Source organism: Geovibrio sp. ADMFC3, assembly GCF_054687035.1.
On sequence record NZ_BAAFZG010000002.1, the window covers coordinates 2,183,998 to 2,241,668 of the forward strand.

The 57,671-nt window shown below is 41.6% G+C and carries 53 protein-coding genes and 2 tRNA genes (2 of these 55 only partly in view); 48 read left to right on the top strand and 7 right to left on the bottom strand.

Features of this window, described 5'->3' with window-relative positions:
- The 30 genes from ACYRYY_RS10755 to ACYRYY_RS10900 all read left to right on the top strand — a co-directional run.
- On the top strand, positions 1-1,426 hold the 3' portion of the coding sequence (locus ACYRYY_RS10755; RefSeq protein WP_460215603.1) for a hypothetical protein. The gene continues 179 nt to the left of window position 1, outside the view; only the last 1,426 of its 1,605 coding nucleotides appear in the window; the start codon falls outside the window, past its left edge; its stop codon occupies positions 1,424-1,426.
- 335 nt (positions 1,427-1,761) lie between these two features.
- A complete protein-coding gene (locus tag ACYRYY_RS10760; RefSeq protein ID WP_460215604.1) occupies positions 1,762-3,009 on the top strand; it encodes a hypothetical protein in 1,248 nt (415 codons plus the stop codon).
- A 236-nt stretch (positions 3,010-3,245) separates the two neighbouring features.
- Complete coding sequence (locus ACYRYY_RS10765; RefSeq protein WP_460215605.1) at positions 3,246-6,614, top strand: SLBB domain-containing protein; 3,369 nt, start codon at positions 3,246-3,248, stop codon at positions 6,612-6,614.
- A gap of 9 nt (positions 6,615-6,623) precedes the next feature.
- A complete protein-coding gene (locus tag ACYRYY_RS10770) occupies positions 6,624-8,150 on the top strand; it encodes a capsule assembly Wzi family protein (protein WP_460215606.1) in 1,527 nt (508 codons plus the stop codon).
- An 82-nt stretch (positions 8,151-8,232) separates the two neighbouring features.
- Positions 8,233-9,531: a nucleotide sugar dehydrogenase gene (locus ACYRYY_RS10775; protein ID WP_460215607.1), complete on the top strand. Its 1,299-nt coding sequence runs from the start codon at positions 8,233-8,235 to the stop codon at positions 9,529-9,531.
- Positions 9,532-9,543: 12 nt separating this feature from the next.
- Positions 9,544-10,545, top strand: coding sequence for a glycosyltransferase family 4 protein (locus ACYRYY_RS10780; protein ID WP_460215608.1), 1,002 nt, complete (start codon positions 9,544-9,546; stop codon positions 10,543-10,545).
- A gap of 21 nt (positions 10,546-10,566) precedes the next feature.
- Positions 10,567-11,634, top strand: coding sequence for an NAD-dependent epimerase (locus ACYRYY_RS10785; protein WP_460215610.1), 1,068 nt, complete (start codon positions 10,567-10,569; stop codon positions 11,632-11,634).
- Entirely contained in the window at positions 11,631-12,524 is an 894-nt protein-coding gene (locus ACYRYY_RS10790) for a Wzz/FepE/Etk N-terminal domain-containing protein (RefSeq protein WP_460215611.1), read from the top strand. Before ACYRYY_RS10785 ends, ACYRYY_RS10790 begins: the two co-directional genes overlap by 4 nt.
- The gene (gene gmd / locus ACYRYY_RS10795) at positions 12,521-13,633 is read left to right on the top strand and encodes a GDP-mannose 4,6-dehydratase (RefSeq protein WP_460215612.1); all 1,113 of its coding nucleotides are present in this window, start codon (positions 12,521-12,523) and stop codon (positions 13,631-13,633) included. The genes ACYRYY_RS10790 and gmd overlap by 4 nt, the downstream gene beginning before the upstream one ends.
- A complete protein-coding gene (locus tag ACYRYY_RS10800; protein ID WP_460215613.1) occupies positions 13,626-14,588 on the top strand; it encodes a GDP-L-fucose synthase family protein in 963 nt (320 codons plus the stop codon). Before gmd ends, ACYRYY_RS10800 begins: the two co-directional genes overlap by 8 nt.
- A gap of 8 nt (positions 14,589-14,596) precedes the next feature.
- Positions 14,597-15,643 (top strand): N-acetylneuraminate synthase, encoded by a 1,047-nt coding sequence (gene neuB / locus ACYRYY_RS10805; RefSeq protein ID WP_460215614.1) that lies wholly within the window; start codon positions 14,597-14,599, stop codon positions 15,641-15,643.
- The gene (locus tag ACYRYY_RS10810) at positions 15,640-16,254 is read left to right on the top strand and encodes a NeuD/PglB/VioB family sugar acetyltransferase (RefSeq protein ID WP_460215615.1); all 615 of its coding nucleotides are present in this window, start codon (positions 15,640-15,642) and stop codon (positions 16,252-16,254) included. Before neuB ends, ACYRYY_RS10810 begins: the two co-directional genes overlap by 4 nt.
- Positions 16,251-17,102 (top strand): sugar phosphate isomerase/epimerase family protein, encoded by an 852-nt coding sequence (locus ACYRYY_RS10815; protein ID WP_460215616.1) that lies wholly within the window; start codon positions 16,251-16,253, stop codon positions 17,100-17,102. Before ACYRYY_RS10810 ends, ACYRYY_RS10815 begins: the two co-directional genes overlap by 4 nt.
- The gene (locus ACYRYY_RS10820; protein WP_460215617.1) at positions 17,099-18,508 is read left to right on the top strand and encodes an aminotransferase class I/II-fold pyridoxal phosphate-dependent enzyme; all 1,410 of its coding nucleotides are present in this window, start codon (positions 17,099-17,101) and stop codon (positions 18,506-18,508) included. Before ACYRYY_RS10815 ends, ACYRYY_RS10820 begins: the two co-directional genes overlap by 4 nt.
- Positions 18,509-18,529: 21 nt before the next feature.
- Positions 18,530-19,234, top strand: coding sequence for an acylneuraminate cytidylyltransferase family protein (locus ACYRYY_RS10825; protein ID WP_460215618.1), 705 nt, complete (start codon positions 18,530-18,532; stop codon positions 19,232-19,234).
- On the top strand, positions 19,231-20,637 hold the full coding sequence (locus ACYRYY_RS10830; protein ID WP_460215620.1) for a hypothetical protein: 1,407 nt from the start codon (positions 19,231-19,233) through the stop codon (positions 20,635-20,637). Before ACYRYY_RS10825 ends, ACYRYY_RS10830 begins: the two co-directional genes overlap by 4 nt.
- The gene (locus tag ACYRYY_RS10835) at positions 20,634-22,082 is read left to right on the top strand and encodes an oligosaccharide flippase family protein (RefSeq protein WP_460215622.1); all 1,449 of its coding nucleotides are present in this window, start codon (positions 20,634-20,636) and stop codon (positions 22,080-22,082) included. Before ACYRYY_RS10830 ends, ACYRYY_RS10835 begins: the two co-directional genes overlap by 4 nt.
- Complete coding sequence (locus ACYRYY_RS10840; RefSeq protein ID WP_460215623.1) at positions 22,079-23,089, top strand: N-acetylneuraminate synthase family protein; 1,011 nt, start codon at positions 22,079-22,081, stop codon at positions 23,087-23,089. The genes ACYRYY_RS10835 and ACYRYY_RS10840 overlap by 4 nt, the downstream gene beginning before the upstream one ends.
- On the top strand, positions 23,086-24,243 hold the full coding sequence (neuC, locus tag ACYRYY_RS10845) for a UDP-N-acetylglucosamine 2-epimerase (RefSeq protein ID WP_460215624.1): 1,158 nt from the start codon (positions 23,086-23,088) through the stop codon (positions 24,241-24,243). Before ACYRYY_RS10840 ends, neuC begins: the two co-directional genes overlap by 4 nt.
- Positions 24,243-24,914 carry an acylneuraminate cytidylyltransferase family protein gene (locus ACYRYY_RS10850; RefSeq protein ID WP_460215625.1) on the top strand — a complete coding sequence of 224 codons (672 nt, stop codon included), beginning with the start codon at positions 24,243-24,245 and terminating at the stop codon, positions 24,912-24,914. Before neuC ends, ACYRYY_RS10850 begins: the two co-directional genes overlap by 1 nt.
- Before the next feature lie 20 nt (positions 24,915-24,934).
- Entirely contained in the window at positions 24,935-26,221 is a 1,287-nt protein-coding gene (locus ACYRYY_RS10855) for a hypothetical protein (RefSeq protein ID WP_460215626.1), read from the top strand.
- Positions 26,222-26,247: 26 nt separating this feature from the next.
- A complete protein-coding gene (locus ACYRYY_RS10860) occupies positions 26,248-27,342 on the top strand; it encodes a polysaccharide pyruvyl transferase family protein (RefSeq protein ID WP_460215628.1) in 1,095 nt (364 codons plus the stop codon).
- Positions 27,343-27,739: 397 nt separating this feature from the next.
- Positions 27,740-28,570, top strand: a complete 831-nt coding sequence (locus ACYRYY_RS10865) for a hypothetical protein (protein ID WP_460215629.1) — start codon at positions 27,740-27,742, stop codon at positions 28,568-28,570.
- Positions 28,567-29,439: a hypothetical protein gene (locus tag ACYRYY_RS10870; RefSeq protein ID WP_460215631.1), complete on the top strand. Its 873-nt coding sequence runs from the start codon at positions 28,567-28,569 to the stop codon at positions 29,437-29,439. The genes ACYRYY_RS10865 and ACYRYY_RS10870 overlap by 4 nt, the downstream gene beginning before the upstream one ends.
- Complete coding sequence (locus ACYRYY_RS10875) at positions 29,436-30,182, top strand: glycosyltransferase family 2 protein (RefSeq protein ID WP_460215632.1); 747 nt, start codon at positions 29,436-29,438, stop codon at positions 30,180-30,182. The genes ACYRYY_RS10870 and ACYRYY_RS10875 overlap by 4 nt, the downstream gene beginning before the upstream one ends.
- 9 nt (positions 30,183-30,191) lie before the next feature.
- Positions 30,192-31,607 carry a mannose-1-phosphate guanylyltransferase/mannose-6-phosphate isomerase gene (locus ACYRYY_RS10880; RefSeq protein WP_460215633.1) on the top strand — a complete coding sequence of 472 codons (1,416 nt, stop codon included), beginning with the start codon at positions 30,192-30,194 and terminating at the stop codon, positions 31,605-31,607.
- Complete coding sequence (locus ACYRYY_RS10885) at positions 31,597-32,958, top strand: phosphohexomutase domain-containing protein (RefSeq protein ID WP_460215634.1); 1,362 nt, start codon at positions 31,597-31,599, stop codon at positions 32,956-32,958. Before ACYRYY_RS10880 ends, ACYRYY_RS10885 begins: the two co-directional genes overlap by 11 nt.
- Positions 32,959-32,978: 20 nt before the next feature.
- A complete protein-coding gene (locus ACYRYY_RS10890) occupies positions 32,979-33,716 on the top strand; it encodes a nitrilase-related carbon-nitrogen hydrolase (protein ID WP_460215636.1) in 738 nt (245 codons plus the stop codon).
- Positions 33,717-33,720: 4 nt separating this feature from the next.
- On the top strand, positions 33,721-34,683 hold the full coding sequence (galE, locus tag ACYRYY_RS10895) for a UDP-glucose 4-epimerase GalE (RefSeq protein ID WP_460215638.1): 963 nt from the start codon (positions 33,721-33,723) through the stop codon (positions 34,681-34,683).
- A 10-nt stretch (positions 34,684-34,693) separates the two neighbouring features.
- Positions 34,694-35,104, top strand: a complete 411-nt coding sequence (locus ACYRYY_RS10900; protein WP_460215639.1) for a hypothetical protein — start codon at positions 34,694-34,696, stop codon at positions 35,102-35,104.
- 33 nt (positions 35,105-35,137) lie between these two features.
- Here ACYRYY_RS10900 and ACYRYY_RS10905 read toward each other — a convergent pair whose 3' ends face one another.
- Positions 35,138-35,968, bottom strand: a complete 831-nt coding sequence (locus ACYRYY_RS10905) for a DUF4405 domain-containing protein (RefSeq protein ID WP_460215640.1) — start codon at positions 35,966-35,968, stop codon at positions 35,138-35,140.
- A gap of 217 nt (positions 35,969-36,185) precedes the next feature.
- Here ACYRYY_RS10905 and ACYRYY_RS10910 point away from each other — a divergent pair, with 217 nt between their 5' ends.
- The 9 genes from ACYRYY_RS10910 to ACYRYY_RS10950 all read left to right on the top strand — a co-directional run bounded on the left by ACYRYY_RS10910 (position 36,186) and on the right by ACYRYY_RS10950 (position 40,372).
- On the top strand, positions 36,186-36,749 hold the full coding sequence (locus ACYRYY_RS10910; protein ID WP_460215641.1) for a response regulator: 564 nt from the start codon (positions 36,186-36,188) through the stop codon (positions 36,747-36,749).
- Positions 36,750-37,436 carry an RluA family pseudouridine synthase gene (locus ACYRYY_RS10915; protein ID WP_460215642.1) on the top strand — a complete coding sequence of 229 codons (687 nt, stop codon included), beginning with the start codon at positions 36,750-36,752 and terminating at the stop codon, positions 37,434-37,436.
- Between the two features lie 12 nt (positions 37,437-37,448).
- Positions 37,449-37,537 (top strand) — tRNA-Ser (locus tag ACYRYY_RS10920).
- A 19-nt stretch (positions 37,538-37,556) separates the two neighbouring features.
- A tRNA-Ser gene (locus ACYRYY_RS10925) sits at positions 37,557-37,649 on the top strand.
- 27 nt (positions 37,650-37,676) lie between these two features.
- Positions 37,677-37,925, top strand: coding sequence for a hypothetical protein (locus ACYRYY_RS10930; RefSeq protein ID WP_460215643.1), 249 nt, complete (start codon positions 37,677-37,679; stop codon positions 37,923-37,925).
- 29 nt (positions 37,926-37,954) lie between these two features.
- Complete coding sequence (locus tag ACYRYY_RS10935; protein WP_460215644.1) at positions 37,955-38,476, top strand: hypothetical protein; 522 nt, start codon at positions 37,955-37,957, stop codon at positions 38,474-38,476.
- Between the two features lie 222 nt (positions 38,477-38,698).
- The gene (gene tnpA, locus ACYRYY_RS10940; protein WP_460213496.1) at positions 38,699-39,127 is read left to right on the top strand and encodes an IS200/IS605 family transposase; all 429 of its coding nucleotides are present in this window, start codon (positions 38,699-38,701) and stop codon (positions 39,125-39,127) included.
- A gap of 125 nt (positions 39,128-39,252) precedes the next feature.
- Positions 39,253-39,681 carry an IS200/IS605 family transposase gene (gene tnpA, locus ACYRYY_RS10945; protein ID WP_460215563.1) on the top strand — a complete coding sequence of 143 codons (429 nt, stop codon included), beginning with the start codon at positions 39,253-39,255 and terminating at the stop codon, positions 39,679-39,681.
- 277 nt (positions 39,682-39,958) lie between these two features.
- Positions 39,959-40,372: a hypothetical protein gene (locus ACYRYY_RS10950; protein WP_460215646.1), complete on the top strand. Its 414-nt coding sequence runs from the start codon at positions 39,959-39,961 to the stop codon at positions 40,370-40,372.
- Positions 40,373-40,514: 142 nt separating this feature from the next.
- Here ACYRYY_RS10950 and ACYRYY_RS10955 read toward each other — a convergent pair whose 3' ends face one another.
- On the bottom strand, positions 40,515-41,096 hold the full coding sequence (locus ACYRYY_RS10955) for a FumA C-terminus/TtdB family hydratase beta subunit (RefSeq protein WP_460215647.1): 582 nt from the start codon (positions 41,094-41,096) through the stop codon (positions 40,515-40,517).
- A complete protein-coding gene (locus ACYRYY_RS10960; protein ID WP_460215648.1) occupies positions 41,089-41,955 on the bottom strand; it encodes a fumarate hydratase in 867 nt (288 codons plus the stop codon). The genes ACYRYY_RS10955 and ACYRYY_RS10960 overlap by 8 nt, the downstream gene beginning before the upstream one ends.
- Before the next feature lie 277 nt (positions 41,956-42,232).
- On the opposite strand from ACYRYY_RS10960, the gene fumC reads away from it, so the two are divergent.
- Entirely contained in the window at positions 42,233-43,624 is a 1,392-nt protein-coding gene (gene fumC / locus ACYRYY_RS10965) for a class II fumarate hydratase (protein ID WP_460215649.1), read from the top strand.
- Positions 43,625-43,657: 33 nt separating this feature from the next.
- On the opposite strand, the gene ACYRYY_RS10970 is transcribed toward fumC, so the two are convergent.
- From ACYRYY_RS10970 to ACYRYY_RS10980, 3 genes are all read right to left on the bottom strand, one after another.
- Entirely contained in the window at positions 43,658-44,017 is a 360-nt protein-coding gene (locus ACYRYY_RS10970; RefSeq protein ID WP_460215651.1) for a response regulator transcription factor, read from the bottom strand.
- A gap of 90 nt (positions 44,018-44,107) precedes the next feature.
- On the bottom strand, positions 44,108-46,264 hold the full coding sequence (locus ACYRYY_RS10975; protein WP_460215652.1) for a S8 family peptidase: 2,157 nt from the start codon (positions 46,262-46,264) through the stop codon (positions 44,108-44,110).
- Between the two features lie 43 nt (positions 46,265-46,307).
- Positions 46,308-46,688 (bottom strand): helix-turn-helix domain-containing protein, encoded by a 381-nt coding sequence (locus tag ACYRYY_RS10980; RefSeq protein WP_460215653.1) that lies wholly within the window; start codon positions 46,686-46,688, stop codon positions 46,308-46,310.
- Between the two features lie 107 nt (positions 46,689-46,795).
- On the opposite strand from ACYRYY_RS10980, the gene ACYRYY_RS10985 reads away from it, so the two are divergent.
- Both ACYRYY_RS10985 and ACYRYY_RS10990 read left to right on the top strand, forming a co-directional pair.
- Entirely contained in the window at positions 46,796-47,056 is a 261-nt protein-coding gene (locus ACYRYY_RS10985) for a helix-turn-helix domain-containing protein (protein WP_460215654.1), read from the top strand.
- Positions 47,057-47,272: 216 nt separating this feature from the next.
- Positions 47,273-48,274: a hypothetical protein gene (locus tag ACYRYY_RS10990; RefSeq protein WP_460215655.1), complete on the top strand. Its 1,002-nt coding sequence runs from the start codon at positions 47,273-47,275 to the stop codon at positions 48,272-48,274.
- On the opposite strand, the gene ACYRYY_RS10995 is transcribed toward ACYRYY_RS10990, so the two are convergent.
- A complete protein-coding gene (locus tag ACYRYY_RS10995; RefSeq protein WP_460215656.1) occupies positions 48,271-49,455 on the bottom strand; it encodes a DNA cytosine methyltransferase in 1,185 nt (394 codons plus the stop codon). The two genes, ACYRYY_RS10990 and ACYRYY_RS10995, sit on opposite strands and share 4 nt — an antisense overlap.
- A gap of 588 nt (positions 49,456-50,043) precedes the next feature.
- Here ACYRYY_RS10995 and acnB point away from each other — a divergent pair.
- The 6 genes from acnB to ACYRYY_RS11025 all read left to right on the top strand — a co-directional run.
- On the top strand, positions 50,044-52,599 hold the full coding sequence (gene acnB / locus ACYRYY_RS11000) for a bifunctional aconitate hydratase 2/2-methylisocitrate dehydratase (protein ID WP_460215657.1): 2,556 nt from the start codon (positions 50,044-50,046) through the stop codon (positions 52,597-52,599).
- Positions 52,600-53,225: 626 nt separating this feature from the next.
- Entirely contained in the window at positions 53,226-54,200 is a 975-nt protein-coding gene (gene mdh / locus ACYRYY_RS11005) for a malate dehydrogenase (RefSeq protein ID WP_460215658.1), read from the top strand.
- A 127-nt stretch (positions 54,201-54,327) separates the two neighbouring features.
- Positions 54,328-55,548: an ADP-forming succinate--CoA ligase subunit beta gene (gene sucC / locus ACYRYY_RS11010; RefSeq protein WP_460215659.1), complete on the top strand. Its 1,221-nt coding sequence runs from the start codon at positions 54,328-54,330 to the stop codon at positions 55,546-55,548.
- Positions 55,545-56,426 (top strand): succinate--CoA ligase subunit alpha, encoded by an 882-nt coding sequence (gene sucD / locus ACYRYY_RS11015; protein WP_460215660.1) that lies wholly within the window; start codon positions 55,545-55,547, stop codon positions 56,424-56,426. The genes sucC and sucD overlap by 4 nt, the downstream gene beginning before the upstream one ends.
- 148 nt (positions 56,427-56,574) lie before the next feature.
- The gene (locus ACYRYY_RS11020; RefSeq protein WP_128467465.1) at positions 56,575-56,772 is read left to right on the top strand and encodes a 4Fe-4S binding protein; all 198 of its coding nucleotides are present in this window, start codon (positions 56,575-56,577) and stop codon (positions 56,770-56,772) included.
- Positions 56,773-56,784: 12 nt separating this feature from the next.
- On the top strand, positions 56,785-57,671 hold the 5' portion of the coding sequence (locus ACYRYY_RS11025) for a 2-oxoacid:acceptor oxidoreductase subunit alpha (RefSeq protein ID WP_460215661.1). It continues 247 nt past the right edge of the window; only the first 887 of its 1,134 coding nucleotides appear in the window; the start codon lies at positions 56,785-56,787; the stop codon falls past the right edge of the window.

The window sequence follows — 57,671 nt, forward strand, 5'->3', positions numbered from 1 at the left end:
TGTGCTTAAAATATACAGAGAAAGCGAAGAGATAATCCACCCGATCACCAAACAGGTGCTTGGCAGGAAAAAAGTTCTCATAAGCGATGCTGTTGTGAAAAGCGTATTTGAAGGCTATTCGGTTATGGAACTTTCTGACAAAAAATCTGAGCCCAAAGTCGGGGACGCTGTTATTCTGAACCCGCCTGTGGAAGTTGAAGTGAAAACAGTCAATGTGCCGACACGCCTTGAACTTCTTATAAAAGAAGACGTGGCAAGGGTTTCCAATGTAATTCTGAAAGACGGAGCGCAGATTGCTCTTGTTTTCACACAGGATGACAAAGGCGGAATATCTATGGAGGCAAAGGACACCAAGAGCGGAACGCTTATCGCCAGCGCATACTACGCTGATGTTGAAGCAGGTGATTCCACTAAGCTCACCAGAGACTCGCTGCAGAGTGACATTATCGAAACTGAATACACATCTCTTTCTGTCGGACATATGATAGATAAAGAAGAAATTTACGCTGCTGCATCAACAAAAAACCAGATAGATTTCTATAAATTTACCGGTAAAGCATTTGAAAAAACAGCGGAACTTAAACCTGAGGGGATCAACTTCATAGTCACTGTAGACAGCGCCGATCTCAATGGAAACGGTGTTGAGGAAGTAATTGTTTCATGGCTTGAGTATGATAAATTTGCCAAAACAAACATATATGAATACACCGACGGCAGGTTTGTTCTGAAAGCCGAAAAACTCCCCTATTTTTCAAGGGTAGCCTATGACAGAGGCAATAAGGTTGTCCTCACACAGAGGCTGGCAACAGACGGAACTTTTGTGGGGCAGATTCAGAAACTTGTTTATAAAGGAGATTATGTCAGAGGCGAAGGAATCTTAGGCTCTGAAAACAAAAAATTGTTCGGCTTCGGCTACGCTGATCTCAACAGGGACGGCACTGTAAACCCCGTGTATATCAATGATGATAACAAGCTCGTGGTTGAAAACAAAGGAAAGGAGATTTACGAAAGTATTGACCGTTTCAGCCAGACTCCGAATTTTATAAATCTCCAGAAAGAACAGGAAAACAGAAGAATCAATAAAAAAATTGAAGATATAGACGCCTTCGAGATCATCGAACAGAGGCAGTACATTAAAGGGCGTATCTTTGTTAACACCGACGGACGGATATATCTCATTAAAAATGAGTCCATGTCCTCTATGCTGCCGAATACATTCGCTTACAAGGGCTCCGCTTTTGCCGTTTACGGCTGGGAAGGAAAGAACATGGCGAGGATCTGGGAATCAGACATGAAAGAGCCTGTAATAGTGGATTACTACATGTATGAAGAGTACGGGCGCACATATCTTTTCATGCTCAGAAGCATAGCAGGCGGGCTTTTCCGTAAACCTACCAGTCAGATAGAGTACATTGAAACTAAATAAGCTGAAAATCCCCCTGCAAAGGGGGTTTTTTTGTGTTAAAGTTATCAAGACGCCTTCCGAACTGTATTAAAGCGTCTTTAATATTATGTTTTCTGATATATGCTGCGGTTTTACATTAATTTGAATTGCAGGGTATTTGAGTTTGGGGTAAACTCCTGCCTGAACACATGCCTCGGAAAAAAAAGTTGACTTACAAACGGCGTATGTGGTAGTTCTTGTTAGTGTTGACATTACTCAAATGCTGTGCTAATTTTTAACAGTATTTGAGTTAGTTAATGGTGTGGAAGTAAAAAGGGTAACCTTTTAAACAGTAAAAACCTACAGGAGGAAAAAGGATGAGAAAACTTTTAGTAGTTCTCATGGTTGTAGCTTTCGCTGCAACAGCATTCGCTGCTGATGTTAAACTCAGCGGTTACATGGAAGTAAAGGGTATCTACGTTGAAAACGGTGCCGCTCTTGAAGATTCCGATGGTGAAGATTCATGGTGGGAGCAGGATGGTAACGTTCAGGCTAAGTTCATCGTTGACAAAGGAACAGCCTTCACAGTAAGAGGCGATTTCCGCGATGGCACTTGGGGCACTCAGGACATGAAAGCTAAAACTAACGGCTACGGTGAAGAAGCTTTCACTATCCAGAGAGCTTTCCTTGAGCACGACTTCGGTAAAGCAGCTATCCATGCTGGTCTTATGGCTACTGGCGGCTGGGGTACAGCTTTCGGTAACAACGTTGAAGGCAACTACAGAGTTAAACTTATAGTTCCTGTTGCAACTGGTAAACTTACTTTCCAGACAACTAAAAACTATGAAGCGTCAGACTACAGCACTAAAGATTCTGAAAAAGATGACAACGATGGCTACGGTGTAGACTATGTTGGTAAAACTGGTGCTTTCACTTACGGTTTCAACCTTACTTATGCTGACAACTCTTATGTAGCTGACAGCTCTGGCACTCAGTATCCTAGCACTGTTAACAACAGCGACGGTACTCAGCAGGTTAAACTTGAAGTTATGCTTAAGGGCGACCTTGGCATGTTCGGCTTCGAGTCTGAATTTGCTTATGCTGATGTAACAAGCGACATCCTCGCTTCTGAATCAGCTACTGCTAGCGAAGACTACAACCTTTTCGGCGCTTACATCAACGGTTTCGCTAAACTCGGCAAAACTACTGCTGGTCTTGCTTTCGTTTATGGTTCAGTTGATAAAGACACTGGCAATGCTTTCCAGTATGCTGATGACTTCGACACAACTTTCATAGTTGACGAACTTGGCGGCGTAACCGGTGGTGATGACCTTCAGGGCTTTACTACTTTCAAACTGTATGCTGACTATGCTCACACAGATGCTCTTACTCTTGGTGCAGCGTTCGCTTATGCATTCTCTAACTATGATGATGACAAACAGCCTGGATTTGCTGACATTAACCTCTATGAACTTGATGCGTACGTTTCATACCAGATCAACAAAGCTCTTAACTACACAGTTAAAGCAGCTTACCTTCAGGTTAACGACATCGATGCTGGCGCTGCTCAGTATGACGCAGACCCCATCTACTATGCTTCTCACACACTTAGCGTAGGTTTCTAATCTAACTAAGTTTAAGAGAAACTTTTAAAGAATCCGAAGCCCGCTGTTTTTGCAGCGGGCTTTTTTTTACATTAAGCAGCTTTATTGTCATAGTTAACAGTATATTTTCTTGTTTAGTATCATTTAAGTCTTAAAAATGTTAATCTGCATTTCTTTATAATTATTTATCGCCATTTTCAGTTGTGTTAAGGTTCTTTATGGGCTAAATATTAGTTATTGCTCATTTCGGAGGAAACATGTTCGGCAGACTTTTTAAATCTATAATAGTCATATCATTAGTTTTTATTTGCTTTCTCAGAGTGTACGCCCTTGATTTGGCAGATGTCAGCCCTGAAACTCTCGAAATTATGCGTAACAACCCCAGCCTGATGGAGAAGTATCAGGAGCAGTTTAACTCAGCCCGAAACCAGAGTGATAACAAAACGGGTAAAAACAACATATCTGACAGAAATAATCTTATTAGAAATAATCAGATAAATAATTATGACAACCTTACAGAAGAGGACTACAGGCGGTATCCGCATTTAAGAAACCTTCAGCGTTTCGACAACGGAACGCAGTTCCCTGCACTCGATAATGAAACCACGATATTTCCTCCTAAACCTCCTGTATCAGATCCATTTGTAAAAAAGCAGCTTAGATATATGAGTGATAACGAAACCAAGATGATTGGCGTATTTGGTTTTGTTAAATATCCGAATAGGTACAAAGTAGATCAGAACTTTAATATTCTGGACTCTATAGCCGAAGCCGGCGGTCCCCTTGAACTGGAAAAATTACAGAAAATATCTGTGTACAGACGAGGAGCAGAGGTAGCTGATTTTACATATACACCTAAAAACACGTACCGTATGTCTCAGTATCCGCTTCAGGATAATGATACAATTATTCTTGAAGGCAGATATGAAGAACTGGAAGATAATAAAACAGAGGAAACAGAACCTCTTGAAATATTCGGACATAATATATTTAGAAGCACAGAAAACTTCATACCTGATCAGAATGCAATAAACTTTTCTGAATACGTCCTCGGTCCCGGTGACAGGCTTCAGGTGTACATGTGGGGACGTATATCTAAAACGCTCAGTCTGCCTGTTAACGCAGACGGCTCTGTAATATCCGCAGAAACAGGCAGGATTCAGGTGTCCGGCAAACGTTTTGAAGAGATAGCCACCACTATTAAGGGCATTCTTGAAAGTATGGAGGGTGTTTACTCTGAGGTTCTCGTAGAAAATGTTCGGAGCATCAGGGTTCTTGTGCTTGGTGAAGTGAGCCGCCCGGGGTATTACACTGTAAGCAGCTTTAATAATATCTCAAGCGCAATTGTTATCGCCGGCGGACTCACTGAAAGAGCTAACATCCGAAACGTTCAGGTTAAAAACAGCGGTAATACTGTCGGCACAATAGATTTTTATAACCTTATAATAAACGGTGACAGCTCTGCGGATTTCCTGCTGCGTCCCGGTGACACGGTTTTCGTACCCCGCACCACCATGCGTGTTACCCTTGAAGGCAAGGTGCGGACTCCTGCGATATATGATCTTAAAAACGGTGAAACACTTTCAGACTTGTTTCGCTTTGCCGGAGGGATAGAAGCAAGCGGATACAAAAAGAATATTTTTCTCAGAAGCATAAACGATGAAGGAAAGGTTGTTACCAAGTCTTATATTTATGGTACAAATCTGAAAAACGCTAAACTTCGTGACGGTGATAAAGTTTTTGTAATGGAATCTGACATTCCAGACTCCAATTCTGTTGAGCTGAAAGGTAATGTATATTTCACAGGGATGTATTCTATCTCTGAAGGTGCAAGGCTTTCAGATATTCTAAGCAGTAAGGATATGTTCAAGCGAAATACAGCTCTTGAGTATGGATATATTGAACGATACACAGGTGAAGGGAAAACCAAGCAGATAATCGGGTTTGATCTGGGTGAAGTGCTTAAGAATCCTCAGAATCATGGAAACAACATAGAAGTTCAGGCTATGGACGTGATAAATATCCTTACTGCTGAACAGGTTAAGGCACAGCATTTTGTAAATGTCAGCGGAGAGGTTAACGCAGCAGGGAAATACAAGATGCCTGAAATAGCAAATGTTATGGATGCTATTATGAAGGCCGGCGGATTTGCCGTGGATGCCTCTATGGAAAGTATAGAAGTCGTCCGTAAAATAGGTGGAAAATTTTATACAAGGTTTGTTGATGCGGAGACTGCCAGAAAACTTGAGCTTAATGCAGACGACAGCATTGTTGTGCATTCAAAATATGCCGATTCACCCAAGGGCTACGTTGAAGTGGACGGAGAGGTCAATAACTCGGGTTCTTATCTTCTCAGCGTTAATCTTTCCGTCAGTGACCTGATAAAGAAGGCAGGCGGACTTAAAAAAGAAGCATATAAAGATGTGGCACATCTTTTCAGGATTAAGGATGAAAGCTTCAATTATTCCCTGACAAGGATCTCTTTAAGCGAGGCCATGAACGGCAGTCCCGAAAATAATCTTATTCTCAGAGACGGAGATAAGCTCTTTGTCCATTCAGTTTTTGAGTTCAATCCGAAGAAAACCATCAGCATAAACGGTGCGGTGAATGTTCCCGGAAAATACATTTATGCCACTGATATGAACATCAAGGATCTGATAATTTCAGCAGGTAATCTCAAGGATAATGCCTATTATGATTCAGCCGAAATTGTGAGAATGGCAATTGTGGACGGAGTTACCAAATACAGCGTTATTGATGTAAACCTGAATGAAGTAATGAAAGACAAATATAATGTTAAGCTTCATCCCTATGATCAGGTTTATATAAAAGAAGTTTCCGGATTCAGGGAGAATATGCTTGTCAAGATTTCCGGAGAAGTTCTTTTTCCCGGTGAATATGCAATTGCTAAAGGTGAGCGCATTTCAAATCTTCTTAAAAGAGCAGGCGGTACAACTGACTATGCTTATTTTAACGGAATGAAGTTTTTGCGTGAATCCACAAGACAGATAGAAGAGGAAAATCTCAAAGAAATGAAAATAAGGCTTGAGAGCATGGTTACAGCAATGCAGTCACAGGATATTGCTGCGTCCCTTTCTGCACAGGATATTGCTGCCAATGAAAGCCTCTCCAAGAACCTTGAAAATACCATCAAAAAACTGGATGAGCTTGAACCCGAAGGAAGGGTTGTTATTGATGCTGCAAGCATAGCAGAGCTTGAAAAAAGCACATATGATTTTGAACTTGAAAACGGTGATGAGATATATATTCCCGCAAGAAAAGCGACAGTCACTATTGTAGGAGAGGTTTACCGAGCAACAAGCTTCGCCTACGATAAGAGTAAAAGCACTGTATCCGACTACCTGAACAGATCCGGCGGAATGACAGACATAGCAGATAAAAATAATATCTATGTTGTAAGAGCAAACGGAAGTGTGGTCTCTAATCAGTTCATAAAAAATAATTTTTGGTGGAAAGACATTCATGATGTGAAGCTGAATGCCGGGGATGTTGTTGTTGTCCCCAGACGATTGAAATTCCCCAGTTATATGAGAGATATAAAAGACATAACCCAGATATTGTATCAGATAGCAACCGCTTTTGCTGTCACAAAAGTAATGTTCTAGGGGGCTGGAATGAAAAGAACGGTTCTCATACTGATCACAGCGGTTCTGTTTTCCGTTTCGGCTGCACAGGCGGCAGGGAGATACGCCACATCTGACATTCCGCTCACGAACAGATATTTTTACCGTCTTGCCGAACGCAGCATGGCAATAAGCCCCAGTATTCACTATACAGACAACTTCAAACCAGTCTCAGTCCGTGAGGCGGAAGTTCTTTTCAGCACGAGTGAGGAAATGCGTGATCTTTTCGGAACGAATGCCTATACCGGATTTCTTTCAGAAAAAGCCGGAAAATACTATACCGAAAAAGATGTTTACGGGGAAGGATTCAGCATTGTGCCTTTACGTGAAATAAGTCTTAAAAGCAGATACGTTTCTGATGAAGGTATGCAGAGTACCGGAGATTTCGGAGAAGAAATCGGAGACGATTTTTTCAACAGAGTAAGCCTCAGCGGAAGCTTGTATCTTTCAAAGTTTTTTGCCGCTGACTACACCCTCGGAGTATATAAAAATTCAGAAGAAACAAAAGTCGAATTTGAGAAAGCAAAGCTGAAACTGGCAGGAAAGCATAATGCCTATGTTGGAGCAATTGATAATTTACAGATAGGTCCCGGCTATTTTGGTCAGCTTATTATCGGAGATAATATACGTCCGCAGAAATTTGCAATGATAAAAACAGAAATTCCATACAACTGGGGTTTTCTTGGACAATTCAGATATTATTTGTTTAATTTCTGGTTTGACGACGACGAACGCAAAAATAAAGACCCACAGCTTATAGGGATAAGATTTTCACTGAAACCTGCAAGCTGGCTTGAACTTGCCGTTTCACGCACAAGCTTTTACGGAGGCAGTGAAATGCCTTCATATGGACTGTCAGACTACTGGGATCTGATCTCTGCTGAGAATGAAAACAGCGGAGATGAACATGATACGGATCAATTTCTAGGTGCTGAGATGTCAGTATATATGCCGTTTTTCAAAAAAACAGGGTTTCTTAAGGGCGGCAAGTTTTACATAGAGTATAACTGGAACGACCTTCGTGCCCCATGGCAGGAAGATGATGACGGAAGCAGCTTTCAGCTTCTCGGAAGTTCTTATATTTACGGTTTGTTCCTCACAACAGGCAAAACAGACTTCAGGTTTGAATATGTAAGTATTTCAGAGAAGACATATCTGCACCATAACTATGCACCGGAAGGTTACAGTGTCGAAAATTATATCATCGGGCATCAGATGGGCAGAGACAGCAGAGGTGTTTTTTTTGAAATCTACACTGAACTTACCGATAGTATTCATCCTTATGTGAAAGCATCTTTTGTGGAAAAAGGCAAGAATGCCGCTTCACAGCAAAAGGAACAGCAGTATTCTCTGGGAGCCGAAGCTTTTATAGGTAAAAGCGTTGAGATGGATGTTTTTGCGAGATTCATCCGACAGGATAAAGAGGACAAAGATAAAAGGTTATTTTATTATAACTATACTGGTGATTCAGGTGAAAATTACCTTGTGGGATTAAATATTAAGTATATCTTTGAATAAGATCTTTGTTCATTATTTTAGAGGATAATTTTGCTTATATGATAAGCTGAATTTATATTTATGTATTTTTTTTGAGGGAAGAATGATTAGTAAACTGCATAGTACGGGCAGTGTGAAGATATGTGTAATAGGTTTAGGATATGTTGGTCTTCCGCTTGCTGTTGAGTTTTCTCTGAAATATACCACCTATGGATTTGACATTAATAAAGCGAGAATTAGTGAACTTGCTTCGGGTTTGGACAGGACATTGGAAGTAGGTGAAGACGAACTTAAAAACAGCAAAATCCGTTTCTCATCAGAAGTCTCTGAAATAAAGGAGTGTAACGTTTATATTGTTACTGTCCCTACTCCTATTGATGAACATAAGAATCCTGATTTAAGACCGATCCTTGGTGCGAGCAAAACTGTTGGTTCTGTCTTGAAGAAAGGTGATATAGTTATTTATGAATCCACAGTATATCCCGGCTGCACAGAGGAGGACTGCGTGCCTGTTCTCGAACAGGAAAGCGGACTTAAATTTAATAAAGACTTTTTTTGCGGCTACTCGCCGGAAAGAATTAACCCAGGCGATAAGAATAACCGACTGGTACAGATCAAAAAAGTTACAAGCGGCAGCACTCCGGAAGTTGCAGACTTTGTTGATATGCTGTATGCGTCAATTATCACTGCCGGCACACACAAGGCATCTTCAATAAAAGTTGCCGAAGCGGCAAAGGTTATTGAGAATACACAGCGTGACATAAACATAGCTCTTATGAATGAGCTGGCGCTTATATTTGATAAAATGAATCTGGATACTAAAAGTGTACTTGAAGCAGCTTCAACAAAATGGAACTTTCTACGCTTTGAACCCGGACTTGTTGGGGGACATTGCATAGGCGTTGATCCGTATTATCTGACATTTAAAGCTCAATCATGCGGATACATCCCCAATATGATTCTTTCCGGCAGAAAAATAAACGACGGTATGGGGAAGTTTATATCGGAAAAGACAATTAAGCTTATGATAAAAAGTGGTTTTCCTGTCAAGAACTCTAAAGTGCTGATTGCCGGTATTACTTTCAAGGAAAACTGCCCTGATATACGTAATACCAGAGTTATTGACATATATCATGAGTTAGGTGAATACGGGGTAAAAGTTGATGTGTTTGACCCTGTTGCTGATAAAAAAGAAGTCTTTGAAGAATACGGAATAGAAATGATTGAAAGAATAGATTCTGAATATGCAGCGATTATTTTTGCAGTTAAACATTCGGCGCTGGTTGATATGTTTAAATGTAGAAAATTCAGTGCTTTTACCGCTGATTGCGGAGTTATAATTGATGTAAAAGGATCTCTTTCGGAAGAGGAGTGTTCTAACTATACTTATTGGCGACTGTAGTAAGGAAGTTTAATGAGCTATTTACTGGCATTTTGCGTTTCCTTTGCTGTCAATTTGGCTGTGGTATTAATCGCAAAGAAATATAAAATAATGATGGATTGCAAGCAAAGCTGTAAACCTCAGCGGTTTCATTTTAAGGATACACCCCGTGTGGGCGGAATCAGTATTATGGCTGCCGCTTTATTTATGCTCGCTGATCCTGTCGGTAAAATGATTCTTATTTCTTCAGCTCCCGTATTTATTATAGGTCTCTTTGAGGACTTGTCCGGAGTTGTTTCACCTAAGGTTCGTCTTCTTTTTATGGTAATTGGCGCCGGTCTTTCTTTAATGACTCTGGATGTTCTGATAAGGCAGATAGACTTTGTATCATTTCCTTATTACTTTGCAATATTCTTTACCTTGTTTTCATTGGTGGGGGTAACTAACTCAATCAATATAATAGACGGCCTTCACGGTTTAGCTTCAGGGGCGTCTATTGTTGCAATGTTTGCATTATTTTATGTTGCTTTCTTAGTTGGGGACTACCAGCTTGGAAGACTGATCATTATAATGATATTTGCCGTTGCCGGCTTCTTCGTCTGGGTTTATCCTTGGGGAAAAATATTTCTCGGCGATGGCGGAGCTTATTTCCTCGGATTTCTGCTTGCTGTTTTCTCAACTCTGCTTGTTAACAGAAATGAAAGCGTTTCTGTTTGGTTTCCTCTTGGTGTGCTTATTTTCCCTGTTTGGGAGGTAATTTTCTCAATTTTCAGACGTAAAATAGTGCGAAAAGGTAACGCATTAATTGCAGACAGACTTCACCTTCATTCTTTGCTTTATAAAAGAACCAGATTCTCTAACTCTGTCGCTTCGGGCATCCTTTTGCTTATATATGCATCATACCAATTCCTGATCATTACATTTTACAAGTCTTCCCTTGTGCTTGTTCTTTTGATTATTGCCTTTATAATAGGCTATCATGTTTCGTATATGAAACTGGTCAGATTTGGTTTCATAAGCAAAAATATCAAATAAACCATCAGGAGCTATTAATTGATGCTTAAAAATAAAATTTTGGTTACAGGAGCAGCCGGTTTTATCGGTTTTAATTTGGTTAAAAAACTTCTCGAAAGAGGCGATGAAATCGTTGGGCTTGATAATATAAATGATTATTACGATGTTAATCTCAAATTTGGCAGACTTGCTGAGACGGGTATTAGCGTCAGTCATGATGACAGCTCTTGGGGAAAGAGTATAAAATCTGAGAAATACCCTAACTATAAATTTGTTCGGCTGAACCTTGAAGATAAGAATGCACTTGAGAAGCTTTTTCAAGACGAGAAGTTTGATAAAGTGTGCAATCTTGCTGCTCAGGCAGGTGTGCGTTATTCACTTACTAATCCAGATGCTTATATTAACTCCAACATTATTGGATTTTTAAACATTCTTGAGTGTTGCCGTCATTACAATGTTAAAGCTCTTTCATATGCAAGCAGCTCATCTGTATACGGATTAAATGAAACACAGCCATTCAGCACCTCCCATAATGTTGATCACCCTGTGAGTCTGTATGCTGCCAGCAAAAAGTCAAATGAGCTTATGGCACACACATACAGCCATCTTTTCGGTTTGCCAACCACCGGTTTGCGATTCTTCACAGTTTACGGACCTTGGGGGAGACCGGATATGGCACTCTTTATCTTCACTAAGGCGATTTTGGAGGGAAAGCCCATTGATGTATTTAATTACGGCGAGATGAAACGTGACTTCACTTATGTTGATGATATCGTTGATGGTGTGGTCAGAGTGATTGACAATCCGCCAATCGGAGACGCCGCTTGGGACGGTAAAACTCCTGACCCAGGTTCATCAAAAGCACCGTATAAAATATATAATATAGGAAACTCATCACCTGTAAAGCTGCTTGATTTTATTGAAGCTATTGAAAATAAACTCGGTAAGAAGGCAGAAAAGAATATGATGCCTCTTCAGGCTGGGGATGTGCCTTCAACTTATGCGAATGTCAGCGACCTTACTGCTGATTTGGGGTATAAGCCCTCAACTGATGTTGTGACAGGCATAAGCAGGTTTATAGATTGGTACAGGAGCTATTACAACATATGAGTAATGATATGAATACTGAACAAAAACATCAACTTGATGACGAAATAGATCTTATTGAGCTTGCAGCGATTATATGGAAGCGGAAGTTATATATAATCGGCTTTGTGTTTGTTGTTTCAGTGATTACTGTTATTTATACTTTGTCACTTGACAACATATACGAGTCCAAAGCAGTGCTAAAACCTACTGCACAGACATCGACTCAGAATAGTCTCGGTGGTCTTAGTTCTTTGGCAGGCTTTGCCGGTATAAACATCAACTCAGGCGGATCTGTGTATGCTGATATGAATGTTATTATCAGTAATAAAGAGTTTCTGGCTGATTTCATCAAAAAGAATGACCTGACCTCTAAGCTCCTTAAAGAACCTGAAATTGCAGAAACTTCTGAGTTTAAAGCAAATGAAAAATTCAATCTTTTTAAATTAATTTACAACGACCTTAAACTTACTGAGGATAAGAATACTCAGTATATCACTTTTTCATACAGTAATCCTAACTCCACACTTGCAAAAGAAGTTCTGACGCTTCTGCTTAATGATATAAGCGATATTCTCCGCGCAAAACAGCTTGAGAATCTGGACAAGCGTATTGAAAACTATAAACTTGAAATTGATCGTGCAGCTGATCTCACTTTGAAAGCTAAGCTCAGTGAAATGGTTGCCAGCCTTATTCAGAGTAAAGTCCTTGCTAATGCTGATGAGTATTACGGGTTCAGCATTATATCAGAGCCTTTAGTTGCTGACCCGATGGATAAAGTTGGACCGCATCGTTCACGAATATGTATTGTAGCCTTTGTAAGTAGTTTCATGCTTGCAGTGTTTGGTGTTTTAGTCATAAATTTCATTACGAATAACATAAGAAATCAAGATGAAGTAAGAGGAGATCAATGAAGACAGCTTTGATAACAGGAGTTACAGGTCAGGACGGCAGTTATCTTGCTGAATTTCTGCTTAAGAAAAACTACATTGTCCATGGAATAAAAAGACGCTCATCGCTTTTTAATACAGACAGAATAGATCACCTATACCAAGATCCTCATGTGGAAAATAGAAACTTTATTCTCCATTATGGCGATATGACGGACAGCATGAACCTTACCCGCATAATTCAGGAAGTTCAGCCGGATGAAATATATAATCTGGCTGCAATGAGCCATGTCCATGTCAGCTTTGAAACCCCTGAATATGTTGCTAATGCGGACGGCACAGGGACACTTAGAATACTGGAAGCGGTAAGGTTACTTAATTTGATTGAAAAAACAAAAATCTATCAGGCAAGTACATCTGAACTTTATGGAAAAGTCCAGGAGATACCACAGAAGGAAACCACACCGTTCTATCCAAGAAGTCCTTATGCGGTTGCAAAGATGTACGCCTACTGGATAACTGTAAATTACCGTGAAGCTTATAACATGTTTGCCTGCAATGGCATTTTGTTTAATCATGAAAGTCCTGTAAGAGGAGAAACATTTGTTACAAGGAAAATTACCAGAGCCGCAAGTAAAATCGCTCTAGGTTTACAAGATAAACTATATCTGGGCAATCTTGATGCAAAAAGAGATTGGGGGCATGCGAAAGATTACGTGAAAATGATGTGGATGATTCTCCAAGCTCCGGAACCGGAAGACTGGGTAATTGCAACAGGGAAAACTACAACAGTAAGAGATTTTGTCCGTATGGCTTTTGCTTACGCAGGCATTGAACTTGAGTTTAAAGGTAGCGGTATTGATGAGAAAGGCATAGTCGCTTCATGCTCAAACCCGCTTTACCAAATACCAACCGGAACGGAGATTGTTGCGGTTGATCCACGATATTTCAGACCCACCGAGGTGGATCTGCTTCTCGGTGATCCTACAAAAGCGGAGCAGAAGCTTGGATGGAAAAGAGAATTTGAGCTTCAGGATCTTGTAAATGAAATGATGGAGAGCGATCTCAAACTTATGACGAAAGACGTGTACCTTAAAGACGGCGGGTACAAAATAATGAGTTATTATGAATAAAAATAGTAAAATATTTGTTGCTGGCCACAGAGGTCTTGTTGGCAGCGCACTTGTAAAAAATCTTACAGAAAAAGGTTATAATAACATTATTACCAGAACCAGAAATGAGCTTGATCTTACTGATCAGAGCGCCGTTGCTGCTTTTTTCGCTTCAGAAAAGCCTGAGTATGTGTTTCTGGCCGCCGCAAAAGTAGGCGGAATAATGGCAAATAACACTTACAGGGCAGATTTTATATACGAAAACCTGATGATTCAGAATAATGTGATCAATCAGGCATATGTGAACGGTGTAAAAAAACTCCTTTTTCTGGGTAGTACATGTATTTACCCGAAGGAAACACCGCAGCCTATGAAAGAGGAATACCTGCTTGCCAGCCCTCTTGAATATACAAACGAACCCTACGCCATAGCAAAGATTGCCGGAATAAAGATGTGCGAAAGCTACAACATACAGCATGGGACAAACTTTATAAGCGTTATGCCCACAAACCTCTACGGACCTAACGATAATTTTGATCTGAACAGCTCTCATGTACTTCCGGCACTGATAAGGAAGATGCACGAGGCGAAAGAGCGCGGGGATTCTTCGGTTGAGATCTGGGGCAGCGGCAAGCCGAGGCGTGAGTTCATGTACAGCGAAGATATGGCGGATGCCTGTGTGTTTATAATGGAAAATGTGAATTTTGCAGATCTGACTAAGGGTAAAACTGAAATCAGAAATACCCATATCAACATAGGAACAGGACAGGATATAAGCATTAAAGAACTTGCTGAACTTATAAAACAGATTGTCCGTTATGAGGGCGAGCTTGTTTACAATACCGAAAAGCCTGACGGAACAATGGTTAAGCTTACAGATGTTTCAAGGCTCAATTCACTGGGCTGGAAGCATAAGACGGAGTTGGAAGAAGGGATTAGGAAGATGTATGACTGGTATATAGAGTACTTCGTATAGAGGTTCCGATGCGTTTTAACAAAAAGATTTATATTAATAAAAAAGAAATTTCAGAAAATTCCCCTGTATTTATTATAGCCGAAGCGGGAGTAAACCATGGAGGTGATATAGAGCTTGCAAAAAGGCTTATATCTCTGGCTGCCGAAGCGGGGGCGGATGCTGTTAAATTTCAGGCGTTTAAAACGGAAGAACTTATCCTCGACAAAGTAGCGAAAGCCCCTTATCAGCAGAAAACCACTGCTTCTCAGGAGTCTCAGTTTGAAATGCTTAAAAAACTTGAAGTGACTCTTGAGCAGAATTTCAAACTTAAGAAGCATTGTGCCGATGAAGGTATTGTTTTTCTTACCACGCCTTTTGATGAAACCAGTCTGGATGAGTTAGACGCACTCAATTTACCCGCATACAAAATAGCCTCCACCGATACCACTAATCTGCCTTTCTTGGCAAAAGTTGCACAAAGGAAAAAGCCTATTTTTCTTTCGACGGGAATGAGTTATTTGGTGGAAATCGAAATGGCTTTAGAGACAATCATAAAATATCATAGTGATGTGGTTTTGCTGCAATGCACTGCGAACTATCCGATCAGCGATCGTGAGGCGAATCTGTCGGTTATTAACACCTTTAAAAATAAGTTTGACATGCTGGTAGGCTACTCCGATCATACGGTGGGCGTGGGCGCTGCCCCCTTTGCTGTGCCTATGGGTGCAAAGGTTGTGGAAAAGCATTTTACATTTGATAAATCTATGGAAGGTCCCGACCATCGTGCGTCACTTTCTCCTGAGGAGTTTAGGGATTTTGTTGAAACGGTGCGCAGGGTGGAGGAATATATGGGAACGGCTATAAAGAAGCCTAACCTCTCTGAAACAGCTACTAGAGCTTCTTTGCAGAAATGTCTTGTAGCGAAAAATATTATCAAGCAGGGTGAAGAGCTTACTGCTGACAATATCATTGCCAAAAGGACGGGCGGCGTGGGTATTTCACCTATTTATTATGAGGAACTCATCGGCACTAAAGCCGTGAAGGACTTTATGAAAGATGAGGTGATAAGGCTTTGAAGGTTTTAGCGGTAGTCGGTGCGGGAAGCCATACCCGTTCCTCTTTTAATCTGCTGAAAAAATACTTCGGTGAATATACCGTGAGAGTGTACGACGATTCCTACACTCCAGAGAGGAAGGAGTATATTCACAACTCCGAGCTTGTTGGCAGGGTTGACGATATTCCTGCGGACAGTCTTGTTTTCATTTCTGTCGGCGACAACAAGAGAAGGGAGCATTATTTCAAGCTTTTTAGAGATCGGGTAATTACCGATAATCTTATTCATGAAAAGGCTTATGTTGAAGACTTTATAAAGATGGGCATTTCAAACCAAGTTTTTGCAGGAGCTTATCTTAATTCATATGTAGTGTTGGGTGACAATAACATAATCAACAGTAGTGCCGTGCTTGAACATGAGGTAGAAATCGCCTCACATAGTCATGTGTCTGTAGGGGCAAGAATCTGCGGACGTTCCAAAATCGGGAACAGGTGTCTCGTAGGCTCAGGATCTATTGTAATCGACAAGGTCTCCGTATGCGATGATGTAATTATTGGCGCAGGAAGTATTGTCATTAAGGATATAACTGAAAGCGGAACTTATGTGGGTAACCCTGCAAGGAAGATAAAATGATCTATGTTTCAAGCTCCTGTGTTTATTGTTCAAAAATAGGCGATTCCGTGGAGGAGCTTGCCTCAAAGGGCTTCAGGAATATAGAGCTTTCGGGCGGAACGGAGTATTACGACGGCTTTGAACAGGATCTGCTGGAGCTGAAGGATAAATATAACCTCAACTATCTGTGCCATAATTATTTTCCGCCTCCAAAGGAGCATTTTGTTCTTAACTTGGCGTCTCTTGATGACGGTATCTTTAATAAATCCATTGAGCATTTAAAGAAAGCCGTCAGCCTCTCCGCAATTCTGGGTGCGTCTAAGTTCGGTTTTCATGCTGGTTTCTTTATAGATATTAATACTGCGGAGATCGGCAGAAAAATAAGCAGAAAAGCAATTAACAATGCCGAAAAAGCATTGCATAGGTTTATAGAAGGATATAATGAGATTTTAAACTATTCAAAAGGAGTTAAGCTGTATCTTGAGAACAATGTTTTTTCAGGCGCAAACTACGCTACTTATGAGGGTGAAAATATATTTATGCTTTGCTGCAGCGAGGCTTATCATGAACTGTCAAAAAAGATCAGCTTTAATCTTTTGCTTGATGTAGCCCACTTAAAGGTAAGCTCACAGACCCTCGGGCTGGACTTTAACGAAGAATTGAACAATATGCTTACTTTGAGCGATTATGTGCATGTCAGCTCTAACGACGGCGTAAGCGACCTCAACCTGAGCTTGGTAAAAGATCCCGTTTTAATAGATATGCTTAAAAAGCACGGTATAGGCGGGAAGGATGTAACATTAGAAATATATGAAGACATCGGCTCCCTGAAGGATAGTTACGATGTGCTTAAAGAGTTGGTATTATGATAAATAGCCTGCTTTGCAAAAAGACCGACACAATTATAAGTGTTATGAAAATCATAAATGACAATGCCATGGGTATAGTTTTCGTTACCGATGGAAACGGAAAGCTCTGCGGAGTGATCACAGACGGTGATATAAGGCGTGCACTGATTAACAATGTCGGGTTCGACGAGGCAGTTGAAGGTTTAATCTCCCCTTCTTACGTTTTCGGTAAGATAAACGAGGACTACGCCAGCCTGCTTTCTAAAATCTCCGGCAAGGTAAAAATCATACCTCTTATAGATGAACAGGGGTGTGTGGTCGACTTTTTTGAATATAAACAGAACATTTTTTTCCCTGTTGCGATCCCGAATTTGGGCGGCAACGAGTTTAAATATCTGTTTGACGCATTTATGAGCACTTGGATTTCAAGCAGCGGGAAATATATCGGAATGTTTGAGAAGAATTTTGCAGGATATTGTGACTGCTCTTTCGGGGTTGCCATATCCAACGGAACTGTAGCTCTGCACCTTGCCCTTGTTGCTTTAGGTATAGGCGAAGGTGACGAGGTTATAGTGCCTGATCTTACCTTTGCGGCGACTATCAATACGGTTATTCATGCGAATGCTACACCCGTTATAGTTGATGTGGACAGGGAAAGCTGGTGTATAGACCCCGAAGCTATCGAGAAAGCTATTACACCGCAGACAAAGGCGATTATCCCAGTTCACCTTTACGGGCAGGCATGCGACATGGACAGGATTATGGAGATTGCACGCAAGCATAGCCTGAAAGTGATAGAGGACTGCGCCGAGGCTCACGGAGCCATGTTCAAGGATAAAAAGGTCGGCAGCTTCGGCGATATAGGCTGCTTTTCGTTCTTCGGCAATAAGGTAATTACCACCGGTGAGGGCGGTATGTGCGTTACTAACGACCCTGAGCTTGAGGCACGAATGAGGGTACTGAAGGATCACGGAATGAGCAAAACCAAGCGTTACTGGCATGATATAGTAGGGTACAATTATCGTATGACCAACCTTCAGGCTGCCATAGGCGTGGCGCAGCTTGAAAGAGTGGAAGAGATACATAAAAACAGGAAATTATACGAAGCAAGCTACAAAGAGGTCTTGGACAATAGTATATTCTCCTTCCAGAAGGATCTGCCTGAGAGAAAGAGGATAACTTGGCTTGTAAGTGTTTTACTTGATGAAAGTTTAAACAGAGACGACTATATGGCGAAACTGAAAGAAAACGGAATAGACGCAAGACCATTCTTCTACCCTCTCAGTGATATGGAAGTTTATAAACCCTATTGCAGGTTTGAAACTCCCGTTACTAAAATGCTTTCAAAACAGGGACTGAATCTGCCGACTTACGAAAGCCTTAAAAGTATTAAAGAGCTAAAGAGTATAATATCTGCTATGAAATAACCGAAGACAAAGAAGGACTGTATGTTTCAAAATAAATCTTTTCTTGCCATCATTCCTGCTCGCGGCGGAAGCAAAAGACTGCCGAATAAAAATATTCTTGAGCTTGCGGGAAAGCCTTTGATCGCTTGGACTATAGAAGCGGCTTTGAAAAGCAGATATATTGACGAGGTTATGGTTACCACCGATGAAGATGTTATTATTGACATTGCAGAAAGATTCGGCGCTGCTGTTCCTTTCAAGAGACCGCCCGAGCTTTCGAGTGATACGGCGGGCAGAACTGAAGTTATTACCCATGCTTTAGACTTTTATAAAACAGAATTAAAAAAATCTTATGATTATATAATTTACCTTCAGCCTACCTCCCCTCTGAGAACGGCAGAGCATATAGACTATGCCGTTGCGTATATGTTTGAAAAAAAAGCGGACGCAGTTATTTCCGTCTGTGAGGTTGAACATCCTGTGCACTGGAGCGGGGTTTTGCCGAACTCTATGGACATGAGCCGCTTTCTCAGCGATGTTGCTGTAAATTCCAGAAGTCAGGATTTACCCGTTTATTACAGGCTGAACGGGGCAATTTATATCTGTGACACCGACAAATATCGGAAAAACGGTTGTGTTTTTCTGAAGGAAAATATTTTTGCATATGTTATGCCACAGGAAGCTTCAATTGATATCGACACACTAATGGATTTCAAAATTGCCGAAGTATTTATGGAGCATAAGTGAAGAACATATTGTTTGTCGCCACGCAACCCCAGAGGTTTCTTGACCAATGTCTGTTTGCAGCTCAGCTAAGTAAAAGCGCTTCGGACAATATCAAAATCAAATTTTTCATAGGGGACAATGTTGCAGGCACTTATAAGAGAGAGGTAGGCGAGCTTTCTTTTTGTGTTATTAACCCCGTGCATGAGAAAACCCTGCATACTAGCCGTTTTAAGTCGTTAGTAAAGAATAAACTGAAATCGGCTATGTCGGAAAATATGATCAAGCTTGTGAGAAAGGGTGTTGCTTTTATCAAAACTACACCTTTGTTCGGCGGCAAGTTGAAGCGCAGCGAGGAAGCTTTCTATCACAGCTTTACCGCAAGGCACAAGCTCGTATCCGAATATGTAAAAAATGCAGATATTGATGTAATTTTCATAAATGGTGACAGGCACTTAGGCGATGAATGCGTTTTTCTTAAGGTGGCAGAAGAACTAAATATCCCGACCGTGATCCCCTATCTGGTCGATTTTGCCGACAAAGAACGTATTCTAAAGCTAGGCGGCGGAATCCCCGTTGTGAAAAGGAGATGGTTTGTTTCCGAATATGTGCGCAAAACACAGCAAAATCTTCCATACTCTTATGACGATTTATATTATTACCCTCACCCTATAGGCAATGTTCTGCACGATCTTGGGATACACGCGTCAAATCCGTTTGTTATGGGCAGCGGCAAAAGCACTGTTATCTGTCTTAACAATAAATATTCAGCGGATAAATACGCAGAATTGGGCGTTGAAAGGCAAAAGATACGCATTATAGGCGATATTTCCTATGACGGGCTGTACAGGCAAAACCTAAAACGAGAAGAGATCAAAGCGGAGTTTAGTGAAATATACGAGTTTGATTTAAAAAGAAAGATTATCGTTATCGCTCTTCCTCAGCTTGCAGAGCATAATATTCTGACATGGGATAAGCACTGGAAAGAAATAAAATTCCTTATTTCTTCCTTATGCAGCAGTGGTGCAGAGGTACTTATCTCCTTACACCCTAAAATGAGCCGTAAGAGCTACTCTTTTCTTGAAACGGCTTACAGGTGTCGCATACTGAACGAAAGATTATCTTACGCTTTACCCGCTGCCGATGTTTTTGTTGCAACTTTTTCCAGCACCGTGGTTTGGTCGGTCTTATGCGGAATCAATACGGTCGTTGTTGATTTTTACGAACTTAATTACAAAATGTACGACTTTCTTCAAAGTATCAGAATGGTCAGAGATAAAGCTAAGCTTATGTCTGCGGTGAATAATGCTTTGAACTCAGCAGGTGATTTCTCGGAAGATTGGGAAAGGCTGTCAAGAAATGAAGTTTTCGATGGAAACACGATCCGCCGATACGAAGAGCTTATTCTAGAGGTTTGCAGGAAATGAGCCTGAAAGTCTTTAAAAATTCGGCATATTATATGGCTGCTGCTCTGCTGCCTGCAGCAGTGAATCTGTTTATGCTGCCTGTTTACAGCCGTTACCTTAGTCCGAGCGACTATGGTATCGTTGCTCTGGTATTGAGCCTTCAGTCTTTTTTGCCTATTTTTTTATCGCTGAAAATCGAGTCGTCTCTTTCAAGGTTCTACTTTGAATATAAGGACGAGCAGCTTAAAGTTTTCGTGACCACGCTTTTTGCCGTCCTCACGGTTGTTTCTCTTGTTACATTCGCAGTTATTCTTTTTAGTCTTAATCATATAGTAAAAATTGTATTTCCGCAGACGGAGCATTCGTATTATGTGCTGTTTTATTTAGGTGCGTTGACGGCATTTTTTACTGTATTCAAGACGGCAGCCCTCTACCTTATAAGAGTTCAGCAGAAAGCAAGGCTTGCCATGAGTGTATCTTTTGCTATATTTATCATAGGTTTAGCCGCTAGTATTGTCGAAGTGATAATTCTCAAAAGGGGCGGGCAGGGAGTCGTAGAGGCTACGCTCATTACCGCAGGGGCAGCTTTTTTCATATATCTCTTTTTTATTAAAGAATTTTTTATATGGGAACTGGATATAAAAATGCTCAGAGAGCCTATCTTGTTTTCTCTTCCGATTATTCCGCACACTTTGTCAGGTATTATATTCATGTATTCGGATAGAATCATTCTCGAAAAGTATGTAGTGCTTTCTGCTATCGGTTTATATATGTTTTCCGACAAAATAGCCTCGGTCTTCAAGATGATTGTGAACGAATTCAACAACGCATTTCTACCTTATTATAACCAGCAGGCTAAGAAATCAGTAAAGTTTGCCCGCAGCGAATCGGACAAAATGTCACATATTTTTGTTTATGCAATTGTTCTCATGGTTGTTATCTTGGGTTTGTTTTCGGTTGAGATAATGAGCTTATTTTTTGACGACAGGTATTTTCCAGTATGGAAAATGATGCCGCTACTAGCTTCTGCCTATGTATTCAGATCCCTGTACTGCTTTAGCTCGTCCGCACTCTTTTTTGAAAAAAAAACAGGTATGGTGGCGTTGATTACCATATCATCTGGAATAGCTAACATAGTATTTAATATCGTAATGATACCTAAATTGGGCGCTATGGCTGCAGTTATGAGCACGATACTTTCGTTCATCATGACATATGTGCTTTCGGAGCTGCTTACTGCGAGAATGTACAAAATAAAGCCGAATTTCGGACGTAATATCATTATTATTTTATATATGTACACCGCATTAGGAGTTGCAATTTATATTAACGGCAATTTCGGCAGCTTTAATGTGTTGGATTATAGTTATAAATTTCTTATACTTTTGTTGGGGATTGCCATCGGCTATAAAATGCAGCTGCTTGATTTCAAAAAACTGGGCTTGCTCATGAGGTTGAAAAAATGAAAAAAACATACATCATAGCAGAAATAGGCAACACACACGAAGGCAGCCTTGGTCTGGCAAAATGCTTCATAAAGGCGGCATCAGAATGCGGCGTTGATGCGGTGAAGCTGCAAACCCATATTTTCGAGGCGGAAAGCCTGCCGGATGCGCCGAATCCTCCCTACTTCAAGGATGAAACAAGGAAGCAGTATTTTGAACGCACTGCGTTTACATTTGAACAATGGAAGGAACTCAAGCGTTACAGCGAGGAAGAAGCCGGGGTGGATTTCTTCAGTTCGCCCTTTTCACTTGAAGCAGTTGACCTTCTTGAACAGGTGGGTGTCAGTACATATAAAATAGCCTCCGGAGAGGTGAGCAACACACCGCTCCTTGTAAAAATAGCCAAAACAGGCAAGAGGGTTCTGCTCTCTAGCGGAATGAGTTCATGGAAAGAGCTTGACGCGGCGGTGGAGACCCTCCTTTCGAACGGATGCGGACAGCTTACCGTGCTTCAGTGCACATCGGAATACCCCTGCCCGCCGGAGGCCGCGGGGCTCAATATTCTCACAGAGCTGAAGCAACGATACGGCGACAGAATAGAAACTGGCTACAGCGATCACACGCTCGGATCGGCTGTTCCTATAGCCGCTGTTATCATGGGCGCCTCAGTCATTGAGAAGCACTTTACTCTTTCCAAAAAGATGTACGGCAGTGATGCAAAAAATTCCACCGAACCTGATGAATTTAAAAGGATTGTGGACGAGATACGCAGTGTTGAAAAAGCGCTTGAACATCGTATAGATAAGGATGAAAAGGTTAAGTCTCTGGGCAACATGAAGTATACTTTTGAGAAATCAATTGTGGCTGCATGCGATATAAAAGCGGGCGAGGTTATAACCGAATCCATGCTTGCTTATAAAAAGCCGTGTGACGGCATACCCGCTGCGGAATACAAAAGCGTGGTAGGTATGAAGATCAATAAATCTGTCAGAAAAAACCACAAAATTAAGCGGGATGATTTGATATGAGAAAAATATGTGTTTTTGTAGGCAGCAGAGCCAATTACAGCAGTATAAAATCTGTTATGAAAGCAGTGGCGGAGCATCCGGCTCTTGAGCTTCAGGTTGTTCTCGGCGCTTCCGCCCTTCTGGACAGGTTCGGGAATATTAAGGATCTTGTGCAGAAGGACGGATTCAGGATCGATTACACCTTCTTTAACATAGTGGAGGGCGAAAATCCGGTTACCATGGCTAAATCAACCGGGCTGGGAACTATAGAAATGGCTATGGTGCTTGCGAATCTCAAGCCTGATTATGTGGTTGTAGTGGGCGACAGGTTCGAGATGATGGCTGTTACGATAGCCGCTGCCTATATGAATATAAGAGTAGTCCACACAATGGGCGGTGAGGTCACCGGAACAATTGACGAGAGCATTAGGCATGCTATTACCAAGTTTGCCCATGTGCATTTCCCTGCGAATGAGGATTCAAGGGAAAGAATAATAAAAATGGGTGAAGATCCTCAGTATGTTTTTAATGTCGGCTGCCCAAGGACAGACCTTGTGGCGGAGGAGCTGGAGAAGGATTCCGCTGCGGAGCTCCGCAATCTTTTCAAAGACCACGGCGGGGTAGGCAGCAGTTTTGACCTGAGCGGGCAGTATCTCCTTGTTTCCCAGCATCCCGTCACAACGGAATTCGGCAGCAACAGAAAACAGATAGAAGAAACACTCGAGGCTCTGAACAGGCTGAAGCTTCCCACAATAATGCTCTGGCCAAACGCAGATGCAGGAAGTGATGATATTTCAAAAGGGATAAGGACTTTCAGGGAAAGAAATAAGCCTGAATGGTTATATGTGTTCAAAAACCTCCCCACAAATATTTATATACATCTTATGAACACCACTGCTTGCTTGGTTGGCAACAGCAGTTCCGGTGTAAGGGAAGGAGCCTTCATAGGCACTCCGGTGGTTAATATTGGCACAAGGCAGAACAAACGCCTCAGGACAGAGAATGTTTATCAGGCAGACTACACCGCAGACAGCATTGAAGCGGGCATAAGGCATCAGCTCGCCCATGGCAAATATAAAAGCAACCTGCTTTACGGCGACGGCAAATCGGGCATGAAGATTGCGGATATTCTTGCAACAGTCAACCCTCCTGTGCAGAAGGTGATTCAATACTGATGAAGATTCTGGGAATAATACCCGCAAGGGGCGGAAGCAAAGGGATTCCGAAAAAGAATATCAAGCTTCTGGGGGGCAGCCCTCTTATTGCATACACCATTGAGGCGGCTCTCGGTTCTTCCCTCGACAGAGTGATTGTTTCCACCGACTGCCCTGAGATTGCGGCAGCAGCATCTTCCTGCGGAGCGGAAGTTATGATTCGTTCGGCGGAACTGGCGGAGGACAGCACTCCCACTCTGCCGGTGCTTCAGGATGTTGTCAGACGCACAAGGGAAAGTTTTGATGCTGTTATGACTCTTCAGCCCACATCTCCTTTCAGGACTGCGGCGCATATAAATGAAGCAATAGAAATTTTCAGAGCAGACAGCGATGCGGATAGCCTTGTCAGCGTTGTTGAAGTACCGCACGCTTTCACCCCTCAGAAGATAATGACCTTTGACGGCAGATACGTTACCGGAAGCACAGAGGTTAAAAGGCGGCAGGAAACGGAGAAATACTACGCAAGAAACGGAGCCGCCATATACATCACGAGAACTGAAAAACTCCCTGAGTTTGTTTTCGGCGGGAAGATTCTGCCGTATTTCATGAAAAAAATAGACAGCTTTGATATAGATGATCCGGAAGACTGGGAAATAGCGGAGAGAATAATTAATAATAAGAGTACTGAATAATAAGAAATTACGGGGAAATAATGAATACTGCCGAAATAACTTTTTTTATTTCATCAAAAATTGCACTGCATACTGCACTGCCGTATATAAGCGACTTAAAACAGAGGAATATGGGTATTCATTTTGTTGTATCAGATGATATTATCAGTGATGTTAAATCTATAGCAAGGCCCGAAGATAGTGTAGCAAGGATAATTGATTACGATCACAAAAATAGATTTGCTAAAAATATCCACAAACTTCTGGTTCTTCTTATCACCCCTTCTGACTATTCGCAAATTTATCAAAAACTGCTTAGCAGACGATTTGATGAAACAAATCCTTTTGTTGCTCTGCTCTTGAAGTTTTTAATGTTTATAACACCTTCAGTTGAAAGGAAAAATGTAAATAAAACTGTTAAAAAGCTTGTTGAAAGTTTTATTCGCCATAAACTACCTACAGAAAAAATAATTGCCGTCACTATTCCTGTTTCTCCTTATCTTTTATGCGGCACTGGGCAGAAGGTTTATTCTATTATGGAAAGCTGGGATCATCCTGCGAAATGGCCTCTTGGTTATGTATCCAAAAAGGTTTTTTTGTGGAATAAAAATCTTGGAAATGATTGGGCTTTTTGTCAGGCAGACAAGGATATCGATTATGCTTATCCTATTAAGCTTCTATATGCTATAAAAGCTGAAAAACAACATAAGCCTAATGAAAACCTGATGATGTACCCTGCCATAACGAGTAAATGCTCCGATGTCGATCGTTATGAAGAAGAAATGCGTTTCATGGAGATGCTTGTCTCTGTCGAAAGCAGTCAAAAGTTATTAATTAAACCTAAGCCGAACACCGTCATAGGAGATTTGGATTATTTTACTAAATATGATAATGTCATGATCGGAAGTTATCAGGAAAATAACAGTCGTTCTTCCTACGGGCTTTCAGATGAATATAATAACAAAAGGATTGAAGAATTATCGAGATGTACTTCTGTTCTCAATCTCGGGACAACCTTTGCATTTGACGCCGCTGCTTTCGGATTGCCTGTGATACAGCTCAAATTTAATTGCCCCAAGCAGTTTCCGATTTTTTCAAACTTTGAGACTTTTCCTCACCTGCATAATCATCTTTTTAACAGGCGAGAGCTTATTTTTGAGATAACAGATGATGATAGTGTAGTTAATCAGCTTAAGAAAATTCTTTCTGATCCTGAAACCATCAATAAAGCAGAACGTTTCAGGGATTATTTGGTAAGCTGGCTTATCCCTGAAGACACCTCAGAATGCTCGGCTTCCGATGTGGTCGAGAAAATAATCAGAGATTAAGCACTGTTACAATTAGGGAGTGAGATATGAATATTGCGATAATAACAACGGTAAAGCATAACGTCGGTGATGATTTTGTCCGAGAGGGCATAAAATTCTTAGTGAAGAAGGCCTACGGGAATGACGATCTTTTATTTCATCATATACATAAACACTCTCCCATTACGGTAAGGAAGGGGTATGAAGATTGGCGTTTAGGACGTCCGTCCGTCTGGCTGGATAAGCTTATACCAAAAAATACAAAGAATGATTACATACTTCAGTCCGACCTTGTTATCCAGAGCGGAGCGCCCGTATATTGGTGTCATTCGGAGTCGCATTGCTACAATAATGAGTGGTTTCAGCCTCTTATTAGAGATCGTTTCAAAAAGAATAAATCTGCACGCATGTTTAATCTTGCAGCAGGTAGTTGTCAAAAATACCATTCCGACGGGTCGGAGTTTTGTGCAAAGTGCTATAAATACATAAACGAGTTCTACGGCTTATGTGAAGCGACTACAGTTAGAGACACTTTATCAAAAACCGTATTATCTAAAGTCGGAATTAATGTGCCTGTTATACCATGCAGCTCTATTTTTGCAGTTGATGAGTGGAGGCTGAAAAGTGAAGCCGAGGACTTTGTTGTAGTAAACTACATGAAAGGCGGATCTCACTATACCTTTGGTCAGCAGATCGATTTTGATAAATGGCACGGCGAGTTTAAAAAATTCTACTTCGATATGAAGAAAAGAGAAAAAGTCATCTTTTCATGTCACAATGACAAAGAAGTCAAAGAGGCTTTGGAACTGGATCCTGAAGCAGAGATCTTTCATGTAAAAGATGATTTTCTTGCTTATATGAAGCTTTACAGCAGGGCTAAATTTGGAATCATGAACAGAGTTCACGGTGCTTTTATGCTTGCAAGTCTCGGTAAGCCTTCAATTATAATCGGTAACGACAGCAGGGCAAGAATGGCGGAAGAAATAGGACTCAAAAGCTATTTCGTTAATGATGTCGATCTTGAAATATTGGAGAATAGCTACTCTTTCTTAAACGCAGGAGCTGATAGCTTCAGCGATAGATTCAGATTGATCAAGGAAAAAGCATTTACCGATTATCAGAATGCGCTGAGCTTTGGCTAACATTAGTCTACCATTTAAGATAGCGGGAGCATAAATGTATAAACTTTATAGTTGGTTGAGAAATCCTCTGTATCTAATATTTCTTTGTTTTGTTTTTTTCCCGTATATAGCTTTTATTAATTTCAATACGGATCTTCAGCCTTACGCTTTTCTTCTCTCCGCAGTTTTGTTTTTGACTTTTATCTTCAGAGTCACTCGTGTAGAATTTTATTTACTTATTATCCTTATCGTTAGTGTGCTCGTTCTTTTTATTTCTCCGATAACGTTTAATAGCATAAGGTCTTTCACAAACTACTTTTCACTCTTCTTTATATCTTTTGTTTCATTCAGAGTTTTGCGAAGTGAACGATTTTCGTTAAATAAAATAGTTGTATCAACTTTGATAGTTTGGTTTATTGTGTCGTTGATTCAGCAAATTTATTCAGAAAGTTTCCTGACTTCATTGGTCTCAGAGGCGAGAACAACTGCTAACAGAGGAGTTACCGGATTAGCGGTTGAACCCACTGCTCTTGGGATTGTATTCATTTTTTATATAATATATCTTTTACATCAAAAAATAAAACACAAGCAACTGTTGATTATTATGTGTATTATCGGAATAATTTTTTTAGCTAAATCCAGTATGGCTGTCTTATTTCTACTCATTCTGTTTATGTGTTATATCATTTTTTGTTTTAACTTTAGAGTTTTCATTCCCGTAGTTATTTTGTCTCTTTCCGGAGTAGGTGCAATATCCTTAATGACAGGCTCAAGGCTCAAAAATATTTTCTTTGCTTTGATTAATAACCCTATGGATCTGCTGTTAATCGATGCAAGTATTAATGCTCGTTTCTTTCATATTTATTTTTCAATTAAGGGATTCATAGAAAATTATCTTATTCCGAACGGTTACAATCGTTGGGTGGAATATGCTCAACAGCAAACCAGTATTTATGCTGATTATGTTATATATGAGTATTTCGGCTTTAAAGGGCGAATTATGTCCGGTTACGGAGGAGCTTTATATGAGTTGGGAATATTTGGTATATTAATTCCTTTATCTGTAACGATTTTGTTATTTAAACTTTACCGAGATAAATTAGGCAGCTTCTTATTTTTTTCAATATTTGTAAATCTTATAATGTTTACAACTATTTCTGTCGGTTTTCCATTCTTTGGATTTTATATCGGGCTACTTCAATATCTAGTATGGAAAAAAAATACTTCTTTAAAAACGGATAATATATGAAACATATATTTCTTTTACAGGCATTCGGCGATAATCTTGTCTCTTTGAGGCTGCTTAAGAATTTTATCGGTCAGGATATTAGGGTACATGGTACTAGCTTGACTGAACAAATAGTTGAAATAGTTAAAGTAGATGAATTTAAGATAGAGCAAATTTACGATGGTATTCCCGCTTTTTATAATCTTAGAAAAGAACCGTTGCTAAAAAGTGTGAAGGATTTTATTTTTCTTATTAAATACATCAAAGCAAATATACCGTCGAATGAGCCTGTTTTTTTTGAAAAAGATGATTTTAGATTTAAGCTTATGAAGCTTCTGTTAAACAGGCATATTCTAAAAGCAGCTAAGAAAGAAATAGGATTTTATGAGGATCGTGCAAAAGTCTTTGAAAGCTGTTTAAATACAAAAATAGAGTTTACCTCATCAAAAGATTTTAAACTGCAAGGGAGATCTGTCGTAATAAACCCTGTCGGCAGAAATGAAACAAGGCATCTTAATAAAGCAATATTAGCTTTTTTGGTAAAAAGCTTGAAAAGCTCCGATTTTACAATATCAATTATCGATCATTTGGGGCTTTATTCTGAATTTGAAAGCGAAGTCGATAATTATTACCGAAAAACAAGCCTTAAAGAAGCTGTAAATATCTTAAAAAGTGCAGACGTCTATTGCGGTCCGGATTCATTATTTATTCATTTGGCATATTATTATCGGAAACCATATTTCTGTATAATGAATTATGATTCAAGCTATTTTTTACCCCCTCATTCTGAATTCTGTTCGATTTGTATTTCAGGCGACGGCATGGAACTGTTGCCTTCAAAATTCGGTGCATGGCTTCAGGATTTAGAGAAGAAAAAGGTTATTTCATGAAAATATCCATAATCACAGCTGTCTGGAATAACAGAGAAACAATTAGAGACGCGATTGAATCCGTACTCTCTCAAACTTATAAAAACATTGAGTATGTTGTCGTTGACGGCGGCAGTACGGACGGGACAGTTGACGTTATAAAAAGCTATGGCGATAAAGTAACCAAGTTTGTCAGCGAAAAAGACAAAGGTATCTATGATGCTTTGAATAAAGGAGTTAATATGGCGACAGGTGATGTAATCGGTTTCCTGCACAGTGATGATGTTTTTGCTGATGAGAATTCTGTTGCAAAAATTGCAGAAGCCTTCAGAAAAAATACTGACGGTGTATACTCTGATCTTGTGTATACTCTTAAAAAAGATACTTCAAAAGTTTTGCGGTTTTGGAAAAGTTGCGATTTCACTCCTAAATTGCTTAGTCATGGCTGGATGCCTGCACATCCGACGCTTTATTTTCGACGTGAAGTTTATGAGCGTTTCGGCATGTTTGATCTTAATTTCCGTATTGCTGCAGACTATGATTTCATCCTGAGGGTTTTCACAAGCGGTATAAATACCGTTTACATTCCGGAAGTTCTATATAAAATGCGTCTGGGCGGCGCCAGTAACAAAAGCTTAAAAAATATAATACGTAAAAGCAGGGAAGATTATATAGCTTTGAGAAATAACGGTGTTGGCGGTCTTGGAACGCTTTTTATAAAGAATATCAGTAAACTTGGTCAGTTTTTCAAATATAATAAATGAGGGCACTTGATGATTAACCTTATCCTTTGCGGCGGTTCAGGAACAAGGCTTTGGCCTCTCAGCCGCACAATGCTTCCGAAGCAGTTTGTAAAGTTGTTTGACAATAAATCACTTTTTCAAATGACTGAAGAGCGTAACCGAAATCTTTGTTCTTCTTCTCTTATAGTTTCCAATGCAGAACAGTTTTTTTTGGCTTCCGATCAGCTTGAAGAGTCATCAAAAGCCGTTTTTCTCCTTGAACCTGTGGGCAGAAACACTGCTCCTGCCATTGCTTTGGCATGCATGCTTCTTGAGTCTGAGGAGATTGTTCTTGTTACAGCGTCAGATCACCTAATAAAAAAGCAGTCTGCCTATGCGGATGCAGTGAGAAAGGCCGAACATCTCGCCATTGAGGGATTTCTTGTGACTTTCGGTATTGCTCCCGGCTATCCTGAAACTGGTTACGGATATATTGAAGCGGATGGTGAAAATGTTGCGAGTTTTAAAGAAAAACCAGCACAGGAAAAAGCCGAAGAATATTTGTGTATAAACGCAGAGCAGGAAGCAAAAAAACTCCCTCCAAAATATCTTTGGAATTCGGGTATGTTTTGCTTTAAGGCAGGCGTATTCCTGGATGAACTCAAAAAACACTCACCAGAGATCTATAAAGCTTCTTCAGAGGCATTTGCTTCAAAGGTAGATATGAAAAGCCAGCAATATAGGATTAAACACGAAGACATGCTGGCTATTCCTGCGGACAGTATTGACTACGCAGTAATGGAAAAATCAGATAAAGTAAAAGTTGTTCCATGTGATATAGGCTGGTCTGATCTCGGCAGTTTTGACTCACTTGATGTTGAGACAGAAACAGATACAAACAGAAACTCCATAATACCTTATTCAGATAAAACTCCTGAACCTGTATGTGTTGACTCATCAGATAATTTTATTGTTTCCTCTGAGCGGCAGATAGCTTTGATCGATGTACAGGAACTACTAATTGTTGATACTTCCGATGCTCTTTTAATATCGAAAAAAGGCAGCTCTCAAAAAGTTAAACAAGTAGTTGAACTGATAAAGAAAATAAAACCTGAATTAACAGATGTTCATAGGTTGGTTCACAGACCATGGGGTACCTACGAGGTATTACTTGAATCTTCAAATTATAAAATAAAAAGAATAGTTGTTGAACCCGGATGCAAACTTTCTCTTCAGAAACATTTTCACCGTAGTGAGCATTGGGTGGTTGTCAGCGGAATGGCGACAGTAACCGTTGGGGATAAAAGCTTTTATATTCGTCCGAATGAATCCGCTTATATTCCTGCCGGTCAGATTCACCGCCTTGAAAACGAAGGTAAGGTCGAGCTTGCAATGATAGAAGTTCAGGTTGGAGAATATGTCGGTGAGGATGACATTGTGAGGATAGACGATATATATGGACGCTGAAAAACTTACATGCTTTAAGGCGTACGATATAAGAGGCAAAGTTCCTGAAGAACTTGACTCGGATCTTGCTTATCTTACCGGCAGAGCCTTTGCCCAAGAGAAAAAAGCAAAGTCTGTTGTTGTTGGTTTTGATGTGCGTCTGGAGAGCAAAGCAATTGCCGAATCCCTCACGCAGGGGCTTCTTTCTGCCGGATGTTCAGTTATTGATATAGGCTTGTGCGGTACAGAGGAAGTTTATTTTGCCACATTTCATAAGGAAGCAGATGGCGGAATAATGGTAACAGCCAGCCATAACCCAAAAGGTTACAACGGGATGAAGCTTGTCGGAAGGGGTTCAGTTCCGATAAGCGGTGATAGTGGTCTAAACGCAATAAAGGATCGTGTTCTGAAAACTCTGCCTCTTCTTAAAAGAGAGTTAGCAAAGGCATCTGTTAAACAGGAATATGATAAATCAGCCTACATTACCCACATGCTTTCATATATAAATAGCGAAGTATTGAAACCTCTTAAAATAGTTATGAACCCGGGTAATGGCACAGCTGGAGCTGTGGCGCAACTGCTGGCGGAAAAGCTTACTTTTGAATGTATTTTAATTAACGCTGAACCGGATGGCAACTTCCCTAACGGCGTGCCCAACCCGCTTCTGCCGGAAAACAGAAAATCAACAGCAGATGCTGTTTTGAAGTATGGAGCTGATCTTGGCATAGCTTGGGACGGTGATTTCGACAGATGCTTTCTTTTTGATGAAAAAGGCGAGTTTATAGAAGGTTATTATCTTGTGGGTCTTCTTGCGGAGATGATGCTGAAAAAAAATCAAGGTGCGAAGATAATACATGATCCAAGGCTCACATGGAATACTATTGAAACGGTGAGTGCGGCAGGTGGAATACCTGTTATGTCCAAGACAGGACATGCCTTTATTAAGGAACGCATGCGTGCAGAGGACGCTGTCTATGGTGGAGAGATGTCGGCGCATCATTATTTCAGGGATTTCGCTTACTGCGATTCAGGGATGATTCCCTGGCTCCTCATCGCAGAACTTATTTCAGTAAGCGGCAAACCTCTTTCTTATTTGGTTGAAGAACGCATACAAGCATATCCATGCAGCGGCGAAATTAACTATAAAGTGGAAAACGCTGAAAAGATTTTACAGGAAGTGTTGTTTAATTTTCAGGGAGAAAAACCTATTATAGATAAAACCGACGGATTGAGCCTTGAGTTTGTTAATTGGCGGTTGAATATCCGTTTGTCCAATACTGAGCCTTTATTGCGTCTGAATGTTGAGACTAGAGGTGATTCTTTGCTGGTTCAGGAGAAAGTTGAGCTGATTGAAAAAATAGTAAACAAATGATATCAGGAGCTGCGGATAACATGAAAATCTCCCTTGTTCAGCTTGATATGTGCTGGGAAGACAAAGCCGCTACGAAGTCAAAGATTGCCAAACTGCTTGAGTCTGCGAGTTTTGATACAGATCTGATGATATTTCCTGAAATGACTCTCAGCGGTTTTTCCATGAATACTGAAAAGACATGGTGCGATGAGGCAGATAGAGAGTTTTTTGCTTCCATCGCTGAAAGTTTCTCCTGTGCAGTTGCTTACGGTTCTGTTGAAGATGGCTTTAACTGCATGCATATATTGGATAAGCATGGGCATGATATTGCAGTATATAAGAAAAACCATTTATTCCGTTATGCGGGTGAAGATAAATATTATTCTAAAGGGGAGCAATCTATCACTTTTGAACTAAACGGCGCAAGGATTACCCCTTTCATATGCTATGACCTGCGCTTTCCCTATCTCTTCTGGGATAAAACGGCAGATACTGATATATATATTGTTAATGCAAGCTGGCCTTCATCAAGAAGCCAGCACTGGCAGACACTTCTTCGTGCAAGAGCCATCGAAAATCAGGCATTTGTTATTGGTGTGAACCGCGTTGGCAGTGACCCCAATGTGGATTACAGTGGTGATTCGGCAGTTTACAATCCTATCGGAGAGACTGTTCTTGAATGCGGCAGTGCTGAAGGCATTTTCAGTGTGGAGTTTGACGCAGGGAAGACATCTGAGGTCAGACAATTTTTTCCTTTTCAGCAGGACAGGCTGAGGTGAAGTAATGAAAAATATAATAGTTGCAGGCGGTGCGGGCTATATTGGCTCTCACATGGTGAAAATGCTTGGAGAGTCAGGTTTTAATCCTATAACTGTCGATAATTTATCCACAGGGCACAGAGATTCTGTTCTCTGCGGAGACTTTGAAGAATGTGACATAGCTGATTCTGCCGGAATGGGCAGAATCTTTGAAAAATATAACCCCTCAGCAGTGATGCACTTTGCGGCTTTTTCCCTTGTTGCCGAATCGGTAAGCAAGCCTGATAAATATTATCGCAACAATGTTGCCGGAACACTGAATCTGCTGGATACAATGCGTAAATATGCCTGTGACAGATTCATTTTCAGTTCAACAGCAGCAGTCTTCGGAAATCCGGAATATCTTCCTATTGATGAAGAGCATCCTAAAAAACCAGTAAATCCTTATGGAACAAGCAAACTCATAGTGGAGAGTATCTTACGTGACTACGGCAGAGCTTATGGCTTGGAGTATGTAATATTCAGATATTTCAACGCTGCAGGGCATGATGAATCAGGTGATCTGAAAGAACGCCACAACCCTGAAACTCACCTGATCCCGCTTGTTGTTCAGGCTGCAAGAAAACAGCGGGATTATATCTCCGTGTACGGAGATGATTACGACACGCCGGACGGAACATGTGTCAGGGACTATATACATGTTAATGATCTCTGCTCGGCGCATCTTGCGGGGCTTAGATATCTGGAAAACGGCGGTGATTCATCAGATTTTAATCTTGGCAACGGAAGCGGATTTTCAGTAAAAGAGATTATAGAGAAAGTCAGGCTTGTCAGCGGTGTGGATTTTAACGTAAAAACCGAAGAGAGAAGGGCAGGGGATCCGCCCTCATTGATTGCAGACAGTTTGAAAGCTAAAAAGATTTTAGGCTGGCAGCCGGAATATACTGATATTGAAGATATTATAAAAACCGTGTGGAAAACGGCTTAACGGGGGAAAAATGCAGGGAGCTGAAGTTACACAGTTTACATTAGGTTTTTTTATTATTCAGGCGCTCACTGTTTTTATGGTGGCGTGGGTATTTGTTTTCTTTCTTTTAAGAAGCAGAAGACGCAGGACAGAGGTTCTGAGACTTTTCAGAAAACTCGCTGCCTGCTGTTCAGAAGATTCTGTATTGGATACTCTGGTGAATGATTACACTGATAAATCTCTTAAGTATATGGAGTTTCTTGTTTCGCCCAAAGAAGGCGAGAATGAACCGGAGGAGCTTCTTAGATCCCTTGCCGCACTTGAGGCACATATAGAGACGAAAGGTTATACTCCTTTTATAAAGCCTTCTCTGACAGATAAGGGCAAACTGTATAAGTCTGCTCTGCTTATGAAAAATATTTACCACACAAAAGCGGAATAAAAACGAGGCCGCCCCGAAAGGCGGCCTTTTTTCTTACATATTTTCTTTAAGATAATCGTAGATATCCATGGGCAGTATTCCTGCTCTTTCAGCTATTTCTTTAACTTTTTCATCGCTCTTTGCCTCAATACCTTTGGCTTTAAGTATTTCAACTGCTTTTTCTGAGCTTATTCCGACTTTGCCTGCAAGGGTTTCAAGGTTTATTCTGCCCAGACCGGATACCGGTTCGGCGTCAGCAGGCTGAAATTCAGCGCTGCTTTCTTTTTTAGTCGTTTTAATTATGCCGTAAATCTCAGCAGGGCTTATTGAGTTTTCAGCGGCAATTTTTTTCAGAGTTGATGAAGGAGCGTCAACTTTTATTCCGTTTTTTTCAAGAAGGGCAAGTGACTGTTCAAGGTCAAAGCCCATCTTACTTATCAGTCCGTCCAGAGGTGAAAGCTCCGCATGACCGAAGGGAGGATTTTCTATGGTGTTTTCATAGTGGTCTTTGTAGTCGGATAGAGCTTTCAACCCTGTGCTGAAAGGAGGGAGTGCAGCTATTGTTCCCCATATTACCAACACTGTAAGCACAACTGACACCGCAAGCTCTGCGCTTGCCTTGGCTGCTGTCTTTCCTTTTATATATGCCCATATTGACTTCCAGTTGAGCCATATGTGCAGAACCATTGTGATAAAGAATAAACAGGCAACAGTGGTATGGATGTCAGTGTGCTGCTCTTTTGTGAGAGTAAAAACACGCCAAACTGTCCATTCTGCGAGGCGTCCGGCGGGCGTAAACATCAGAACTGCACCGCTGAATGCAAGAACAAGGAATGAGAACAAAGCTGTTAAAGAAACTGTTTTACGTAATACTTTTTTAAACATGTGTATAATCTCCTTGAGATGTGGTATGTCTCTCTATAAGCAAGATGCGTGCAAAAAGTTAAAATGTTCAACCATAAACAATTTTACTTAATATGTGTCTGATTTCATAGTGAATAAATGTCTCATGCGGGAAAAACCTGCACAGTTTCTAAGTTATATTTGTAATTTTAGTTGCCATAGACTATTTTATGGAGAATGTTGAATAATCCGGTGAAGCATGTATGAAGTAAGCGACCTTCTGGAAGAGATGAATGAGCGTAAGCCACTTGTGCTTATTGTTGATGATGTGCCAAAAAATATTCAGCTGCTTAGTCTTATCCTCTCCAGAAAAAATTATGAAATAGCCTTTGCCGTCAGCGGTGAACAGGCTCTTGAGATGCTGGACAGCATAAGCCCCGAACTCATACTCCTTGATATAGTCATGCCCGGCATGGACGGTTTTGAGGTGTGTGAGAAGATTAAGGCGAACCCTATAACAGAAGGAATCCCCATTATTTATCTCACAGGGAGAGCATCTGCCGAGGATATTAAGAAAGGGTTTCAGACCGGTGCGGTGGACTATATCTCTAAGCCTTTCAACTCGGAAGAGCTTCTCGCAAGGGTGAGAACACATATTGAGCTTAAACGAAATCAGGATATGAAGGATTCACTGATAAGCCTGCTTCAGAAAACTGTAGCCAGATTCAAAGATATAGCAGAGCTTGTGCCTGATTCTGACGAAGTAAAAGGAACTGATGATATAGCGGCTGTTATTGAGAATTTTGTCAGAGATAAACTTTAAATGCTTGATTTTTCCACAGATATAATAGCTGAAACCGAAAACTGGGTGGCGGTTCGCAAACCCCATGGTCTCCATGTACTCCCCGATAGATACGACAGCACCATTCCGACTATTACTGAGCTTATGCAGGAGCGTTACGGACGGCTGTATATTGTTCACCGTCTGGACTCCGGCACAGGGGGAGTGCTTCTTCTTGCCAAAAATGCCGCCTCTCACCGTCATTTGAATATGCAGATGGAGAACGGTAGTGTGCAAAAAACTTATCTGGCTGTGGCAAAGGGTATTTTTCCGCATCCTGTTTCATTGATGCTCCCCATCGCAGTCAAAAACCAAAAGGGGAGATACCGCATTAATTTTAAAAGCGGCAGAAGTGCCAGAACTTCTTTTATACCTGTTGAATACGGCAGCGGAGCATCGCTGGTTGCTGCAAAACTGCATACAGGCAGAACTCATCAGATAAGAGTTCATCTGAAGGCCCACGGGCATCCGCTTGTGCAGGATTGGCTCTACGGGACAAAAACAGAAGACAGACGATTAAGTCTTTTTGCAAAAAATATGAAATTTATTGACATAGACGGCACTCATGTTATCCTGAATGCCGAACTTAGCTCTTTTATGACTGATACCTTAAAAAAAATTGGAATTTGTAAAGATACCTCTTGCAAATTAAGGGAAGTTGTCTTATAAGGTTTGTTCTTTGGAGGAGTGTCCGAGTCTGGCTTAAGGAGGCGGTCTTGAAAACCGTTGATGGTGTGAGCCATCCGTGGGTTCGAATCCTACCTCCTCCGTTTTGTAAGTTAAAGGAAAGGAGTGGTGGCCGAGTTAGGTCGAAGGCGCTCGCCTGCTAAGCGAGTGTACGGTCTTAATACCGTACCGAGGGTTCAAATCCCTCCCCCTCCGTTACTTTTATAATAGGAGAGAGAAACTATGTTGAAAGCAGTCTATGTACTACTCATTTCGGCTGTTATCTTCGCTTGCTCACAGAAAGCAGAAGAAACAAAAACAGAGGAGCCGGCAGCTCCTGCAGTAACTCAGGAACAGGTAGCGGATAACTATACCACAGTTGACAACCTTACTACTGAAGCTCCTGCGGCAGAAGACAACGCAACAGTTGAAGGTGGAATGGAAATGGCAGATAACGCCACACCTGCAGCTGATAACGCTTCTGCTAACTAATTCTTGAATTAGCATAAGAGGGAAAAACTATGTTAAAAGCACTCTATCTTGTACTCGTTTCTTTTGTTATCTTCGCCTGCTCACAGGGAGTAGTGGATGATAAAAAAGAAAGCGGAACGCCCATGGCGCAGGAACAGACAGCAACTGAACAGCCCGCAGGTGATCCCCACGGAATAACTGTTCCCAAAGAAAAAAGGGTTTCTATCCCCAAAGAGATCGCTGACAAGTTCAAAAGCGTGATCATCGGCGTGAAGAACGAGAAACAAGGTATAGATGTGCAGACAGAAGTCCTTATCGGTCAGAAGTCTGAAATTCAGGGGACTCCCTTCACTATACTTGTAGAACACTACCTGCCCGAATTTGTTATTGACGGCGAAGGAGTGTACACCACAAGATCTGGTGAGGAAAATAATCCCGCTGTTAAAATTAAGGTTTTTGAAGGCGAGCAGGAAATTTTTGATGGCATGCTTTACAAAAATTTCCCCGATATGCACGGTTCATTTGCACATCCCGATTATGTGCTGACCCTTATCAAATCCGTAGTAAAGTAAGTTAACATTTGTTTGTTAACCCAGAGGGGTTTTGACCCCTTTTATATATGGAAATCCCCCGTCTCTGCCGAGGCGGGGGTTTTTTTATGCGGTCGAAGACAGAACACCACGCTTTTAAGCGTGGATGAATGAGCCTTTCGACGGTATACTTTTCTGCGGTCGAAGACAGAACACCACGCTTTTAAGCGTGGATGAATGAGCCTTTCGACGGTATACTTTTCTATGGAAATCATTAAGACCTCTCACAGTGCTTATTACTTGAAATATCATGTAGTTTGGGTTTGTAAATACCGTCGAAAGATCCTGAAGCCTGGTGTCTGTTCTTATATTCGTAAAACGTTGCCCAGTTTATTGAGAAGTATGCCTGGCGTTGAAATAGAAGCCATTGGCTTTGACTTAGATCATTTGCATATGGTTATAATTATTCCTCCCAAATATAGTATTTCAGATGTTATGGGTAGATTAAAAAGCCAATTGGCTTCCCGTATGCGAAAATTTTTTGATTGGTTAGAAAAAGTATACTGGAATGAAAATATAGTGTGGTCGCCAGGCTACTTCGTTAGCAGTATTGGTTTGAATGAAGACGTAATTAAAAATTACGTCGAAATGCAAGGGCAACAGGATTCAGGACAGCTCAAGATTGAGCTGTAAAAAACATGCGATAGCATGGCGAAAGCATAGAACCCCGGGTTTACCCGGGGGTATCTATGCGGTCGAAGACAGAACACCACGCTTTTAAGCGTGGATGAATGAGCCTTTCGACGGTATACTTTTCTATGGAAATCATTAAGACCTCTCACAGTGCTTATTACTTGAAATATCATGTAGTTTGGGTTTGTAAATACCGTCGAAAGATCCTGAAGCCTGGTGTCTGTTCTTATATTCGTAAAACGTTGCCCAGTTTATTGAGAAGTATGCCTGGCGTTGAAATAGAAGCCATTGGCTTTGACTTAGATCATTTGCATATGGTTATAATTATTCCTTCCAAATATAGTATTTCAGATGTTATGGGTAGATTAAAAAGCCAATTGGCTTCCCGTATGCGAAAATTTTTTGATTGGTTAGAAAAAGTATACTGGAATGAAAATATAGTGTGGTCGCCAGGCTACTTCGTTAGCAGTATTGGTTTGAATGAAGACGTAATTAAAAATTACGTCGAAATGCAAGGGCAACAGGATTCAGGACAGCTCAAGATTGAGCTGTAAAAAACATGCGATAGCATGGCGAAAGCATAGAACCCCGGGTTTACCCGGGGGTATCTATCTATTTATTTACTTTTGAACATGTGTCCACTCTTGCTTTTTGGTATCAGGTATTTATCCGGTTTCTTTTGACATCACTCTCATGCCTGTTATAATCACCCACCCGGAAAGCCTGTGGATTTACGGGATTATGTTTTAAAGCCCGTAAATCAGCAGAGCCGTTCTATTTGGGTATTTGGAGGTGAAAGTGGGCTTGCTGACAACAATAGGTGGAATGCTATTGATGGTATTAGTAATGGGTTTGATTTCTGTATATTTATACAGCAATGTGTTATTGATATGTAGGCTATGCAGGAAACTGTGCAGCTTTGAACCGGACAGGTATGCAGTTTTCAGGAAAATGACCCTGACAGCCGGTGGTTTTTATGTCGCCGGAGCTACTGCTGCACATTACTTCAAAAAACATATGGCAGGGGAAGACGTTTCTGAATATGCAGTAAAGGGTGTGATGCTCCTTACCTTTCTGCTCCTTATTCCTGTCGGTGGATGGATTTACGGCAGAGTGTTCAGCCATTCAGGTGATGATTCTCCCATAGGTTTTGGTAAAGGGCTTACAATTTATACCGCACAGTTTGCCTATGTAATTGCGGTGGTTATCCCCATAACCATAGTGACAGCGCATTTTTCTTCCTAGCTGTCAGCTATCTTACGGTTATAGGTATAACCAGGCTTGTTCAAAAAGCGGGTTCTTTTTATAAGAGCCCGTTTTTTTCCGTAAAAAAAGCCCTGACCACCTTAAGGTGAACAGGGCTTTAAAGCATATATTGTAGTATCTTCTACTTATCCATTAGCTCTTTAGCTATGCCTGCTGACATCTCCATAATGTCTTTATGAAGGCTTCCGCCGTGAGAGTCCATGGTTACAACACAAGGGAAATCCTCAACCTGAATTACCCAGAAGGCTTCGGGGGTTCCGAACTCTTCAAGTTTGTAAACCGTATCGACCTTTGTTACTTTCTTGGCGATAAGTGAGCCTGCTCCGCCGACTGCGTGGAGGTAGACCGCTCCTGTTTTTTTAAGTCCATCAGCTGTTTTAGGACCCATGCCGCCTTTTCCGATAACTGCACGTACTTTGTATTCTTCTATAACATCAGCCTGATAGGGTTCTTCTCTGGAAGAGGTGGTAGGACCGGCTGCAACAAAGGAGTAAGAACCGTCCGTTCCTTTTCTGACAACAGGACCGCAGTGGTAAATAACAGAACCGTTAAGGTGTTCTCTTATGAAGTCCGGTCTTTCCTCAACCATGAGCTTGTGTGCGGCATCTCTTGCTGTAACTATTGTTCCCGTAAGCAAAACCTCATCACCGACCTTGAGGCTTCTTGCTGTCTCTTCAGAGATAGGAGTTTGCAGCTTAATCATAGCTCACCTCGCTTCCTTTGATAATCATGGTTTTCCTGCGGTAAGCCCAACAGGTGTATGATATTGCAACATAATAGGTGGCGGGGTGTCTGTGCTGAAGACCGATATTTACTCCGAGAACAGTTGTTTTACCGCCGAAGCCCATGGGACCAATCTTAAGCTTGTTGAGATCTTCTATGAGTCCTTCTTCAAGTTTGGCGAGTTCAGGATTTTCGCTTCTTTCGCCCAGTGTGCGGAAAAACTGTTCTTTTGAAAGGGCATAGCTGGTAACTCTGTCACCGCCGATGCCGACGCCGATTATACCGGGTGCGCAGCCATATCCCTGAGCCTTATGAACAGCATCGATAATAACTTTGCGTACGCCTTTAAGGTCACGTCCTGCTTTGAGAGCAGCATCGGGGAGTCTGTACTGTGTTCCAACGTTTTCAGAACCGCCGCCTTTGAGCATTACTCTTACCCTGATTTCGGGCTTATCCCACTGGTGGAAGTGCATGTAAGGAGCGTTTATTCCGATATTGTTGCCTGTGTTTTTACCTGTGATGGGGTCAACCGCATTGGGGCGGAGATACTGAAGCTTTGTGGCTTCCATTGCTGCCCATTCAAGAGCCTCACGGTATTTCTTTTCGCTTTCGCCAACGGGGAAATCCACATAACAGATGATAGATCCCGTATCCTGACAGAGAGGCGTAGACGCTTCTCTTGCGAGTTCGATATTTTCGACTATTGTGCCGAAAACGTTTTTTGCGGATGTTCCCTCGTCCTCATTGTCGTATGCCTGCCTGATCGCCTTTTCCACATCCGGTGCAAGGTCTGTGGAGGCTTTGCGGAGCAGTTCCAACATAGCATTTTTGAGTTCCATAGCCACCTCATTATTCAGCTATTGAAAAAATTAATAGCGTTATTTTGCGCTTATACTCATATGTAACCCAAAAAATGTTATATTTCAATAACGGCTTTAAACAGGTATTAATTTATATTATACAGATAAAGCTCATAATGCTCACAGGTATTTTTAAAACAACGATTTTTTAATGTTAGAAGCATCTAAGTATGGTAAAATTATTACAAGGCTGTTAGATTTAATATAATGCAGAATAACTATCAGTAATTTTATAATAAAACACCGGAGGAAAAGAATGAGCTTCAGGATTGAGAAAGATACCATGGGTGAAATCAGGGTTCCAGACAGGAATTACTGGGCGGCGCAAACTCAGAGAAGTCTGGAAAACTTCCGTATCGGCACTGAAAAGATGCCGCCTGAGCTTATTAAAGCTTTTGCTGTTCTTAAGAGGTCACTGGCTGTTGTGAATAACAAGCTGGGCAAGCTTGATAATGATAAAACAAAAGGAATTGTGCAGGCATGCGATGAAATACTTGCAGGAAAGCTTGCGGACCAGTTTCCCCTTGCTGTATGGCAGACTGGAAGCGGAACTCAGACCAATATGAATCTTAACGAAGTAATAGCCAGCAGGGCAACAGAGATTATGGGCGGGGATTTCCGCACGAAAAGGCTGGTTCATCCCAATGACCATGTGAATATGTCTCAAAGCTCAAACGATACATTTCCCACGGCTATGCATATTGCTGCTGTCACTGAAGTGGAGGATCTGCTTCTTCCTGCTTTGAAAAGGCTCAGAGACACGCTTGCTGCAAAGAGAGATGAATTCGCCGGAATAGTTAAAATCGGGCGTACTCATCTTCAGGATGCAACTCCTCTGACATTGGGGCAGGAGTTCAGCGGATATGTGGCAATGCTTGAGACAAACTATACCCAGCTTGAGGGATCACTTGAATATGTCCGGGAGCTTGCCATAGGCGGAACAGCAGTAGGCACAGGGATAAACGCTCACCCTAAACTTGGCGTTATGGCTGCAGAGGAGATAAGCTCGTTTACAAAAAGACGCTTTGTTTCCGCCGCAAACAAGTTTCAGGCGCTTACATCTCATGATGCTCTTGTTTATGCAAGCGGAGCTGCAAAAGCCCTTGCTGCCAACCTGATGAAGATAGCCAATGACGTGCGCTGGCTTTCATCCGGTCCGAGATGCGGAATAGGTGAACTCAGGATACCTGAAAATGAACCCGGCAGTTCCATCATGCCCGGTAAAGTCAACCCTACTCAATCCGAAGCGGTGACTATGGTTGCGTGCCAGGTGTTCGGTAATGATGCGGCGATAGCCTTTGGTGCGAGTCAGGGGAATTTTGAGCTGAATGTTTTCAAGCCTGTGATAATCTATAACTTTCTTCAGTCTGTACGGCTTCTGGCAGACAGCATGGATTCATTTAATGAACATTGCGCTGTGGGTATAGAAGCGAATAAAGATGTGATTGATAGCTATCTTAAAAATTCTCTGATGCTGGTGACTGCGCTTAACCCTTACATTGGGTATGAAAATGCCGCAAAAATAGCTAAAACAGCCTACAAAGAAAACTCTACTCTGAAAGAGACTGCGGTAAAACTCGGTCTGCTCACTGCGGAGGAGTTCGACAAATATGTGATACCTGAAGAAATGGTTACACCTAAGGAATAAACATGGGAAAAGGGGCTTTAGCGAGCCCCTTTTTTATTTTGAGCAGTACTCTATCTTTTCAAACAGCATGTCTTTTATGACAGGCTTCACGATTGAATCAGTCACAGAGTGGTCGCTGTTGTCATATTCATATGCAGATATGACAATAATGGGGACACCCGGTTCAACTTTGCGTATTTCGGATATCATCTCCCATCCGTCCATAACGGGCATCTGGAGATCTGTCAGCACCATGTCCGGTCTGTGTTCCAGAAACATGGAGAGACCCTCTTTGCCGTCTTTAGCGGGATAAATCTGACCGACACGTTTCTGCAGGACACGAGTAACCGCCATTCTGGTGACGGATTCATCCTCAACATAGAGTATGCTCAGATTTGATAAGTCCTTTGCCATCCATCACCTCTGACGATATATTTCACAATTGTAATATGGAAAAGCGATAATATCAACGTTATTGCAACAAATAAAAATGTAGTTAAACTATTATATCTCTAAAAAGGCAAAAACGGTATTGTTCTCTTTTATACTGTCTTTAAAATTTTTAAAATTGCTGCTGCTTTTGCATATGAAGGATATGACTGCTGCATAGGGAACTAAAACAGGTTCTTTGAAAAAATCCCTCTTTGATGCCGTCAGGCGCAGAAAGAGATTCTCAAATAAACACGCTGTATTTACGGATGCGTGGTAGTCCTTAAGAGGCAGCCACAGGAAGTCGGACTTTGCTTTTGGATCAGCAGGGGCATATTTCAGATGTTTATCTGTCACCAGCCCCGTCCATTTTCCGTTTTTATAGTAGCCAAGGGATGCCTTGAGATTAACACATGTATAATATCCCGCATAGGCGATACTCACCGGAGGACGGTAGGACAGCGTTATGCGGACTGTGCCGTTAAACCTGCCGTTACAGACCATTTCAGGAGGAACCGGAACTGCTGATGTTTCAATGAATGAACCTTTTTTATATATTCCGGTGTGGATGATTGTTATTGTGTCATCATCTGTTGTCATCATTTTTTCCGGTGTTTCAGGAAGACCCCAGCCGGTATATATTCCGTCAGCTGCTTCACCTGCTGCTTTATGGATCAAAAGAGCTTTTACTGTGTCCACTGTGGCTGCTTTGTCCAGAAGTGTATAAAGTTTAGCGGCTGTTCCCGCCACAGAAGGCGAAGCATGGCTTGTTCCGGTGTCTTCTGCTATCTCGTTATATTTTCCTATTGAGAAAACTCCCTTAGGTATATTTTTTCCGAATCTGTACTCGTGAGTTCCACCGTAATAAACAAGTTCGGGTTTAACGGATGAAAATGCCCCCCTTCCTCTTCGGGTGAATAGTGAAGGGGAGTTGAACGGTGTGAGATTTGTATCAGTGTGGCTCACCGAGCCGACAGTCAGAGCAAACAGACTTTCAGCAGGTATGGTTATGATGTCTTCGGCTCTGGGTTCATCTTTATTCCAGTCTCTCAAAGGAGAATAGTTGCCGGCGGGGAGAATGAAGAGAACATCCTGTTCCCGCTGAATGCAGTCAAGAAGATAAGCGAACAGGCTTATGTTCTCTCCTGCGGTGATATTTGTGCCGAGTGAAAGATTCCAGATTTTAATTTTGTCCCTGTATTTAGGAACAACAGTTCTTAAAATCTTAGCAAGACGGGCAAGGTCGGGCGGTGTGCCGTTTCGTCCGGGCATAACTGTCACATCGAGAAATTCTGTTCCGCCGAAGCTCTCCCCGCAGGCAAGGGCACGCCCGGTTACAAAAGTTCCGTGAGCAGGGTCAATAAGTTCTTTCTCAACAAAAAGTTCTTTCCCTGACTCCCATTTGCGCAGGAAGGAATTTTCCGCAACTCCTGAATCTATTATTCCCACAGCAGGGTATGCTTCTCCGGCTTTTTTTTCCATCACGCAGTCTGAGAAAAGATCTTCATGTCGAAGGTAATGCTCTGTTATTTCGATCATCTCAGGTTCAGATATCTCACATATATAACTGTGGTTAAGAATGGTTGTCAGTTTAGGCTTGTAGTCTGAGAGATACGCCTCAATAAATATAGAATCAGCGATTTGCGGGTGAATTTTCAGGGAATGCGCACCGAGCTTGTTAAGAAAGCCTGCTACTGTTTCGGCTGTGTCAGGAAAAGGAAAGCATTTAAAACGGATTGTCTTGCCGGATGATTTGTCGAAAATAGCCTTCTTAACAAAATTATGAGAAATCTCAAGCTTTTCATTAGGATAAAACCCGCCTATATTTTCAATGTGAGTAAGAGATGCTTCAAAGGATTTGCTCCTGCTGAAACGCATCACGGAACAGATCCGTTCCAGCTCACTATCGTCCGAAACAGGGAACAGAAAGCCTGTGTTTCCGGCTGAACCTATGAGTGATATTTTTGCAGTTTCCAGAAAGCTGTAGCGCAGAGATTTCGCCAGAGAGTTTTCCCGCAGAACAAATTTTTCAACGACAGGAAGCCCCTTGTTATACTCAAAGTTTCTGTAAAATCCGAACCCTTCCTTGACCATGCGGACAATGGTTCCTCTGTTTATGGAAGGGTATCCTGATGTGCGGGGTTTTACCGGAACACCGGATACCGGACGTGCTTTTACAAAGTTTTCAGAAAACTCCATGAACAGTATGGGGTTTTTGAAGTTTTTCCCCATTATTTGGACTCCGGCAAAAATGCGGCTTCAAAGCGGCCGGATTTTATTCTTTTGAACCCTCAAAAACTTCCACCAGAGGCACAATTACTTTCTCAATATTTTTAATATTTGAGTAATTCAGGCGGTTTATCCGTTCCAGAAGCACCTCCCATCCTGCGGGGATGGGTATTCCTCCTGATGATGAGAGCTGTTGGAGTATTTGCCTGTTGGCATTCAGGTAATGTTCCAGAGGAGCTTTTTCGTAAAAGAATTTAATGTCCAGCCCGAAGTGGTCAGCAAGTATTTCGAGTTTTGCGGCGTCAATATTGCCGGACTTCTCATAATGCGATACGGCCTGCTGGCGTACGGAGAGGATGTCCCCGATGTCAGCCTGAGATATTTTAAAGTGTTTTCTGAGGGTTTTTAATCTTTCTGCTAAATCCATAAAAATTAGAATACATGAAACTTGCGTAAAAGAGTAACAAAAAATTTTTGTTGACTGATACGCACGATTTGTGTAATAACAAGTATTATTTGTTAATTTGGAGGCGGATGGTGTATAGGGAGCTGGAGTGGGAGGAGAAAAGCATTAGTAACGAACTGGCAAAAATTCCTCATGGGTTTTTATCTGTATCGCAGGCGGCTGAGGTTCTTCAGGTTAATCCGCTTACGGTTAAAAGATGGATATGGCGTGTTGAACTGCCTGCATGGAACACACGGACTGACGGCAAAGGGCATTGGAGGATAGCAAAAGAAAGTATTTCTGAATTTGTCCAGAAGCGTAATTCTATGAATATAGATTTTTATGACTGATTTCATATCAGAATTATCTTAGTGTAAAAAGTTGAGTAATAGTATTAATATCCATTAATATATTATGGGTTTATCATTGCAAGTGAGTATAAAACATAAATAATTATTTTATGAAGCTTGGTTTATCAATAAAATCAAAAGAAACGCCTTTAAGTTTTTTGAAAAATAATGATACATTGTGTGAGTTGGTCTTGAAAATATTTGGCGGTATTACTTATGACTGAACAGGAGTTTTTTGCAGTTCTTTCTGAAGTCATTTCAGAAATCCAAGCTAAAGGAGCAAATTATTTAAAGTCTTTAAGCGACTCTGATTTTGAGGAAGTGATTTATGATGCTCTCCTCGATAAAGGTCTTCTAGGAGTTGAATATAAAAAAGGTAGCTCTGTTTTTCCTGATATAACGTATGAAAACTATGGAGTTGAAGCCAAGACCACTCTAAGAGATGGATGGACGACTTTAGGTGGGAGTATAATGGAAGGCACTAAAAAAGAAGGAATTGACAGCATATATATAACTTTTTTAAAGAAAGGCGGAACTCCTGAAATAAAAATTGGCAAGTATGAAGAATGTCTGAGTGATATAAAGGTGACACATTCTCCGAGGTATGAAATAAATATGTTTCTTGACGAAGCAGATAATATTTTTAAGAAACTAGGAATTTCTTATGAAGAATTCGCATCCTCGGGTAACAAAGTCAAAATATTAAGGCAATACCACAAAGAAAAGCTTAAAGATTCTTATCCGTGGTGGATAGAAGAAGACGGGGACAAAACAAGCGATATAACAATAAGAGAGTTATCATCTTTGATTAAATCAGAACAAGCTCCAATTGAAATTGAGTTGGTTGCTTTACATCCAGAAATTATTGGTAGTCAATATGCTGCCGCATCAATATATCTCCTTACTAAACATAATCTCTTTGATAAAAGCATGAGAGACCGATTCACCGCCGGTGGGAGGGTAACTAGTGTGATTAATAGTAGGAGTTGCAATTATTCTCGTATTATAAAGTGGGTAATAAAACACTGGACAGAAGTGAAAGAATACTTGCGTGATAATAAAGATTTATTTTTTGTTATAAATAGTATTGAACCAACATGTAATATCGTCCAAACATGGATAAATATGGCTAACGATGCTTTTGAAAAATCAAGAAATTCAATTAAGGTTGATGGAGCTGATAAATCATTAAAATATTTTCTGACAAAAATACTTTAGAATCCCCAATGTATTAATGCCTTCTCCACAGACTCAGCTATATGCCATGCGAGTACCGGAGGGACTGCGTTTCCAATAAGTTTGTATGCAGCCGATGGGCTACAGTGAAAAATATAATTATCTGGGAATGATTGTATTCTTGCGCATTCCCTTATTGTGAGTCGTCTATTAAGCTCATAGTGAAATTCTATATTTCCGTGATGCTCTGCCCTGATTGTGGGTCCGGGGAAATCTCTTTTAATTTTTTTGTTACCTTGACAATGCTCACCATAATTACGGGCTTTGGAATATTGATTCTGATTAGGGAAATCTTTTTGCTCTTTAAGATCGTCTATTGCTTCTTCTGATGTTACCCAATTAGGTAGATTTGAATCACTGTCTGGTGAGTGCGTTGCGTGGGGAAAAGAGAATGCACTAGCGTCAAGATCATTTCTTATACCGACAATAAAAACTCTTTCTCTTGTTTGTGGAACACCATAATTTGCTGCATGAAGAAGATCGCTAAATATCTTATAGCCATGGAGTCCTGTATTAGAAAAATCTTCTTTGATAATATCAATAGCGTCCCCAAGGTTTGTAAGTCCTTTAACATTCTCAGCTACGAATATTTTAGGGTTAGCCATTGAGATCACTCTCTTCATTTGTTGGTATAAGCGTCCTCTGTGAGCATCAAGTCCTTTACGCTTGCCAGCTACACTAAAATCCTGGCATGGAAACCCACCTATGACAATATCCGCATATTCTGGGAATATGAACTGTCTGTCATCAATGGGTAAAGAAGATAAGTGGTCAAGAAAACTACAAATATCCTGATTAACCGAATTATGTCCTAAATTTTTTTTATATTCATCACAAGCATGATTAGAAATATCATTTGCAAACTTTATGTCAAAATTATGTTTTTGATATTTCTTTTTCAAAAACTCAAAACCGCCCATAAATCCTAAATCCATCCCGCCGCATCCACTGAAAAGTGATACAATAGAATAAGAGTTAACAGTTTTGTTAACAGGTCTAATGAATTCTCCGAGAGCTTGGTTTACTATGGTTGATATACTCATGTTATTCTCTTTTACATATTTGTCTAGTTTATCGGAAATATCAGGTTTAATATAAAATGTCCTACGGTTACCTTGTCTACACACGCTGTCAGACGATGGTTTTGGTCCTCTTTTTTTCATAACATAAACCCCGTAAACAATGTAAACATAATAGCATATACTGCTTAAACGTCAATGTCTATTATTTGCTTAAAATATCAAGAAAATTTGTACTTAAGGGCGCAATATAGCATAAGATTTGCAAATATCCACGAGGTGCCATAAGTGAAAGCAAAGCCTGAGTCCTCGGAGAAATGTCTTTACAAAAGCATAAGCCAAGCTTTTATTCATGGGCCGGAAACAGAGAAACATGCACTTTGTGTTTCTATTATGTTTCCGACAGCAGCAGGTTAACGAGCGTATATAGAATACTTTTTGGTTTTTGCCGGCATTGGTCTCTTTTTTAGTGTGTCTGAAAATCATTTATCTATAGGCTTTTACAAGCAAGCCGAACATTCTTTAATAATCATGCTTAAGTTTATATGTGCCTTGTGTGAAAATATGTTCTAAAATATTTTGACAAAAACCGTTCAAAATTGTATACCGTATACAATCTTGAGTTATGAACGGTTCATGCCCTGAAAGCCCGCAGGTCATGAACTGCAATACAAAAAAAAATTAGCGGATCTCCGGATTCCGTATGAATACCTCTATCAAGGAGAAATAATTATGATGCAAGACTACCTCAAACATGTAGAAGAAAGAAAAGCGCAGGGCATTCCTCCCCTTCCTCTTTCACCCGAATTTACCGCTGAAGTGTGTAAAATGCTGGAAAATCCGGCAAAGGATCAGGCAGATTTCCTTAAAGATCTTATCGCCAACCGTGTTTCCCCCGGTGTTGACCCCGCATCCGAAGTTAAGGCAGCATGGCTCGCTAAAGTTGCAAAAGGCGAAGTTAAATGTCCTGTTATCACAAAGAAGGAAGCCGTATTTTTCCTTGGTACAATGCTTGGCGGTTACAATGTAAAACCTCTGGTGGATCTTCTTGCTGATGCAGAACTCGGCGCTGATGCTGCTGAAGCTCTGAAACATACAATACTTGTTTACGGCGCTTTTGAGGATGTACTTGCTCTTTCCAAAACAAATGCTAATGCAAAGGCTGTTGTTCAGTCATGGGCTGATGCTGAGTGGTTTACATCAAAACCCGAATTTCCCAAATCATTCAAGCTGAAAGTCTTCAAAGCTGACGGTGAAACAAATACAGATGACTTTTCTCCCGCTAAACATGCGTGGAGCCGTCCTGACATCCCTCTCCATGCACTTGCCATGGGTGAAACCTCATGGCCGGAAGGAAATGCAACAATTGACAAATTCCGTGCTGACGGCTTTGAGGTCGGCTTCGTGGGTGACGTTGTGGGAACAGGTTCTTCCAGAAAATCCGCATGCAACTCAGTTATGTGGAAAATCGGTCAGGATATTCCGTTTGTTCCCAACAAAAGAAGAGGAGGAGTTATCCTCGGCGGCGTAATCGCTCCGATCTTCTTCAACACTACGGAAGATTCCGGCGGTCTGCCCATAACTTGTGATGTAAACAGCATCAAAACAGGCGATGTTATAGTTGTTGATACAGAAAAAGGCGAAATAAAGGATGAGTCCGGAAAAGTGATATCCACTTTTGAACTCAAGCCTTCCACAATAAAAGATGAGTACAGAGCAGGCGGACGCCTGAACCTTATCATCGGACGCCAGCTTACAACCAAGGCACGTAAGGCTCTTGGACTCCCCGAAAGCACAGTTTTCACTGCGACTGTGAACCCAGTTGCCAAAAAAGGTCAGGGCTTTACCCTTGCACAGAAAATTATCGGCAAGGCATGCGGTGTTGAAGGCGTTCTTCCCGGAACTGCCTGCGAACCCAAAATGACCACTGTCGGCTCACAGGATACAACCGGTCCTATGACAAGAGACGAAATAAAAGAACTTGCCTGCCTTGAGTTTCAGGCGGATATGTTCATGCAGTCATTCTGCCACACAGCGGCTTACCCCAAAAAAGCCGATGTGAACATGCACAAGTCTCTCCCTGATTTTGTAACATCCAGAAAAGGCGTTTCACTCCGCCCCGGCGACGGTGTTATCCACTCATGGCTCAACAGGCTTCTTCTGCCGGATACTCTCGGTACAGGAGGAGACTCTCATACACGTTTCCCCATAGGGCTTTCACTTCCTGCGGGTTCAGGTCTTGTTGCCTTCGCAGGCGCTCTGGGTTTTATGCCACTTGATGTACCTGAATCTGTGCTTGTTAAGTTCAAAGGCAAATTCAACCCCGGAATAACCCTTAGAGACGCTGTTAACGCTATTCCCTACTGGGCAATAAAACAGGGGCTTCTTACTGTTCCCAAACAGAATAAGAAAAACATTTTCAACGGACGTATCCTTGAAATGGAAGGTTTGCCCGAACTGACAGTTGAACAGGCATTCGAGCTTACTGACGCAACAGCGGAAAGATCAGCCGCCGGCGGTACTATAAAACTCAGCGAAAAGTCTGTGGCCGAATTTCTGAAGAGCAACATTGCTCTCATGAAAAAGATGATAGCGGCTGGGTATCAGCATGCTGAAACTCTGAAAAAACGCATTGAAGACGCTGAAAAATGGCTTGCTAACCCTGTTCTTCTTGAAAGAGATGAAAATGCAGAGTACGCAGCAGTTATAGAGATAGACCTTGCAGAAATAACAGAGCCTATCCTTGCATGCCCCAACGACCCTGATGATGTTAAACTTCTTAGTGAAGTTGCAGGAAATAAGATTGATGAAATCTTCATCGGCTCCTGCATGACAAATATTGGTCACTTCCGTGCAGCAGGCAAAATTTGGGAAGGCGCAGCTTATCCTAAAACAAAAATATGGCTGACACCTCCCACTCTTATGGATCAGATGCAGCTTATGGAAGAAGGATACTATTCAATATATGCAAGTGTCGGCGCAAGGACGGAAATTCCCGGATGCTCACTCTGCATGGGTAATCAGGGACGTGTTCAGCCCAAAGCGAATGTACTCTCAACCTCCACAAGGAACTTCCCCAACCGTATAGGGGACGAATCACAGGTTTACCTTGGTTCTGCGGAGCTTACGGCGGTGACTGCTCTTATGGGTGAGCTTCCCACACCGGAGGAATATTTTATGCTTTATAAGAGCAAAATCGAGCCTAAACAAGCTGAGGTATATAAATACCTTGAGTTTGATAAAATGGGAGATTTTGAGCTTTCATACATCGAAAGAGTGGCATTCTAAGTTAACATTTCCCAGGGGGACTTGAAAAAGTCCCCCTTTTTTTTGTGCATCTATAAGTCAAAATGATATGTTACAGTATAAATCAAATGGCTTTATGTTCATAAAACGGTATTTGAAAAAATTGATAGATAAAAACGATATGTTTATTGGGAATTCTAATCCGCTGATTACTGTTATTGTTTATGAGCATGCTAAGTTAAGTCATGGGTATTCACGCAGTCTTTTTTAAACCGTTATATCGGAAAATTACCAAGCTGCGTTTGTTTTGTTATTTACTCTGAATATGGCGTATTTAGGGACTTGTAGGGGTTCTTGAATCGAGTGTTATTTTTTTTGTCTTTTATAATATGCGAAAAACCGTATTTTCTTCTTTATCAAATTTAAAAAATGTTTTATTATCGGCGTTGCCAATAGATCTTGACAAAAATTTATGTATAATTATAACTGTATACAGTATACATCAGAAAAGAGTTCTAAAAACGTTTTTTCGGTGTATGGAATGGATGGCGAAACAGGCTTTTTGTGAGCAGGTTTTAATGAAAATTGCTGTTTATCGCCAGAAAAGCGTGTACTATGAGGAAATTGGAGCCTGACGGCTCTGAAACTATATCATATAGGAGTTTGATATGTGCTTTAACAGACCTAAAATAGCCTTGATCGGCGGCGGCCAGATAGGCGGCGTTCTTGCCCAGCTCAGCGCACTTAAAGAGCTTGGCGATGTTGTTCTTTTTGACATAGTTGAGGACATGCCTCAGGGAAAAACCCTTGACATAGCAGAAGCTTCCAGAGTTGATGGCTTTGATGTATGCCTTCAGGGTACAAATGACTACAAAGACATAGCAGGCGCAAATATAGTTATTGTTACTGCGGGTCTTCCCAGAAAACCCGGCATGAGCAGAGACGATCTGCTTACAACAAACGCTAACATTATTAAGTCTGTTGCGGAAAACATCAAAAAATACGCTCCCGATTCATATGTAATCGTTATCTCTAACCCTCTTGACGCTATGGTTACTCTCATGCAGAAAGTCACAGGCTTTCCCGCTGAAAGGGTTATCGGTCAGGCAGGCGTTCTTGACTCTTCAAGATTTGCTTCTTTCATCGCTTGGGAACTCGGCGTGTCTGTTAAAGACGTAAACGCTATGGTTCTTGGCGGACACGGTGATACAATGGTTCCCCTTGTTCGTTACGCTAACGTTAACGGCTGCCCTGTAATGGAGCTGCTCGAAAGAAAATACAACGACAAAGCAAAAGCTAAAGAAGTTATGACTGCTATGGTTGAAAGAACCAAACAGGCAGGCGGCGAAGTTGTGAAGCTTCTTAAAACCGGTTCAGCGTTCTATTCTCCCGCTTCATCTGCAATCCAGATGGCAGAAGCCATTCTGAAAGATGAAAAAAGAGTTCTGCCCGTATGCGCTCTTCTTAAAGGCGAATTCAGCGTAGATAATCTTTATGTCGGTGTGCCTGTTGTTCTTGGAAAGAACGGCGTTGAAAAAATTATTGAACTTGAACTTGATGCTGAAGAGCAGGCTCTGATGGATAATTCTGTCAATGCTGTTAAAGATCTTGTTGAAGCTATGACACGCCTCGGTTTCCTTTAGAATAACCGTTATATTTTAAGGCTATATTAACATGGCTCACCAATTAAGGCTTGAAGTTAGCATTGGTTTGGAATACTATTTTTGTGTTTTAAGCCCTAAGTAAAACAAAACAGCTGGAAGGTGAGCCATGTATTTACACGAATTTCAGGCTAAGGGTCTTCTCCGCGAGTACGGTCTTCCCGTACCGGACGGAGGAGTAGCATCCACAGCCAGCGACGCTCTCCGTGTCGCAAAAGAGTTGAAAGGAGAAAAATGGGTTCTTAAAGCTCAGGTACACGCAGGCGGAAGGGGAAAAGCCGGCGGCGTTAAGATTGTTCAGTCATTTTCAGACGTATACGACGAATCCACACACATGCTCGGTATGAAGCTGGTTACGCATCAGACCGGAGAAGACGGAAAAATAGTCCGCAGGATTCTCATTGAAAAAGCGACTAACATCAAACAGGAAATTTACCTGAGTTTTATGGTGGACAGAGATAATGAGCAGCACATCTTAATCGCAAGCGCAGAAGGCGGTACTGAGATTGAGACTCTCGCTGAAAGCAGACCGGATGCCATTATAAAGGAGAAACTCTCCGCTATAAAGGCAATGGGGGCTTATCAGGGGAGAAAAATTGCCAAGAAACTCGGGCTTAAAGGCAATCTCCTCAATAAGTTTTCCGCGGTAGTGGTTAAGCTGCACCAAGTCTTTATGGACTATGACTGCATGCTGCTTGAAATAAACCCCCTCGTCGTAAACAGTGACAATGAAATCGTCTGCCTTGACGCAAAAATCACTGTGGACGACAACGCACTCTTCCGTCACTCAAAGATAGAAGAGATGAAGGACTACGGTGAAATGGAGCCTCAGGAAGTCAGAGCCTCCATATATGACCTGTCCTATGTGAGCATGGAAGGAAACATCGGCTGCATGGTTAACGGAGCCGGTCTTGCCATGGCGACCATGGACATTATTAAGTCCTTCGGCGGGCAGCCAGCCAACTTCCTCGACGTCGGCGGCGGAGCAGACGAGAACAAGGTAAGGGAAGCATTCAGAATCATCCTTACCGACCCGAATGTGAAGGTTATCTTCGTAAACATTTTCGGTGGTATCGTTCGCTGCGACTTGATAGCCAAAGGCGTTTTGAAAGCGGCAAATGAGGTTCCGGGTGATAAACACGTAGTTCTCAGGCTTGACGGCACAAACGTTGCTGAAGGTAAGAAAATCATCAACGAGGAAGCCCAGACATCAGGACTGAACATCTATGCGGCAGATACGATGGCAGACGCCGCCCAGCTTGCCGTCAAACTCGCAAACGAACCCGCGCCCAATGCTGCTTCTGCGAAGAAGAAAGGGGGGAGCAAATGAGCATACTTATAAATAACAGAACCAAGGTGATTGTACAGGGCCTCACAGGCAGTCAGGGAAAATTCCATGCAGCCAAAATGAAGGAATACGGAACAAATATCGTTGCCGGTGTTGTTCCGGGCAAAGGCGGAGAGAGCGTTGACGGCACTCCGGTGTTTGACACTGTTGAAGAAGCTGTCAGAGCTACAGGCGCTAATGCGTCTATAATATATGTTCCGCCTGCGTACGCTGCTGATTCCATTATGGAAGCGGTGGACGCAAACCTCGACGTATGCGTGTGCATCACCGAAGGCATCCCCGTGAGGGACATGCTTGCGGTTAAAAGAATGATCAAGACCACAGGTTCAAGAACAATGCTCATAGGACCCAACTGCCCCGGCGTGATCACACCCGGCGAGTGCAAGATGGGAATTATGCCCGGTGAAATACATACCCCCGGAACAGTGGGGATCATCTCAAAATCGGGCACACTGACTTACGAAGCCGTTAAGCAGGTCAGCGCTTACGGTCTTGGTCAGTCAACTTGTGTGGGAATCGGTGGCGACCCTGTAATAGGGCTTAAGTACATCGACCTGCTTGAAATGTTTGAATACGATGCGCAGACGGAACTTGTTGTTCTTATCGGCGAAATCGGCGGCCAGGCAGAAGTGAAAGCAGGGGAATGGATAAAAAATAACTTTTCGAAGCCTGTCGTAAGCTTCATAGCCGGACAGACCGCACCCAAAGGTAAAAGAATGGGACATGCGGGCGCTATCATCTCCGGCGGTGATGATACAGCAGCTTCTAAAATGAAAAGACTTTCTGAATGCGGTGTTCACGTTGTGGAGCTGCCTTCGGAAATCGGCAAGAAAGTTGCCGAGGTTCTTGGGAAAATTTAGAAATAAGGACTGCCTGCCTTGGGGCGGCAGGCAGTCTGAATATAAAGGTAGAAAAGTATGTTTTCAGGTCAGATCTCAGCGGCTTAAGACCTGAAGCTGCTTTCAACGCGGTAATTTGAAGTTACGGCAATTACAAAAGGAGAAGTTAATGGGTAAGGCAGAAAGCATTAACATTATTGTAGAGTACTGCAAGGGTTGCGAAATCTGCGTAGAACTCTGTCCTACCAAAGTCCTTGATATGAAGGACTTTAAAGCGCACGTCGCCGACCTCGACAAGTGCATAGCTTGCATGCAGTGCGAGCTTAGGTGTCCCGACTTTGCAATCGAAGTTTATAAAAAAGGCTAACAGGAGGAATTTGTGGCTAGAGAAATTAGATTCCTTCAAGGAAACGAAGCAGTATGTGAAGGCGCTCTTTATGCGGGATGCAGATTTTATGCAGGTTACCCCATAACGCCTTCAACCGAAATCGCGGAAGGTCTTTCGGCTTCACTCCCCAAAGTAGGCGGACGCTTCATCCAGATGGAAGACGAACTTGCTGCTATGGCAGCTACAATAGGCGGTTCTATCGCAGGCAAAAAATCAATGACGGCAACATCAGGTCCCGGTATGTCCCTTAAAATGGAAAACCTTGGATACGGCTATCTCACAGAGATTCCCTGTGTTATCGTAAACGTTATGAGGGGCGGTCCCTCAACCGGTCTTCCCACAGGACCCGGACAGTCTGATGTTATGCAGGCTAAATGGGGAACCCACGGTGACCACCCGGCAATCGTTCTCACTCCCTCCACAGTACAGGAGCAGCTGAACGAAACAGTAAGAGCATTCAATCTTGCTGAAAAATACAGGATGCCTGTAATTCTTCTCACAGATGAAATTATCGGTCACATGAGGGAAGCTATCGAAATTCCCGAACCCGGCGAACTTGAAGTCATCGACCGCAAGAGACCCACATGCGATCCGAAAGATTATAAACCCTACAAACCCGAAGCAGACCTTGTACCCCCTATGGCTGATTTCGGTTCAGGCTACAGATATCATATAACTGGTCTTAACCACGCTGAAGACGGTTTTCCCTCAAACAACGGTAAGATGGCTCAGGCTGATGAAATCCGTCAGGAAAACAAAGTTATGCACCACTATGATGATATCGTGAAAGTGGAAGAGTTTGAGTGTGCTGATGCTGAAATTATAGTTTTTGCATACGGCAGCTCTGCACGCTCCGCTAAAGAAGCCGTTATCAAGGC

Excerpts from the sequence above, each read along its gene's own strand:
- ACYRYY_RS10760 (WP_460215604.1), top strand. The coding sequence starts at position 1,762 with ATGAGAAAACTTTTAGTAGTTCTCATGGTTGTAGCTTTCGCTGCAACA.
- ACYRYY_RS10765 (WP_460215605.1), top strand. The coding sequence starts at position 3,246 with ATGTTCGGCAGACTTTTTAAATCTATAATAGTCATATCATTAGTTTTT.
- ACYRYY_RS10770 (WP_460215606.1), top strand. The coding sequence starts at position 6,624 with ATGAAAAGAACGGTTCTCATACTGATCACAGCGGTTCTGTTTTCCGTT.
- ACYRYY_RS10775 (WP_460215607.1), top strand. The coding sequence starts at position 8,233 with ATGATTAGTAAACTGCATAGTACGGGCAGTGTGAAGATATGTGTAATA.
- ACYRYY_RS10780 (WP_460215608.1), top strand. The coding sequence starts at position 9,544 with ATGAGCTATTTACTGGCATTTTGCGTTTCCTTTGCTGTCAATTTGGCT.
- ACYRYY_RS10785 (WP_460215610.1), top strand. The coding sequence starts at position 10,567 with ATGCTTAAAAATAAAATTTTGGTTACAGGAGCAGCCGGTTTTATCGGT.
- ACYRYY_RS10790 (WP_460215611.1), top strand. The coding sequence starts at position 11,631 with ATGAGTAATGATATGAATACTGAACAAAAACATCAACTTGATGACGAA.
- gmd (WP_460215612.1), top strand. The coding sequence starts at position 12,521 with ATGAAGACAGCTTTGATAACAGGAGTTACAGGTCAGGACGGCAGTTAT.
- ACYRYY_RS10800 (WP_460215613.1), top strand. The coding sequence starts at position 13,626 with ATGAATAAAAATAGTAAAATATTTGTTGCTGGCCACAGAGGTCTTGTT.
- neuB (WP_460215614.1), top strand. The coding sequence starts at position 14,597 with ATGCGTTTTAACAAAAAGATTTATATTAATAAAAAAGAAATTTCAGAA.
- ACYRYY_RS10815 (WP_460215616.1), top strand. The coding sequence starts at position 16,251 with ATGATCTATGTTTCAAGCTCCTGTGTTTATTGTTCAAAAATAGGCGAT.
- ACYRYY_RS10820 (WP_460215617.1), top strand. The coding sequence starts at position 17,099 with ATGATAAATAGCCTGCTTTGCAAAAAGACCGACACAATTATAAGTGTT.
- ACYRYY_RS10825 (WP_460215618.1), top strand. The coding sequence starts at position 18,530 with ATGTTTCAAAATAAATCTTTTCTTGCCATCATTCCTGCTCGCGGCGGA.
- ACYRYY_RS10835 (WP_460215622.1), top strand. The coding sequence starts at position 20,634 with ATGAGCCTGAAAGTCTTTAAAAATTCGGCATATTATATGGCTGCTGCT.
- ACYRYY_RS10840 (WP_460215623.1), top strand. The coding sequence starts at position 22,079 with ATGAAAAAAACATACATCATAGCAGAAATAGGCAACACACACGAAGGC.
- neuC (WP_460215624.1), top strand. The coding sequence starts at position 23,086 with ATGAGAAAAATATGTGTTTTTGTAGGCAGCAGAGCCAATTACAGCAGT.
- ACYRYY_RS10850 (WP_460215625.1), top strand. The coding sequence starts at position 24,243 with ATGAAGATTCTGGGAATAATACCCGCAAGGGGCGGAAGCAAAGGGATT.
- ACYRYY_RS10855 (WP_460215626.1), top strand. The coding sequence starts at position 24,935 with ATGAATACTGCCGAAATAACTTTTTTTATTTCATCAAAAATTGCACTG.
- ACYRYY_RS10860 (WP_460215628.1), top strand. The coding sequence starts at position 26,248 with ATGAATATTGCGATAATAACAACGGTAAAGCATAACGTCGGTGATGAT.
- ACYRYY_RS10870 (WP_460215631.1), top strand. The coding sequence starts at position 28,567 with ATGAAACATATATTTCTTTTACAGGCATTCGGCGATAATCTTGTCTCT.
- ACYRYY_RS10875 (WP_460215632.1), top strand. The coding sequence starts at position 29,436 with ATGAAAATATCCATAATCACAGCTGTCTGGAATAACAGAGAAACAATT.
- ACYRYY_RS10880 (WP_460215633.1), top strand. The coding sequence starts at position 30,192 with ATGATTAACCTTATCCTTTGCGGCGGTTCAGGAACAAGGCTTTGGCCT.
- ACYRYY_RS10885 (WP_460215634.1), top strand. The coding sequence starts at position 31,597 with ATGGACGCTGAAAAACTTACATGCTTTAAGGCGTACGATATAAGAGGC.
- ACYRYY_RS10890 (WP_460215636.1), top strand. The coding sequence starts at position 32,979 with ATGAAAATCTCCCTTGTTCAGCTTGATATGTGCTGGGAAGACAAAGCC.
- galE (WP_460215638.1), top strand. The coding sequence starts at position 33,721 with ATGAAAAATATAATAGTTGCAGGCGGTGCGGGCTATATTGGCTCTCAC.
- ACYRYY_RS10900 (WP_460215639.1), top strand. The coding sequence starts at position 34,694 with ATGCAGGGAGCTGAAGTTACACAGTTTACATTAGGTTTTTTTATTATT.
- ACYRYY_RS10905 (WP_460215640.1), bottom strand. The coding sequence starts at position 35,968 with ATGTTTAAAAAAGTATTACGTAAAACAGTTTCTTTAACAGCTTTGTTC.
- ACYRYY_RS10910 (WP_460215641.1), top strand. The coding sequence starts at position 36,186 with ATGTATGAAGTAAGCGACCTTCTGGAAGAGATGAATGAGCGTAAGCCA.
- ACYRYY_RS10915 (WP_460215642.1), top strand. The coding sequence starts at position 36,750 with ATGCTTGATTTTTCCACAGATATAATAGCTGAAACCGAAAACTGGGTG.
- ACYRYY_RS10930 (WP_460215643.1), top strand. The coding sequence starts at position 37,677 with ATGTTGAAAGCAGTCTATGTACTACTCATTTCGGCTGTTATCTTCGCT.
- ACYRYY_RS10935 (WP_460215644.1), top strand. The coding sequence starts at position 37,955 with ATGTTAAAAGCACTCTATCTTGTACTCGTTTCTTTTGTTATCTTCGCC.
- tnpA (WP_460213496.1), top strand. The coding sequence starts at position 38,699 with ATGGAAATCATTAAGACCTCTCACAGTGCTTATTACTTGAAATATCAT.
- tnpA (WP_460215563.1), top strand. The coding sequence starts at position 39,253 with ATGGAAATCATTAAGACCTCTCACAGTGCTTATTACTTGAAATATCAT.
- ACYRYY_RS10955 (WP_460215647.1), bottom strand. The coding sequence starts at position 41,096 with ATGATTAAGCTGCAAACTCCTATCTCTGAAGAGACAGCAAGAAGCCTC.
- ACYRYY_RS10960 (WP_460215648.1), bottom strand. The coding sequence starts at position 41,955 with ATGGAACTCAAAAATGCTATGTTGGAACTGCTCCGCAAAGCCTCCACA.
- fumC (WP_460215649.1), top strand. The coding sequence starts at position 42,233 with ATGAGCTTCAGGATTGAGAAAGATACCATGGGTGAAATCAGGGTTCCA.
- ACYRYY_RS10970 (WP_460215651.1), bottom strand. The coding sequence starts at position 44,017 with ATGGCAAAGGACTTATCAAATCTGAGCATACTCTATGTTGAGGATGAA.
- ACYRYY_RS10975 (WP_460215652.1), bottom strand. The coding sequence starts at position 46,264 with ATGGGGAAAAACTTCAAAAACCCCATACTGTTCATGGAGTTTTCTGAA.
- ACYRYY_RS10980 (WP_460215653.1), bottom strand. The coding sequence starts at position 46,688 with ATGGATTTAGCAGAAAGATTAAAAACCCTCAGAAAACACTTTAAAATA.
- ACYRYY_RS10985 (WP_460215654.1), top strand. The coding sequence starts at position 46,796 with ATGGTGTATAGGGAGCTGGAGTGGGAGGAGAAAAGCATTAGTAACGAA.
- ACYRYY_RS10990 (WP_460215655.1), top strand. The coding sequence starts at position 47,273 with ATGACTGAACAGGAGTTTTTTGCAGTTCTTTCTGAAGTCATTTCAGAA.
- ACYRYY_RS10995 (WP_460215656.1), bottom strand. The coding sequence starts at position 49,455 with ATGAAAAAAAGAGGACCAAAACCATCGTCTGACAGCGTGTGTAGACAA.
- acnB (WP_460215657.1), top strand. The coding sequence starts at position 50,044 with ATGATGCAAGACTACCTCAAACATGTAGAAGAAAGAAAAGCGCAGGGC.
- mdh (WP_460215658.1), top strand. The coding sequence starts at position 53,226 with ATGTGCTTTAACAGACCTAAAATAGCCTTGATCGGCGGCGGCCAGATA.
- sucC (WP_460215659.1), top strand. The coding sequence starts at position 54,328 with ATGTATTTACACGAATTTCAGGCTAAGGGTCTTCTCCGCGAGTACGGT.
- sucD (WP_460215660.1), top strand. The coding sequence starts at position 55,545 with ATGAGCATACTTATAAATAACAGAACCAAGGTGATTGTACAGGGCCTC.
- ACYRYY_RS11020 (WP_128467465.1), top strand. The coding sequence starts at position 56,575 with ATGGGTAAGGCAGAAAGCATTAACATTATTGTAGAGTACTGCAAGGGT.